Origin of the sequence: Stutzerimonas nosocomialis (assembly GCF_005876855.1) — a bacterium.
Taxonomy (GTDB): Bacteria; Pseudomonadota; Gammaproteobacteria; order Pseudomonadales; family Pseudomonadaceae; genus Stutzerimonas; species Stutzerimonas nosocomialis.
This window is the reverse complement of record NZ_QLAE01000007.1, coordinates 56725-112985: the sequence shown is the minus strand read 5'-3', so window position 1 is coordinate 112985 and position 56261 is coordinate 56725. Positions and strand designations below refer to the sequence as shown.

The following is a 56261-nucleotide window of genomic DNA, read 5'->3' as shown; positions in this document are numbered from 1 at the left end:
TCCTGTTCGCCCTGCAACCCGAGCTTGCCGGCGAGCGTGAGCAGGGCGGCTTCGGTGGGATCGCCGGTGATGCACCACTGGCCGTCGCTCTGCCGCAGGCTCGCGCTGTTGCACAGCAGGCCGGCGCGCGCCAGGGCGAGCAGGTCGCTCGGCTCGTCGGAGGTTGTCGACGGCACTTGCGGCTCGATGCTGCCCTGGGGCGCGTAGCCGACGCCTTCGACCCGGTAGCGTTGCGCGGCGGTGAACACCTGCTGGACGGTCATTTCGTTGCGCGTCAGCGTGCCGGTCTTGTCCGAGCAGATGACCGTGACCGCGCCGAGGCTTTCGACCGCCGGCAGCCGCCGCACGATGGCCCTCCGCCGGGCCATGCGCCTGACGCCCAGGGCCAGGGTGATGGTCAGCACGGCCGGCAGGCCTTCCGGTATCGCCGCCACCGCAAGGCCGACCGCGGCGAGCAGCATGTCGTCGACGGCATAGCCGCGCAGCATCACTCCGAAGGTGAAGGTGATCACGGCCAGGCCCAGGACGATCAGCGTCAGCTGCCGGGCGAAGCGGGCCATGTCGGCGAGCAGGGGCGTCTGCAGGCTGACCACCTCGCCGAGCATGTGGCTGATGCGCCCCAGTTCGGTGTCCGCGCCGGTGGCGACCACCACGCCGCAGCCGCTGCCGGCGCTGACCAGGGTGCCGGAGAAGGCCATGCTGCTGCGGTCTCCGAGGCTGGCCTCGGGGTGCACCGCCTCGGTCTGCTTGTCGACCGGGAGGGATTCGCCGGTCAGCGCCGCCTCTTCGATGCGCAGGTCCCGGGTCTCCAGCAGGCGCAGGTCGGCCGGTACCCGGTCGCCGGCTTCGAGCAGCACCACGTCGCCCGGCACCAGGCGCTCGGCCGGCAGGCTGGTGACCTGGCCGGCGCGCCGCACCCGGCTGTCCAGGGTGAGCATCTTCTGGATCGCGCGCATCGCCTCTTCAGCCTTGCCTTCCTGGACGAAGCCGACCACGGCGTTGATCAGCACCACGCCGAAAATCACCGCGCTGTCGAGCCAGTGGCCCAGGGCCAGGGTCACCAGCGTGGCGAGCAGCAGGACGTAGATCAGCAGGTTGTGGAACTGCAGCAGGAAGCGCTTGACCGGACCGCTGCCGCGACGCTCCGGCAAGCGGTTGGGGCCGTAGGTCTCCAGGCGACGTTCGGCCTCTTCGGGGCTGAGCCCCTGCCGGTCGATGCCATGGTGCTGCAGCGCCTCGTCCGCCGGACGCCCGTGCCAGTCTCTGGGGGATGGGCTCATGAGTCCTCCTGATTGCGATGAATGCCTTGCAGACAGCCTAGAGGGTGACGGACGAGCCGGTACCGGCCTGGATCAAGGTTCGGGTCACAACTCTGGTTACCAAAGGTTGCTGGCGCTTTGCCTGGCAACCGGCGGTCTATAGCATCGCGGGTTCAACAGAGGAGAGCGGTATGCGCGGTCAACTGGATGCCTGTCTGCACGCGATCAATGCGGTATTGCTGGGCAAGGATGCACAGGTGCGGCTGGCGTTGGCCTGCCTGCTGGCGCGGGGGCATCTGCTGCTCGAAGACCTGCCCGGCATGGGCAAGACCACCCTCAGCCATGCGCTGGCACGGGTGATGGGGCTGAGCTTCCAGCGCATCCAGTTCACCTCCGATCTGCTGCCCGGCGACATCCTCGGTACCTCGGTGTTCGACAAGGAAACCAGCCGCTTCGTGTTCCACCCCGGGCCGATCTTCGCCGAGCTGGTGCTGGCCGACGAAATCAACCGGGCCACGCCCAAAAGCCAGAGTGCACTGCTCGAGGCGATGGAGGAGGGGCAGGTGACCATCGAGGGCGCGACCCGGCCGTTGCCCGAACCGTTCTTCGTCATCGCCACGCAGAACCCGGTCAGCTCGGGCGGCACCTTCACCTTGCCCGAGTCGCAGCTCGACCGCTTCCTCATGCGCCTGTCGCTGGGCTATCCGGCCAAGGCCGCGGAAAAGGCGCTGCTGCTGGGCGAGGCCCGTCGCGACCTGCTGCCGCGCCTGGAGTCCATTTTCGATCACGCGGGCCTCGCGGCCGTGCAGCAGACGGTGGCGACGGTGCGGGTCAGCGATGCGCTGGCCGATTACGTGCTGCGTATCGCCGAAGCCACGCGCACCCAGCCGCAGTTCGCCTGGGGCCTGTCGCCCCGTGGCAGCCTGGCATTGCTCGCGGCGGCCCGGGCCTGGGCCTATCTCGACGAACGCGATTATGTGATTCCCGAAGACGTGCAGGCAGTGCTGCCGGCCGTGGTGGGTCATCGCCTGCGCGAACGCGCCGACCCGACCGGGCATGGCGGCGGTGCGCTGGTGCAGTGGCTGCTGCGCGAGGTGCCAGCGCTGTGAGCGCGGCTGTCGGTTGCGTGGCATGAATCGACTGCGCGGATTGGCCGCCCGCTGGCAGGACAAGCGCATCCCTCCGGCGGCCAGCGTACGTCTGGACCAGCGCCGCATCTTCATCCTGCCCACTGCCGTGGGCATCGCCTTTGGCGTGGCGCTGCTGCTGATGCTGCTGGCCGCGATCAATTACCAGAACAGCCTGGCCTATGGGGCGACCTTCCTGCTCGGATCGGTTTTCCTCGTGACCATCCTGCATACCTGGCGCAACCTCGCCGGGCTGGTGCTGCAGGCCGGCGGCGCGGCGCCGGTGTTCGTCGGCGAGCAGGCGCGTCTGAAGGTGCGCCTGGAGAGCCGCGGCCCGGCCTACCAGGCCGTGGCGCTGGGCTGGAAGGAAAGCGGCCTGCAGCTGCTCGACGTGCCCGCCAAGGGCATCAGCGAGGTGGAACTGGCCGTGCCGGCGCAGCGCCGGGGCTGGCTCAGGCCGGGCCGGCTGCGGGTGGAGAGTCGCTTTCCGCTGGGCATCCTGGTGGCCTGGAGCTGGGTCGACCTGGAACTCGCCGCGCTGGTCTACCCGCGTCCGCTCGAAGGGGAGCTGCCCTGGGGCGTGGGGAGCGACGACAGCGAGGACGAGGGCGTCCGCGCGCAGGGCGCCGGTGCGGACGATTACCAGGGGCTCAAGCCCTGGCAGCCGGGTGAGTCGCGCCGCCGCCTGCACTGGAAGGCTTATTCGCGGGGGCAGGGCATGCTGGTCAAGGATTTCGCGGCGCTGGTCGGGCGCGACCTGCTGCTCGATCTCGACGCGCTGGATGCCGATATGGAAACGCGCCTGTCGCTGCTCTGCCATGCCGTGCTGGAGCTGACCGATCGCCACCAGCCCTTCCTGCTCAAGCTCGGGGCGCAGGTGATCGGCCCGGGCGATGACCAGGCGCATCGCGATCAGTGCCTGCGGGCGCTGGCGCTGTTCGGCGACTCCGCCACCCCGCAGGCCTCGCCATGAGCGGCGTCACCGCAGCCCGGAGCATCCCGCGCAACAGCCTGATCTGGCTGCTGGTCGCCCAGGTCCTGGTGATCCTTCCGCACCTGTCGCACCTGCCGCTGTGGGTGGTGGGCCTGTGGCTGGGCTGCGGCCTGTGGCGCATCCAGATCTTCCGCATGCGGGCGCCTTATCCGAGCGCCGTGACCAAGCTAGCGCTGATGGTCGGTGCCGGGGCGGGCGTCTATGCCTCGCGGGGCAGCCTGGTCGGGCTGGACGCGGGGGTGGTGCTGCTGATCGCCGCCTTCGTGCTCAAGCTGGTGGAGATGCGCACCCGTCGCGATGCGCTGGTGCTGATCCTGCTCGGGTTCTTCGCGGTGGTGACCAGCTACCTGTTCGAGGAAAGCATCGTCGCCGCACTGTTCAGCCTGCTGCCGATCGTCGCCTTGCTGGCGGCGATGATCGGGCTGCAACAGAACCGCCTGCATACCGCGCCCTGGCCGACCGTACGCCTGGCCGGAGGCCTGTTGCTGCAGGCGCTGCCCCTGATGCTGGTGCTGTTCGTCTTCTTCCCGCGCTTCGGCCCGCTGTGGTCGATGCCCAATCCGTCAGACAAGGGCGTGACCGGGCTGTCCGAAAGCATGGCGCCCGGCGATATCGCCGAGTTGAGCCGCTCCGGTGCGCTGGCGTTCAGGGCCAGCTTCGAGGGGCCGTTGCCGCCGCGCGAGCAGCTCTACTGGCGGGCGGTCACCTTCGAACGTTTCGATGGCCGGCGCTGGTCCCAGGCGTTTTCCTCCTACCTTCCGCAGGCGCCACAGTGGCAGCCCCGGGGAGAGGCGCTGGGCTACAGCGTGGTGATGCAGCCCAGCGGCCGTCCCTGGCTGTTCGCCCTGGACGTTCCCCAGCTCGAGGCGGGGGACGCGCGCATGATGGGGGACTTCCATCTGCAGCGCGCGATGCCTGTCGACAAGCCCCTGCTCTACGAGGTGCGTTCCTGGCCACAGGCGCTGCGCGAGCCGCAGGCCCTGCCAGACAATCTGCTCGCCCAGGCGCTGCAGCTGCCCGAATCGGGCAACCCGCGCAGCCGCGCCTGGGGCGAGGCGTTGCGGCGCAGCGCGCAGAACCCCGAGCAGGTGGTCGCGACGTTGCTGAGCCATTTCAATCGCGAACCGTTCGGCTATACCCTGCAGCCGCCTCCGGTCGGCACCGATATCGTCGATGACTTCCTGTTCCAGACCCGCCAGGGCTTCTGCATCCATTACGCGGGCTCGATGGTGTTCCTCCTGCGCGCGGCGGGCATTCCCTCGCGCATCGTGGCCGGCTATCAGGGCGGCGAATACAACCCCGCCGGCAATTACCTCGCGGTACGCCAGTACGATGCCCACGCATGGGTCGAATACTGGGTGCAGGGCCGCGGCTGGATCACCGTCGACCCGACCTTCCAGGTCGCGCCCGAGCGCATCGAGTTCGGTCTCGAGCAGGCGCTGGGCGAGGAGCACGTGCTCGACGAGTCGCCGATGTCGCTGATGCGGTTTCGCGACATCGGCTGGCTCAACGAGCTGCGCCTGGGCTGGGACAACCTCAATTACGGATGGCAGCGCTGGGTCCTCGGCTATCAGGGCGAGCAGCAGATGGACGTGCTGCGCCGCTGGTTCGGCAGCTTCGACCTGCAGACGCTGGGCCTCGGCCTGGTGGGCGCCTGCACGGCGCTGGTCGGCCTGCTGGCGGTGTTCCTGCTCAAGCCCTGGCGTCGCGAACGCGATCCGCTGCGCCGGCAGTTCCTGCGTTTCGAGCGGATGCTGGCCGGGCAGGGGCTGGTCCGCCAGCCCGGCGAAGGGCCGAGGGCGTTCGCCGAGCGAGCCGCACGGGCGCTGCCCGGGCAGGCCGGCCAGATTCGCAGCATCGGCACGCTGTACGAGGCCTGTCGTTACGCCGGTGACGAGCAGGCCGCGCAGCAGCTTCCCGGGGCGTTGGGAAACCTGCGCCGCGCGCTGCCCTGGCGGCGGGCTCGCTGAGCCTGCCGATCATCCGGCGCGATGCCGGGGCATTCATTGGCGCGCCTCGCTCGCCGCCCCGCCGGGCAGCCGCTAAGATCGCCTCGAAATAACCCGTATCCGAGGCTGCAATGACGCTTTCCCAACTTCTCGACGCCGTGCGCCAGGACCCGCTCTCGGTTCGCATCCCCGCGACCTGGGGCCAGGGGCGGGCAGGCTTTGGCGGCCTGGCCGCCGCGCTGGTGTACGAGGCCATGCGGGCCCAGGTGCCTGCCGACCGGCCGGTGCGTTCGCTGGCCATCACCTTCGTCGGACCGATGGCGGTGGAGACGCCCACGCGTTTCGAGGCCGAAGTGCTGCGTGAAGGCAGGGCCGTCAGCCAGGTGCTCGGCCGCGCGACCCAGGATGGTCAGGTGGTGACGCTGGTGCAGGGCAGCTTCGGCGCCTCGCGTGCCTCCGCGGTATCGGTCGAGGCGCTGGAGGCGCCCGATCTGCTGCCGGTCGACCAGTGCCAGGAACTGCCCTACGTGCCGGGCGGGCCGGAATTCACCCGTCACCTGGCGATGCGCTGGGCGCTCGGCGGGCTGCCGTTCAGCGGTAACCGTTCGCGGGAAATGGGGGGCTGGGTGCGCCTGCGCGGCGAGATCGAGCGCGAGCCGCTCGACGAGGCGCATCTGCTGGCGCTGGTCGATGCCTGGCCTCCAGCGGTGCTGCCGCACTTGACGAGCTTCGCGCCGGGAAGCTCGCTGACCTGGACCATCGAGTTCGTGCAGCCGGTACCGGCGCTCGACACCCATGACTGGTGTCGCTACCGCGCCATCATCGAACACGCCCGCGATGGCTACGGGCACTGCGCCGCGGCCCTGTGGACACCGGCCGGCGAGCTGGTCGCGCTCAGCCGGCAGACCGTGACCGTGTTCGGCTGACTTAGAGCTTGAGCTGGCCGATGGCGCGTGTCAGCTCGGCCGAAAGCTGGGCCAGCTCGGCGCTGGTGGCCGCGGAATCGACGGTCTGTTGAACGGTGCGTTCGGTGACGTCGCGAATGCCGGTCACCGAGCGGTTCATTTCTTCGGCGACCTGGCTCTGCTGCTCCGCAGCGACCGCGATCTGGGTGTTGCTTTCGCGCATCTGTGCCACCGCGCCGGTGATCGCCTCCAGGGCGACGCCGGCCTCGCGGGCCTCGCGCACGCAGTCGTCGGCCTTGAGCGAGCTTTCCTGCATGAACTCCACGGCGTCGCGTGTCATGGCCTGCAAGGCGGTGATCATGCGGGTGATTTCGTCGGTGGATTCCTGGACGCGCTTGGCCAGGTTGCGTACTTCGTCGGCGACCACGGCGAAGCCGCGGCCCATCTCGCCAGCTCGGGCCGCTTCGATGGCGGCGTTGAGCGCCAGCAGGTTGGTCTGTTCGGCGATGCTGTGGATCTCGGTGACCACGCCGTTGATCTTCTGGCTGTCGGTGGCCAGTTGCTGGATCGTTTCGGCGGTCTGCTGGATGCCCTGGGAAAGGCTGGAGATCGACCGTTCGACCTGGCCGACCACACGGTGACCGTCGCCCGCCAGGCGGTCGGCGTTCTGCGACTGGTCGCGGGTGTCGCCGGCGTGCTGGGCAATGTGATGAACCGTGGCGGTCATCTCGTTGATCGCCGTGGCCGCCTGGTCGGTCTCGCTCTGCTGGCCGAGCATGCCCTGGCGTACGTCCTTCATGCTCTCGGCCAGGCGACCCGCGCCTTCGTCGAGCCGCGCGGCGGCTTGCGCCACCGTGTTCACCACACGCTGGTAGCCGTTCTGCATGGCATTGAACGCGGTCGCCATCTGGCCGACTTCGTCGCGGCTGTCCAGCGGTACCCGGGCGGAAAGGTCGCCGCTGCGCTCGACGTGCAGCATGACGTCCTTGAGCGTGTTGAGGTGGCTGAGCAGAAAGCGGATCAGGAGCTGCGAGGCGGCCAGCAGGGCGAGCATCAGCACGGCGACGGCCAGGGCATAGCTGACGAAATGCTCGGTGAAGATTTCCAGCAGGCTCGGCGCGCGGGCGATCACGGCGACGTCCTGGCCGTTGGCATCCTGGATCACCTGTACGCCGATGATTTCGTTGCGGCCGAACAGGTCATCGTGGGGGACGTCGGTCCAGCCGGAGAGGGCGGGAACCTGGGCGCCGCCGATGGTCAGCGGCTGCCCCGGGCGGAACGGCCGCACGTCCGGATTGACCGGCAGGGCGGCGCCGGTCGGCCAGGCCTCGATGAGGGCCGCGTGGCTCTGCGCGCTGAGCCTGGCGCTGTCCTCGCGGGCATTCTGCTCCAGATGCATGGCGAAGAGCACCAGCAGCAAGGTGGTGACGAAGGCCACCATGTTGACTGCCCAAAACTTGTACTTGAGTGACAGATCGCGAATCCAGGCGCCCATGCTTTGCCTTCTTCCAGGGAAAATCCAAACGTGATCACATCGTGCCCATTTACTGGCCGGCAGACGTGACGCGCATCAACCATAGGTGGGTTAGCGGCGCCGGTGGCTCAAGCTTGAGCGCAGGCGTGGATTTTTCTCATTCGAGGGGCGGCAGACCGAAAAAGGCGCGGGCGCAGGCAGTGGTGTGCTCGGCCAGATCGGCTTCCGATTCGTCCCGGTGAAGGGCCACCTCCTTGAGTACCAGCGGCAGATAGGCCGGTTCGTTCTGGCCGCTCTTGGGGCGTGGGCGCAGCGTTCGCGGCAATAGGTACGGCGCATCGGTCTCGAGCATCAGCCTTCCGCGCGGGATGTCGCGCACCAGCGGGTGGAGGTGGGTGCCGCGTCGCTCGTCGCAGATCCAGCCGGTGATACCGATGTGCAGGTCCATGTCGAGGTAGGCGTAGAGCGCGCGCTTCTCTCCGGTGAAGCAGTGGACGACCGCGGCGCGGAGATGGTCGCGGTAGGGGCGTAGAATCTGAACCATGCGCTGGTCGGCGTCGCGCTCATGAAGGAACACCGGCAGCCCCAGTTGCACCGCGAGCTCCAGCTGTTCTTCCAGAGCGCGCTCCTGCTGGGGACGCGGCGAGAAGTCCCGGTTGAAATCCAGCCCGCATTCGCCGACCGCGCGCACCGGCTCCTGGCGCAGCAGGTCGGCCAGCTGCCGCCCGCTGTCGGCGGTCCACTCGCTGGCCTGGTGCGGATGAACCCCGGCAGTGGAGAACAGGCGCAGGCGGCTGTCGTCCAGCTCGCCGCACAGGGCCAGGGCCTGCTCACTCTCTGGGAGACTGGTACCGGTCAGTACCAGCTGCGTTACCCGGGCCTCGTAGGCCCGCTGGAGTAACGCCGGCGCATCCTTTGCCAATGCCGGGTGGGTGAGGTTGACCCCGATATCGACGAGCTGCATCTTGGTAATTTCCTTTTTAATCAATTGGATACGAGTTGAACATGAAGCGTGACTTAAGATGGGGCTAGCCCGTGCTCTCGCCCTGTGAGACCCTTTCCGACCCTTCATCATCGCGCTGGTGCGTCGACGACCTCCTCGGAAGGCCCATGCTGAGACTGTTGCCGCTGCTGCTTTGCCTGCTGGTGCTTGCGCCACAGACGGCGCTCGCGCGGCTGGCGGGCCCGCAGGAGGCCTGGCAGCAGGGCGCTACGGTACGCGATCTTGCCGAGATACGCCGCAGCGGGGTGCTGCGGGTGCTGGTCAACCAGAGCCGCAACAGCTCCGGTGAGGTGAAGGGAGAGGCGATAGGCGTCGAATACTCGCGCCTGCGGGCCTTCGAGCAGTATCTCAATCGGGACGTGGCGAAGGGCAGGTCGCCCATCGAACTGAAGATCATTCCCAGGGCCAAGGATCAGCTGCTCGCCGCGTTGCAGCGCGGGGAGGGCGATCTGGTCGCGCCGGGTGAGCTGATGGACCGCAAGAGCGCCCCCGGGATCGGTCGCAGCGGGGCCGTGGTGCGCGACGTGGCGCTGGTGCTGGTGACGCGCCAGGGCCAGCGCACCTATCGCAGCGCCGAAGCGTTGTCCGGACATACCCTGGCACTGCCGGCCGGCAGTGCCGCGGGCCCGGTGATCGAACGCCTGAACCGGCAGCTGGAAGAGCACAAGCGCGCGCCCATCCAGCTGGAGTGGGTGGACCCGACGCTGGCGGTCGAGGATGTGCTGGAAATGGTCCAGGCCGGCATCTTTCCGGCGACGGTGGTGGAACAGACGATCGCCGAACGGTGGGCCAAGGTCATGCCCAAATTGCGCGTCGAGAAGCGTTTCGTCATGGGCGAGCGGGACGATATGCACTGGTTCGTGCGCAAGGAGGCGGGGATGCTGCGTGCCAGCGCCGACCGCTTCCTCGCGCAGTACCGGGCCCCGGCCAATCAGGACGCCGCCTTCGTACGGGTCTACCGGCCGCTGTACAAGGTGCACCACCCACTCGATGCGGTGGGGCGCCAGCGCCTGGAAAAGGTCCGCCCGACACTGCAGCGCTATGCCGAGGAGATGTCCCTCGACTGGCTGGGGCTGGCGGCGCTGGCGTTCAAGGAGTCGACGCTCAACCCGGCGGCGCGGGGCGCTTCCGGGGCCACCGGGCTCATGCAGATCACGCCGGCGACGGCGCGCAGCATGGGTGTGCGGGACATCGGCAACCTCGACAACAACGTCCAGGCCAGCGCTCGTTACCTGGCCAGCATCCGGCGCGAGTTCTTTTCCAGCCCGCGGTTGAACGAGCGCGAACGGCTGGCCTTCATCCTCGCGGCCTACAACATGGGGCCGCAACGCGTGCAGAGCCTGCGCGCCGAAGCCCGTCGGCGAGGGCTCAACCCGAACCAGTGGTTCTTCCAGGTCGAGCGCATCGCCATGGAAACGGTCGGGATGGGCGTGGTCAGCTACGTCAACAGCGTCAACAAGTACTACCTCGCCTACGAGCGGCAGCGCGCGCTGATCGAAGGCGGCCGCCGCACCCTCACACTCAATTGACCGCTTCGGCGCTTTCGGCGATCGCCAGTTGCTGCGCGCCCTGCAGGCGCAAGCGCTCCCGCTCGTCGAAGTGGCGCTCGGCCAGGCGCTCGAGGGCCGTTCGCTTGTCGAGGGCGTCGAGCCCGCGGTTGCGTTCGATGGCCTCCCGTTCTGCCTGGTAGGCGGCCAGCCTGAGCTGCCAGGCCTGCCGCCTGGCGTCGAGCGATTCGAGCCGCTGGGTGGCTTCGGCGCCGACCAGTTGCTGGCGCAGTTGTCGCACCGCCTCGGGCGTGGCGCCCCGACTCATCAGCTCGCGGGTCTGCAGCGCGAGTTCGTGCTGCAGCTCCGGTACCACCGAATCCTGCACCTCGGGTGGCAACGACTGGCGCAGCCGATCGAGCGCCTGGCCCTTGGCCTGCGCATCGAGGCTGTCGTCATGGCGCAGTGCGAGGCGCTCCAGGGTGAAGCGCTGATGCGCCTCCTCGAAGCCGAAAAAGGCCTGGTGCGCTTCGCGGCCGAAGAGACTCGCCCGCAAAGCCTGGACCGCGGCGAGGCGCCTCTGCATGCCGGCAAGATCGCCGATCTGCGGATGCTGGCGTTCCAGCTCGATCAGCTGGCGCTTGTAGTCCAGGTACTGGGCGAGCAGGCGCATCGCCTGCCCGCGCGCCGGCTGCGCCAGATTCTGGCCGATGTACTGGCGCAAACGCTCGACGCTGCTGTGCAGGGGCTCCTCGCCGATCGAACTGAGGAAGTAATCGAACAGGCGGCGGATGTCTTCGCGGATCACCAGGTTGCCGGAGGCATCGACTTCGAAGCCGCCGTCGATGCGGGTGCCCCTGAGCGAAGGCGGCAACGGCGCCGGGGGCGTGGCAACCCGCGGGCTGGCCGCTGCGGGGGCCGGGCCAACGTCCTGGGCGGCGGCCGAACGTCGCGATTCGGACGTTTCCGGTGCCGGACTGGCTACCCGTCCGGACGGGGTGGAGATCACAACGACCGCCAGCAGGCCGAGCGCGGCGCCGGCGCCGAACAGCAACGGCAGTTTCTTCATGGCATCACCTCTGGACCAGGGAGCCGGGACCGGAGTCCCGGCGGGGTTCAGAGCCCTGCGTTCTTCAGGCGGTTGGCGTGCTGGCGGTAGACGGTGATCGGATCGGTCTCGAACAGGCTGGTCAGGCCAAGGGTCTGGTTCACCTCGTCGAGGTGGTTCATCCGATAGTTGTCGCGGATGACCTGGCCCAGGCGCGAACTGCAACGTCCGACCAGGCCGTCGTTGGCGTCGCCGAAGGCCAGCGATCCTGCGCCGGTCAGGGCGTCACTGATATCCAGCGCGTTGGTCAGCGGGCTGGTGCCACTCCAGGAGTAGTAGCGCACGCCGTTGACCTGATAATCGCCCTCGCCGCAGGCCGAGCGGGGCACGCCCTGGGGGAACCTGGCGTTGAAACGGGCGGCGCCTTCGCTGTTCAGCGACTCCAGGCTTCCGAGCGAATCCTGCGGGTTGCTGCTCGGGCTGCCGCTGAGGAAATGAATCAGGTCACCCATCGCATTGACGATGCCCGAGACGATGGCTTCGCTGGCCGATCCTTCGGGAATGCGCCGCAGCAGATCGGCGACGTCCGAACCTTTGTGGGGCGCGCCGACGCTGGTGACCGAGGCGACGAGGTTGGGGCGGACCGCGGCGACGTAGCGGACCGTCGGGCCGCCATGGCTGTGGCCAATCAGGTTGACCTTCGGCTTGCCGCTGATGGCGATGATCTCCTCGACCTGGGCGAGCAGCTCTTCGCCGCGTACTTCCGAGGTGTTGAGCTGGCTGACCTGCGTGACGTAGACCTGGGCGCCGCCGCTGCGCAGTGCCCGGGGGATGCCATACCAGTAGTCGACGCCGAGCAGGTTGTCGAAACCGAGCATTCCGTGGCCCAGCACGATGGGGTACTGGGTGGCGGTGTAACCGGTCGCTGCATGCGCAGGTGCGCTCAGAATTGCCGCGGCGGCTATGCAGGCGGCAAGCGCGTTCTTCTTGTTGTCCATGTTCGCTCTCTGGGTGCGTGGATCGGAAAGGAGGGGCAGTCCCTTGCCAATCACCGCGCCGGCGGCGCGTACAGCATTCACCCTGGCGCAGCAATCATGCCAGTCACGCAGTGCCGAGGCCTGTGCCGCTCTAGCTGGCAGGACCCGGTAGTTTCGATGTCCCTCGCAGGATCGCGCGCGCGCCCTCCGGTGTTACGGAGCGGAACGGTCAGTGGGCAGGAAGGTAATGTTTCGGATCATGGGCGGCTTTTCGCCGATGATCGTGACTGTTTGGTGCTGGTTTTGACTGTTCGGTCACGGGTATTCGATGGCGGTCACATACCAGGTCTGCTCGCCGGTGGGCGTCTGCACGCGGACCTCGGCGTCCAGCGCCTTGCCGACCAGCGCGCGGGCGAGGGGGGAGTCGATGCTGATCCAGCCCTGCTTGAGGTCCAGCTCGTCGGGGCCGACGATCCGGTAGCGGGCTTCGTCGCCGTTTTCGTCTTCCAGCGTGACCCAGGCACCGAAGTACACCTTGCCGGGGTCGGAGGGCCGTTCGCTGATGACCTTGAGCTTCTCCAGGCGCTTGGTCAGGAAGCGCACGCGGCTGTCGATTTCGCGCAGCATCTTCTTGCCGTAGGTGTATTCGGCATTTTCCGAGCGATCGCCCTGGGCCGCCGCTTCGCTGACCGCCTGGGTCACTTGCGGGCGACGCACGTGCCATAGCTCGTGCAGTTCGGCCCGCAGGCGCGCCTCGCCTTCGGGCGTGATCAGCGGAGTACCGGCGGCGCGGGGCGGACGATAGCGACTCATGAGGCTCTCGGCAGGGAAAAGGGAGCGGATTCTAGCAAGCTCAGGCCTCCCGCAGCACGGTCAGCGGGCTGACCTGCAGTGCCCGGCGGGTTCCGAGCGTGCCGGCGGCTCCGACCAGCACGGCGCCGATCAGCGGCAGCAGCAACAGCCAGGGGTGCGGCTGCCAGCGCAGGTCGAAGGCGAAGTGGTACAGCAACGCCGCCACCAGCTCGCAGCCGACAGCCGCCAGCAGGCCGCTGGCCGCCCCGAGCAGCCCGAACTCCGCACGACGCGCCTTGAGCAGCAGCGCGCGCTCGGCACCCAGGGCACGAAGCAGGGCGCCCTGGCGGATGCGCTCGTCGAGCGTCGCCTGCAGACCGGCGAACAGCACGGCCAGTCCGGCGGCCAGCACGAACAGCAGCACGAACTCCACGGCCAGCGAGACCTGGGCGAGGATGCTGCGGATCTGTGCCAGCAAGGCTTCGACCTGCAGCAGGGTGACCGACGGGAAGTCGCGCGCCAGTTCGACCAGCTGGCGCTCCTGGCCCGGCGGCAGGTGGAAGCTGGTCATGTAGGTGGCGGGCATGCCCTGCAGCGTGCCGGGTTCGAAGATCATGTAGAAGTTGGGCTGGAAGCTGTCCCAGTCGACTTCGCGCAGGCTGCTGACCACGGCGTCCCGGTTCAACCCGCCGATGGTGAAGCTCAGCCGGTCGCCGAGGGCGAGCTGCAGGCTTTCGGCCAGCTCGCTTTCCACCGAGACGCCGGGCAGTTCGCCACGGGTGGCCTCGCTCCACCAGGTGCCCGCGCTCAGATGGTTGTCCGGCGGCAGGTCGGCGGCCCAGGTCAGGCTGAGGTCGCGGTTGATCGCCCGCTCGCCGCGCGACTCCTTGCTCACCAGCTGGCGTACCGGTTCGCCATTGATCGCCACCAGGCGGCCGGGCACGACCGGGTAGAGCGGTGCGGCATGGTCGGAGAGTTGCGCGATACGGGCGGCGAAGGCGTCGCGATCGGCTTCGAGCACATTGAGCACGAAGTGGTTCGGTGCGTTCTCCGGCAGCTGATCCTGCCAGGTGTCGAGCAGTTCGCCGCGCAGCAGTGCGATCAGGGCCATCGCCAGCAGGATCAGGCCGAAGGCCAGCGATTGTCCGGCGGCCGCCAGCGGGTGGCGCAGCAGCTGTCCGAGTCCCAGGCGCCAGGGCAGCGACGAGCGGGCCAGCAGCGTACGCATCGAACGCAGCCCCAACAGCAGCAGGCCGCCGAGCAGAAGGGTCGCGACCAGGCCGCCGCCGATCAGGGCCAGCGTCAGTTTCAGGTCCAGGCTCAGGCGCCACATGATCAGGCCGAGCGCCAGGATCGCCGCGCCATACACGGCCCAGGTGCTGGGCGGCACCGGCAGCATGTCGCGACGCAGGACCCGCAGCGGCGGTACGCGGCCGAGGGAGGCCAGCGGCGGCAGGGCGAAGCCGGCGAGCGCGACCAGGCCTGTGGCGATGCCGGCCAGCGCCGGCCATGGCGTGGCCGGCGGAATCTCGGTAGCGAGCAGGTCGCGCAGCAGATGGAACAGGCCCTGCTGGGCGAGCCAGCCGAGCAGCGCGCCGCAGAGGCTTGCGAGTGCGCCAAGCAGCGCCAGCTGGATGCCGAACAGCAGCAGCGCCTCTCGGCGAGACAGCCCCATGCAGCGCAGCAGGGCGCTGGCATCGAAGCGGCGCGCCGCGAAACGCGCCGCGGACAGCGCCACGGCGACGCCCGACAACAGTACGGCGGCGAGGCTGGCGAGGTTCAGGTAACGCTCGGCGCGGCCCAGCGCGCCGCCGATCTGGCGGTTGCCGTCACGGGCCGTCTCGATGCGCTGATGGGGCTGCAGCGTCGGTTCGATCTGGCGGCGGTAGTCGGCCAGGGCCTCGGCCGAACCGCGCCACAGATCACGGTAGCGCACCCGGCTGCCCGGCTGGACCACGCCGGTCGCGGCGAGGTCGTCCAGGTGCATCAGTACCCGTGGCGTCAGGCTGTAGAAGTCGCCGACCCGGTCCGGTTCGTAGGTCAGCACCCGGGTCAGGCGCAAGGGCTGGTTGCCCACCTCGATGCTGTCGCCGATGGACAGGTCAAGCGCGGCGAACAGTCGCGCTTCGGCCCAGGCTTCGCCAGGTCCGGGTCCGTCGCCGGGTTGCTCCGCCTCATAGGGCGTGGCGGCGCTGCGCAGTTGCCCGCGCAGGGGATAGGGGCTGTCCGCGGCCTTGACGCTGGCCATCTGCAGCTCGTCTTCGGTGGCGACCATGCTGGAGAATTCGACGACCTGCGCGTGGTCCAGCCCCCGCTGCAGGCCGGCCTGGATCTGCTCGTCCTCGGCCGGCGCGCTGCCCTGCAGGACCAGGTCGGCGCCCAGGAACTCGGTGGCGCGCAGCAGCATGGCGTCGTTGAGGCGCGCGCCGAAATAGCCGATGGCGGTGCTGGTGGCGACCGCGATCAGCAGTGCGAAGAAGAGGATCCTCAGCTCGCCGGCGCGCGCATCGCGCACCAGCTGGCGAAAGGCGAGGGCGAGCAGGCGGGTGCTGGGCATGTGGGTCATGCGCTCAGCCCGTCCGCGACCTGGCGACCGGCTTCCAGTCGCAATACACGCTGGCAGCGCCGCGCCAGGCGCTCGTCGTGGGTCACCAGCACCAGGGTGGTGCCGCGCTCGCGGTTCAGTTCGAACAGCAGGTCGGTGATGTGCTCGCCGGTGTGGGTATCCAGGTTGCCGGTCGGCTCGTCGGCGAACAGCACCGCCGGCTCGGCGGCGAAGGCCCGGGCCAGCGCCACGCGCTGTTGCTCACCGCCGGACAGCTGGCGTGGGTAATGGGTCAGCCGCGGACCGAGCCCGACCCGCTCGAGCAGTGCCTGAGCCACGGCCCTGGCGTCGCGCCGGCCGTCGAGCTCCAGCGGCAGCATGACGTTCTCCAGGGCGTTGAGGCTGTCGAGCAGCTGGAAGGACTGGAACACGAAGCCGACATGCTCGGCGCGCACGCGTGCGCGCTGGTCCTCGTCGAGGCTGCCGAGCACCTGGCCGGCCAGCTCCACCTCGCCGCCGCTGGGCAGATCCAGCCCGGCGAGCAGGCCCAGCAGGGTGGATTTGCCCGATCCCGAGGTGCCGACGATGGCCAGACTGTCGCCCTTGGCGAGCTCCAGCGAGAGGTCTTCGAGGATGACCAGCTCGCCTTCCGCGCTGGGGACCACTTTGTTAAGGTGCCGTGCAGTAAGAATGCTGACGCTCATGGAGTATCCGATGCGAATGAGTCTGCTGAGGGGCGGCGTGCTGGCGTTGTTGCTCTGGGCCCAGGGGGCTCTGGCCGGCACTGTGCTGGTGGTCGGGGATAGTATCAGCGCCGCTTTCGGGCTGGATACCACGCAGGGCTGGGTGCATTTGCTGCAGCAGCGGCTGGACGAAGAAGGGCGCGAACACCGCGTGGTGAACGCCTCGGTGAGCGGAGACACCAGTGCTGGCGGGCTGTCGAGGCTACCGGCGCTGCTCGCCGAGCACGAGCCGACCGTCGTCGTCATCGAGCTGGGCGGCAACGATGGGCTGCGTGGTCAGCCGACCGCGCAATTGAAACAGAATCTTGCGCAGATGATCGAACGCTCGGAAGACGCGGGCGCCAAGGTGCTGTTGCTGGGGATGCGTCTGCCACCGAATCTGGGCCCCCGTTACACCGAGGCGTTCGCCGCGGCGTTCGATTCCGTGGCCGAAGAAAAATCGATCGCCTACGTACCCTTCATGCTCGAAGGCGTGGGCGGTGTCTCCGGGATGATGCAGCAGGACGGCATACACCCGACCGCTTCGGCGCAGCAGCGGCTGCTGGATAACGTCTGGCCGGCGCTCGAGCCCTTGCTTTGAGGCCGGAGCGCGGCTACTGTCGCGCCCGATCGAAGGAGCACCCGGATGCCGCGCCCAAGCTGGACCCCCTACGCCTATCGGCTGATCGAGCCGGATGAGCAGTTCGACCTGTTCGCCTGCCGTGAAAACCGGTTGCATCTGGCTGCCCGGCAACTGGAGCTGAACGGCACGGCGGACCGCACGCTCTGTGGCGGGCTGCTCCCGGCCCAGCCGCGCTGGCTCGAGCTGCAACTGCCGATGCTCAAGGATCGGCGCCTGTGCAGCGCCTGTCACGAGCTGTTGAAGGCCCAGCGCAAAGGCCGTTCGGCGTCGACGCTCGCCTGGTAGCTCTCGCCGGCGGCAGCGGTCAATGTACAATCGCAACCCTGTCATTCTCGTATTCCAAGGACTTCTGCCGATGCTGTCGCGTGCGCCTGCGCTGGTTCTCTGTCTGTCTCTCGCCGCCCTGTGCTCGACGTTACCGGCTGCCGCGCTGGAGTTGCCCCTGCCACCGGACGGCAGCGACATCGTCGGTCAGGTCCAGGTCATCAAGGCCCGATACGAGGACACCTTTTCCGACATCGGCGATGCCAACGACCTGGGCTACCTGGAAATGGTCGCCGCCAACCCCGGCGTCGACCCCTGGCTCCCGGGCGAGGGCACCGACATCATCCTGCCGACGCGCTTCATCCTGCCGCCCGGGCCGCGCGAAGGCATCGTGATCAATCTGGCCGAGTACCGGATGTATTACTTCCCCGAGGGCGAGCCGGTGGTGCACACCTACCCGCTGGGCATCGGTCGGGAAGGCTGGGACTCGCCGATCACCAGCACCAGGATCACCGTCAAGACGCCCAATCCGGCCTGGTATCCGCCGCAGTCGATCCGCGACGAACACGCCGCCGAGGGCGACCCGTTGCCGCGCGTTGTGCCGCCGGGGCCGGACAACCCGCTGGGGCCCTACAAGATGACCCTGGCGCTGCCGGGCTACCTGATCCACGGGTCGAACAAGAAGTTCGGCATCGGCACGCGGGTCAGCCATGGGTGTTTCCGCATGCTCAATCACAACCTGCTCGAACTGGCCGCGATGGTGCCGGTCGGGACCAAGGTGCGCATCATCAACGAGCCCTACAAGTTCGGTGTCAGCGAAGGCCGGGTCTATCTGGAGGCGCATACGCCGCTGGAGGCCGAGGAGAAGGGCCTGTCGCTGATGGACAAGCATGCGGCGGTGATCAACGGGCTGCTCAGCCGTGGAGAAGGCTTGGCCAACGTCCGGCTGGATTGGGAAATGATCCGCGACATCATTGCCGCCGAAGATGGCCTGCCGGTTCAGATCGCCGAGCCCGATACCGCCGTCGCCAGTCAGATGGAGTCGATCTTCTGAGGAAGAACTGCGGGCATAAAAAAGCCGACCTCGAGGTCGGCTTTTTCGTATCCGTGTCGCTTACTTGCGGCTGGCACGTTCCAGCATGCGCAGAGCGCGCTCGTTGGCTTCGTCAGCGGTCTGCTGGGCCTTCTGAGCGGCGGCCATGGCTTCGTCAGCCTTGCGGTAGGCTTCGTCGGCACGGGCTTGGGCGCGGGCAGCGGCGTCTTCGGTAGCGGTCAGACGGGCTTCGCTTTCTTGGGTCATGTTATTGCTGCAACCGGTAGCCAGAACAGCGGCCAGAGCCAGAGCAGAGAATTTCAGAACGTTGTTCATCGTGTTCCCCTTAAAGTGGAATTCCATAAAGCAACTTCCCAGTCATGAAAAGTTGGCGCGCACATACTACCTATAACTTCCGGTAAGTAAACTGAGCCAGCGCAACGGCAGCGCTTTTTTCGACCCAGACGTGAGTGCAACTTTCCAGGGCGTTACGGATAACCGTATCAATTATAAGTGCTTTATGAGGTCGTACGGTTTGGTTAGCAAGCGCATCTACGATACGCCTGCTGGTAAGTCAGTTTGAGACCGGAAAAATTCCGCGAACCTGAGGTTGAACCCGCAATCAAATGGATATACGCAGCGCCGCCGCCATTGCCGCGTTTGCTCTTCGGCGATTGTGGCCAAGTCTTGCGAAGCGTTAGCATGACCGAACAATGAGTGGGGTCCTAAGCCCCCTTGAATCGCTGCGGGTCGTTCCGCAGTCCGACCCTGCCGAGGAACGAAGATGAGCGATGCGCTGACCATTCACCATGACCAGGTCGGTCATCAGTTCGAGGTTACGGTCGACGGCCATCGCGCCTATCTGGCCTATATGGACCTGGGCAAGCAGACCCTCGATATCTACCGCACCTTTGTCCCGAACGCTTTGCGCGGTCGCGGAATCGCTGCGCTGCTGGCGCAGGAAGCACTCGATTACGCTGCTCGCGAGGGTTATACGGTGATTCCGTCGTGTTCCTATGTGGAGCGCTACATGGAGCGACAGCAGCAGAAGGGTGTTGCCGCTTCGGAATGAAAAACGCCGGCGATCGCCGGCGTGTTTCATGGATGCACGATTAACCGCGGGGACGCTTGGGCAGCACGTCCTTGAGCTTGGCGTGCATGCCCAGCAGAGCCTTCTCCGTGGTTTCCCAGTCGATGCAGGCGTCGGTGATCGAAACGCCGTACTTGAGATCGGCGAGGTCTTTCGGTATCGACTGATTGCCCCAGCCCAGGTGGCTTTCCACCATCAGGCCGACGATCGACTGGTTGCCTTCGAGAATCTGATTGGCCACGTTCTCCATCACCAGCGGCTGCAAGGCCGGGTCCTTGTTGGAGTTGGCGTGGCTGCAGTCGACCATGATGTTCGCCGGGATGCCGGCCTTGGCCAGTTCCTGCTCGCAGATCGCCACGCTGACCGAGTCATAGTTGGGCTTGCCATTGCCGCCGCGAAGCACGACGTGGCCGTAGCGGTTGCCCTTGGTGGTGACGATCGATACGCCGCCTTCCTGGTTGATGCCCAGGAAACGGTGGGGGCTGGAGACGGATTGCAGTGCGTTGATCGCGACGGTCAGGCTGCCGTCGGTGCCGTTCTTGAAGCCGACCGCCGAGGAAAGGCCCGAGGCCATTTCGCGATGGGTCTGGGATTCGGTGGTGCGAGCGCCGATGGCCGACCAGCTGATCAGGTCCTGCAGGTACTGCGGGGAGATCGGGTCCAGTGCCTCGGTGGCGGTGGGCAGCCCCATTTCGGCGAGATCACGCAGCAGCTGGCGGCCGATGTGCAGGCCGTCCTGGATCTTGAACGAGTCGTCCATGTAGGGATCGTTGATCAGGCCTTTCCAGCCGACCGTGGTGCGCGGCTTCTCGAAGTAGACGCGCATCACCAGGAACAGCGTGTCCGACACCTTCGCCGCCAGCTCCCTGAGCCGCCCGGCGTACTCGTGCGCGGCCTTGAGGTCGTGGATGGAGCAGGGGCCGACGACGATGAACAGGCGGTGGTCCTTGCCGTCGAGAATGTCCCGCACGACCTGGCGGCCGTGGGCGACGGTCTTCAACGCCGCGTCGGTCAGGGGGATCTCGCGTTTGAGCTGGTCGGGAGTGATCAGCGTCTCGTTGGAGGCAACGTTAAGGTCATCGATCGGTAAATCAGCCATCGTGTCACTCGTCTATTCACTGGTGCGCTCCGTCTGCGGCCCGGTGCGGCGGAGCGAGGCGTGGCGCAGCGGGGAAGGAACCTTAGCGTTTATGGGGCGCGCCGACAATGGCAAGCCCTGCGCCCGTGCCGCCTGGCCGGTACCCGTCGGGGAAATCCTCGGGTATTCCGCTGGCCGATCCACTGCCTGGCGTCGCGCAGAGGCTGATATCGTCTGTGGCGTCTACCGGTGCGCCTTGCGGGGCACCCGTCATCTACAGCCATGGAGCGTATTCACATGTCCGAATCCCGACCGCGTATCGGCATCATTGGTACTGGTGCCATCGGTGGCTTTTACGGTCTGATGCTGGCCCGTGCCGGCTACGACGTGCATTTTCTTCTGCGTAGCGAATATTTGGCCGTGGTGGAGAACGGGCTGGTGGTCAACAGTGCCCAGCATGGCTCGCTCAAGCTCCAGCCGGTGCAGGCCTATCGCGATGCCGAGCAGATGCCGCCGTGCGACTGGCTGCTGGTCGGTGCCAAGAGCACCAACAACGCGGCGCTGGTGCCAGCGATACGTGCTGCGGCGGCGCCGGATGCCAAGGTCGTGCTGCTGCAGAACGGTCTGGGTATCGAGGACGGGCTGCGGCCGTTGCTGCCGTCGAACCTGCACCTGCTCGGCGGCCTCTGCTTCATCTGCGCGCACCGCTCGGCGATGGGGGTGATCGAGCACGAAGCGCTCGGCGGCATCAACATCGCCTACCACTCCGGCCCGGCAGACGGGCAGGAGGCGCAGATGTCGCTGGTCCAGGAAGGGGTTTCAATGTTCAAGGCGGCGGGTATCGATTCCACCGCGATGGCCGACCTCGCTCAGGCACGCTGGCAGAAGCTGGTCTGGAACGCGCCGTACAACGGTCTCTCGGTGTTGCTTGGCGCCGGCACCAAGCCGCTGATGGAGAACCCCGACAGCCTGGCGCTGGTCAGGGCGATCATGGAAGAAACCTTCTCGGCCGCGACTGCCTGCGGGTGCCAGCTTCCCGAGGTGCTGGTGGACAGGATGCTGGTCGCGACCAGCCGGATGCCGGACTATCTGCCGAGCATGTATCACGACTTCGCCCATCGCCGGCCCATGGAACTCGAAGCGATCTATGCGGCGCCACTGGCCGCGGCGGCCCAGGCCGGCTGTGCGATGCCGAAGACCGAGGCGTTGCTGCAGGCGCTGCGCTTTCTCGAGGCGCGCAACCTCGATCGATGACCTGTCGTCGCGTCAGGCGCCGATAGTGTGACGGCGGTTATATAAGCGGCACACGAAATCTGGCGAGTGGCCATCCTCGACCGCCGGGGCGTCGGCCGGCTGCTAAGCTCTGATCGGGTCTGACTGCAGTCGAGGAGGCCACGTGATCCGATCAATTCTCTATGCCACGGACCTGAGTCTGTATGCCGCCTATGTGTTGCAGCACGCGCTCTCGCTCGCAAGGGCGTACCGGGCGGACCTCTATGTCGTGCATGCGGTCGAGCCCTTGGGGTTGTTCGCCGAGTCGGTGCTGCAGACCTATCTTGAGCCGGACGCCATCGATTCGCTCCATGATGGCGGGCTGTCGGCCGTCATGGCCAATCTCGAGGCCCGGGTGCACGAAGGCTTCATGGACGACGTGGGCGACGGTATCGACGATCGTGAGCTGATCCGCGCCGTGCGCGTGCTGCAGGGTGACCCGCCGCAGGTCATCCTGGCCGAGGCCGAGCGCCTCGGCGTCGATCTGCTGGTGATCGGCAGCCATAGCCATGGCATGGGGCTGGACACGCCCCTGGGCCGGACCGCGGCGCGGCTGGTCCAGCTGGCAGAGGTGCCGGTCTACCTGGTACCGATGCTGCCGAACCGCACATGAAGATGTGCGCTCGCGCTATGAGCAAAGTGTCGAAAAAGATCTAGAATCTCAGCTAAGCCAGCCATATGGTTATAAAACCCAAGCCGGCTCCGACCTGACCTTTGAGGATCGTTTATGAAGCTGCAGCAACTGCGCTACATCTGGGAAGTGGCGCACCATGACCTCAATGTCTCGGCCACGGCGCAAAGCCTGTTCACCTCGCAGCCTGGCATCAGCAAACAGATACGCCTGCTCGAAGACGAACTCGGTGTGGAGGTCTTCGCCCGCAGCGGCAAGCACCTCACGCGGATCACCCCGGCCGGCGAGCGGATCATCTTCACCGCCGGCGAGATCCTGCGCAAATGCGAAAGCATCAAGCAGATCGCCCAGGAGTTCTCCAACGAGAAGAAGGGCACGCTGACCATCGCGACCACCCACACCCAGGCGCGTTACGCCTTGCCCGCGATCATCGGCGACTTCATCAAGCAGTATCCCGACGTCTCCCTGCACATGCATCAGGGCACCCCGATGCAGATCGCCGAGATGGCCGCCGACGGGACCGTGGATTTCGCCATCGCCACCGAAGCGCTGGAGCATTTCGGCGATCTGGTGATGATGCCGTGCTACCGCTGGAACCGGTGCGTGATCGTGCCCCAGGGCCACCCGCTGGCCAAGCTCGACAAGCTGACCCTCGAAGCGTTGGCCGAGCACCCGATCGTGACCTACGTATTCGGCTTCACCGGGCGCTCGAAACTCGACGAGGCCTTCAGCCATCGCGGACTGTCACCCAAGGTGGTGTTCACCGCGGCCGATGCCGATGTGATCAAGACCTACGTGCGCCTGGGGCTGGGCGTCGGCATCGTGGCCCGCATGGCGGTCGATGCCAAGCTCGACCAGGACCTGGTGATGCTCGATGCCAGCGAGCTGTTCGAGGCCAGCGTGACCAAGATCGGCTTTCGTCGCGGGACCTTCCTGCGTGGGTTCATGTGCGACTTCATCCAGAAGTTCGCGCCCCATCTGGACCGTGGCGTGCTGGAAAAAGCCATCCAGTGCCACAACAAGGCCGAACTGGACGAGCTGTTCGCCGACGTCGAGCTGCCCACGCACTAGCAAAAGGCCCGCAAGCAAAAATGCCATTCGGTATACCGAATGGCTTTTTTTTGGGGGGCGGGGTGCCGTCAGGCCTTGGCGATCAGGTTGCCGGCGTGCAGGCCGCATTCCTTGTGGGTGGCTTCTTCCCACCACCAGCGGCCCTCGCGCTCGTGCTGGTTGGGCAGCACCGGGCGGGTGCAGGGCTCGCAGCCGATGCTGACGAAGCCGCGCTCGTGCAGGCTGTTGTAGGGTACTTCGAGCATGCGGATGTAGCCCCAGACCTCTTCGCTGGTCATCTGCGCCAGCGGGTTGAACTTGATCAGGGTGTTTTCCGGCGTGGAGAAGGTCGTGTCGAGCTCCATCACCGAGACCTGACTGCGGGTGCCGGGGCTCTGGTCGCGGCGCTGGCCGGTGGCCCAGGCGCGCACGCTGGCGAGCTTGCGGCGCAGCGGTTCGATCTTGCGGATACCGCAGCATTCACCGTGGCCGTCGCGGTAGAAGCTGAACAGCCCTTTCTCCTTGACCAGCGGTTCGAGCAGGGCGGGGTCGGGGGTCTGGATGTCGATGGCGATGTTGTAGTGTTCGCGAACCTGCTCGATGAAACGATAGGTCTCGCCGTGAAGACGCCCGGTGTCGAGGGTGAACACCTTGACGTTCTTGTTCAGCTTCCACGCCATGTCCACCAGCACCACATCCTCGGCGCCGCTGAAGGAAATCCACAGGTCATCGCCGAACAGGTCGAAGGCGAGGGTGAGAATTTCCTGCGGCGACTTGCCGGCATAGGTCGCGGCGAGTTCGGCGATATCGAAGGTTTGGCTCATCAGGCGGTTCCTTTGTATGGCGCTTGGCGGCGCTCTCAGGGCCGGGGATGGTAGCAAACCCGTGTTATGCCTCTAAATAATCTTTAAGGCATAAAACCCCGTCGGTATGGAATAAGCGCTGCGTTGCTTCGCCTCTGCCTTGTCGCTAGAGTGCCGCTTCTTTTATTCGCATTAGGAGTGGCCCTGTGGAAATAGCCTGCCTCGACCTTGAAGGCGTACTGGTCCCGGAGATCTGGATCGCGTTCGCCGAAAAGACCGGCATCGAGTCGCTGCGGGCGACCACGCGGGACATTCCCGACTACGACGTGCTGATGAAGCAGCGCCTGCGCATCCTCGACGAGCATGGTCTCAAGCTGGGCGATATCCAGTCGGTGATCGCCACGCTCGAACCCCTGGAAGGCGCCGTGGAATTCGTCGACTGGCTGCGCGAGCGCTTCCAGGTGGTGATCCTGTCCGACACCTTCTACGAGTTCTCCCAGCCCCTGATGCGCCAGCTCGGTTTCCCGACCTTGCTGTGCCACCGGCTGATCACCGACGAGACCGACCGTGTGGTGGATTACCAGCTGCGCCAGAAGGACCCGAAGCGCCAGTCGGTCATCGCGCTCAAGAGCCTGTACTACCGCGTCATCGCTGCCGGCGATTCCTACAACGACACCACCATGCTGTCCGAAGCGCACGCAGGCATTCTGTTCCATGCGCCGGACAACGTGATTCGGGAGTTCCCGCAGTTCCCGGCGGTGCACACCTACGATGACCTCAAGCGCGAGTTCATCAAGGCGTCCAACCGCAAGCTGGCGCTTTAAGAACGGCGAAGCTGGAAGCCTGTGGCGGAAACCCCTGACCGGGGCGTTGCCGTCCTGGCGCTTCCAGCTTCTGGCTAAAGCCGCTCCAGCGTCTGCAGCAGGACCTTCACCTTGTCGATCGATTCCTGGTATTCGGCCTGCCAGTCCGAGTCCGCGACGATCCCGCCACCACCCCAGCAGCTGATTCGCCCTTCGCTGGCCAGCAGGGTGCGGATGGTGATCGAACTGTCCATCTCCCCTCGAACGTCGATATAGAGCAGCGAGCCGCAATAGATGCTGCGGTCGGTGGGCTCCAGCTCGTCGATGATCTGCATCGCCCGTATCTTCGGCGCGCCAGTGATCGATCCGCCAGGAAAGCTGCCGGCCAGCAGGTCGAAGGCATCCTTTCCGGCGGCGAGCGTACCGGTGACGCTGCTCACCAGATGGTGCACGTTCGGGTAGCTTTCCAGGGCGAACAGCTCCGGCACCCGGATGCTGCCCACGTCGCAGGTGCGGCCCAGATCGTTGCGCAGCAGGTCGACGATCATCAGGTTTTCCGCGCGATCCTTGATGCTGGCAAGCAGGGCGCTGGCCTGCTCGGCGTCGACCCTGGCGTCGGCTGAGCGGGGCCGCGTGCCCTTGATCGGCCGGGTCTCGACCTGGCGGGCGTGACTGCGCAGGAAGCGCTCCGGCGACAGGCTGAGCACGGCGCCTTCGGGCAACGCCACGAAGCCGGCGAAGGGCGTGGGGCAGGCGTCGCGCAGCGCGCTGTAGGCTTGCCAGGGGTCGCCGGCATAGGCGGCCGAGAAGCGCTGCGCGTAGTTGACCTGATAGCAGTCTCCAGCGCCGATGTAGTGCTGGATGCGTTCGATCGCCTCGCGATACCGCGCCAATGGCTGGTCGGCGGAGAAGGGGCGCTGCAGACGAAACGGCGTGGAGGCTGGCACGGAGGGTTCGCTGAACAGCGCCACCAGACGCTGCCGCTCGGCGTCGGGAAGCGTCGGATGGAACACCAGCTGGCTGCTGCCCTGGTCATGGTCGGTGACCAGCGCCCAGGCGTAGAGCCCCAGCTGGGCGGGCGGCAGTGTCAGGTCGGCGAGCGTGGAGTGGGGCAGGCGCTCGAGCTGGCGTCCGAAATCGTAGGCCAGCAGGCCGATCAGCCCGCCGGCGAATGGCAGCTCGCAGCCCTCGGGCAGTTCGGCGTGGCCCAGCCCGGCCAGGGCCTCGCGCAGCCGCTGGAAATACGCCGCGCCGCTTTCTTCCGGCTGCGCCTGCAGGAGCCGTTCGGGCCAGGCGCTGATCAGGTCGAAGCGGCCCCGCCTGGCGGTGGGGCGGCCGGAGTCGAGCAGCACCGCGCCGGGCGCCTGGCGGACAGGTTCGAAATAGCCGCGCGGGTCGGCCTGGTAGGGCAGTGGGTGTAGCGTGCAGAGCGCCATGGTAGCTGTATGCGGAGCGTGCTCCCGCGTCGGGCGGGAGCGGGCTCAGTCGTGGGTGGGGACGTGGCCGAACAGTTCCTGAGCGAACCGCACGCGCTCGTCGGCGGTTTCCTGGATGCCCTTGGCCTTGAGTTCGGCCAGGCGCGCCTCGACGGCATGGGCCCGGTGCGTCAGCCCGCAATCGTTGGCGATCTGGATGTTGAGGCCGGGACGTGCGTTCAGCTCGAGGATCAGCGGGCCCTTCTCCTGGTCCAGCACCATGTCGACGCCGATGTAGCCCAGGCCGCACAGCTCGTAGCAACCGGCCGCCAGGCTCATGAAGCCATTCCAGTTGGGCAGCTGCACGCCGTCCACCGCATTGGTGGTGTCGGGGTGCTTGGTGATTTTGTTGTTCAGCCAGGTGCCGCGCAGGGTGACGCCGCTGGCCAGGTCCACGCCGACGCCGATGGCGCCCTGGTGCAGGTTCGCCTTGCCACCGGACTGGCGGGTCGGCAGGCGCAGCATGGCCATGATCGGGTAGCCCATCAGCACGATGATGCGGATGTCCGGTACGCCCTCGTAGCTGATGCTCTTGAAGATCTGGTCCGGGGTGACGCGGTATTCGATCAGCGCGCGGTCGCGATGTCCGCCCAGCGAGTACAGCCCGGTGAGGATGTTGGAGATCTGGTGCTCGATCTCCTCGTGGCTGATGATTTTGCCTGAGACGGTGCGGTAGCGGCCTTCGAAACGGTCGGCGATGACCATGATGCCGTCGCCGCCGGCGCCCTGCGCGGGCTTCACCACGAAATCGGGGCGATCCTTGACGATCTCGGCCAGCTTGGAAATGTCCTTTTCGGTCTCGATGATGCCGTACATCTCCGGCACGTTGATCCCGGCTTCGATCGCGCGCAGCTTGGTGATGATCTTGTCATCGACGATCGGGTACAGGCTGCGCTTGTTGTACTTGAGCACGTAGTCGGCGTTTCGCCGGTTGATGCCCATGATCCCCTTGGCTTCGAGGGCTTTCCACGTCTTGAACAGGCCGAACATGGATCAATCCTTCAGAAAGGCTTTGAAGCGGATCAGCTCCGACAGCCGATATCCGCGGTAGCGACCCATCGCCAGCATGAAGCCCACCAGGATCAGCAAGACGGCCGGGAAGGTGAAGACGAAGTAGACCACTTCCGGAATGCTCATCAGCACGTGCGCCAGGGACGCCGCGATGATGGTGCCGACGCCGACCTTGAAGGCGTGGCCGCCGCCGCGCTCTTCCCAGCTGATCGACAGGCGTTCGATGGTCATGGTCAGGATCACCATCGGGAACAGTGCGACCGAGAGGCCGCGTTCCAGGCCCAGCTTGTGGCTGAGCAGGCTGATCACCGCGATCAGCACCACGACGAAGGTCAGTACCACCGACAATCGGGGCAGCATCTGCAGCTTCAGGTGTTCGAGGTAGGAGCGCAGCGAGAGTCCGAGCGCCGTGATCAGGGTGAACAGCAGGATGCCGAAGCCCAGCTGCGTCTCGCGGAAGGCCAGGGCGATCAGGACCGGGGTGAACGTCCCCAGGGTCTGGATGCCGATCAGGTTGCGCAGGATCAGGATCACCAGGACGCCGATCGGGATGACGATCATGATCTGGTAGGTCTGCTGGGTGGAGAGCGGCAGGCCGTACAGCGAATAGTCGAGGAAGGCGCCGTCGGTGTTCTCGTCGGTCAGCTTGGCGAGGCGAATGGCGTTCATCTCGCTGTTGTTCAGAGTGAAGCTGATGCGCGGATTGCGACCGCCCTCAACGGTGATGAGCGGCTCGTCACCGGTCCACCAGACCAGGCGGTCGGCCGGCAGGCCCTGGTCGCCGTTCTCCGGGTTGAAGTAGAGCCAGCGGTTGCCGTTGAAGCTGCGCAGCCAGAGTTCCGGCGCCTGCTGTTGTTCGGCGATCAGGCGCACGGTGTGCACGCGCTCCATCGGCACGTGGGCAATGGACAGCAGCAGTTCGATCACGCGGGCCTTGTTCGGCGTCGAGGCGTCGCCGCCGAGCAGCAGCTTGACGTTGTCGTCGTTGGCGTTGTTGACGCGCTTGATGGCTTCGCTGATGAAGGTCTCGACATCCGCCGAGTGCTGGCGGATTGGGGAAAGCAGGGCTTCGGCGGCGATCTTTTCCGGCCCTTCGACCGGGATGCTGTCGCGGAAGATCGGGCCGCTGGGCTTGGTCTGCTCGCCGCTGTAGCGCTTGGTCAGCACCAGGCGGTAGTACAGGGTCTGGTTGCCGCTGGCGCGACGTGCCGACCAGGTCACCCGGCGGTTGTTTTCGCTGCGGTTGACGCTCACGCCGTAGTTGTTGGAGATGAAGCTCTCGTTGAGGCTGACGAATTCCTGGTTCAGCGGCGGCACGAACATCTGCACCTTCACCGGTTCGCGCGGATTGGCCTGGAATTCGACCTTGGCGTCGATGTTCCACAGGTCATCGGTTTCATCCTCGGTCACCGGAATGCCGAGGACGAAGATCTGGTAGCCCGTTACTGCCACGCCGATGGCGACGAGCAGAAAAATCAGGACCTTCAGATGCAGGGTAAGAGCGCGCATGTGTATTACTCGTCAGCGGAATCTTTGAGGCAGCCGGGCTTACCGGCGGCATAGGAGAGACTGGGGTCGATCAATGCGCCGAAGCGGGTGAGCGCATCGGAGCCGATCAGTAACGGGTATTGGAAAGCGGTACGGTCGGTGAGGTTCACTTCGACGTTTCGCTTGACCTTGCCCATGCACAGTTCGAGTTCGATCACCGGGCGGGCGGTGTAGGTCTTGTCTTCCTCGGGATCGAAGTCGCCGGCGCGCCGCTTGATCTTGCTCACCCGCATCAGGGGACGCTCGATGGGGTGCTCGTGGGCGTCGTCGATCGCCAGGTAGAAGCGCACCCAGGACTCGCCCTTGCGCTTGAAACGCTCGATGTCGCGAGCGCTCAGCGACGCGGTCTGCGCGCCGGTGTCGAGCTTGGCCTGGACCTCGAGCCCGAATTCGGGCAGCGCCACGTTTTCGTTCAGACCATAGATGTTTTTCTCGGCGCCGACTGCACTGGCGCAGCCGATCAGGCCGAATAACAGAAGGTAGGGTTTGAGGCTCATAGATCCTGTGGAATCGGTTCAGGCCTGGATAGGCAAGAGTGCTGGCGGAACGGAGTCGGCCGAGTAGACCCAGGCGCAACAAGGCGCGGATTCTAGCATGGGGGGTTGGCGGTCGCGACAGGCGGTTCATGTGGGCTCGGCAATGCGCTGACAGGTCTATTGTCGACAATCGCTCGCCTGTTGTTGACCAATCTGGGCTCAAGGCGTAGGTTTCGCCTCTGAAAGCGGTGTCGGTGTAGACAATATGCTCGAATCCCTTGAGTTTCCCCCCGCAGCGGCACTGGACAGCGAAACCCTGTCGGAGCACGTGTTCCGCCGCATCCAGTCGGCCATCGTGCAGGGGCACATCGCGCCGGGCAGCAAAATCTCCGAGCCGGAGCTGGCGCGCACCTACGGCATCAGCCGCGGGCCGCTGCGCGAGGCCATCCATCGCCTTGAGGGCCAGAAGCTGCTGGTGCGCGTGCCGCATGTGGGCGCGCGGGTGGTATCCCTGGACCATCGCGAGCTGGTCGAGCTTTACGAGATTCGCGAGTCGCTCGAAGGCATGGCCTGCCGGCTCGCGGCCGAGCACATGAGCCAGGCCGAGATCGACGAGCTGCGCCGGGTGCTGGAGACCCACGAACGCGACGAGGCCTTCCAGGCCGGCGTCGGCTACTACCAGCAGGAAGGGGATTTCGATTTCCACTACCGGATCATCCAGGGCAGCGGCAACCGAACCCTGGCCAAGCTGCTGTGCGACGAGCTCTACCAGCTGGTGCGCATGTACCGCATCCAGTTTTCCGCGACGCCGAACCGCCCGCACCAGGCGTTCGCCGAGCACCACCGCATTCTCGACGCCATCGCCGACCGTGACGGCGAGCTGGCCGAGCTGCTGATGCGCCGCCACATCGGTGCGTCCAAGCGCAACATCGAGCGTCACTTCAGGGACGCAACGGACAAGACAGCCAACCAACGAGGTGAGTCATGACTCAAGCATCTGCCGGGCAGCGCTTTCGCGATGCGGTCGCCAGCGAACATCCGCTGCAGGTGGTCGGCGCGATCAACGCCAACCACGCCCTGCTGGCCAAGCGCGCCGGCTTCAAGGCGATCTACCTGTCCGGCGGCGGGGTGGCGGCCGGCTCGCTGGGCCTGCCGGACCTCGGTATCTCGGGCCTGGACGACGTGCTCACCGACGTGCGCCGGATCACCGATGTCTGCGACCTGCCGCTGCTGGTCGATGTCGACACCGGGTTCGGCTCCTCGGCCTTCAACGTGGCGCGCACCGTGCGTTCGATGATCAAGTTCGGCGCCGCGGCCATCCATATCGAGGACCAGGTCGGCGCCAAGCGCTGCGGCCATCGGCCCAACAAGGAGATCGTCTCGCTGCAGGAAATGGTCGACCGGATCAAGGCGGCGGTCGACGCGCGCACCGACGACAGCTTCGTGATCATGGCGCGTACCGACGCGCTGGCGGTGGAGGGGCTGGAGGCCGCCCTGGAGCGCGCCGAAGCCTGTGTCGAGGCGGGCGCGGACATGGTCTTTCCCGAGGCAATCACCGAACTGGAAATGTACCGGCAGTTCGCGGCGCGGGTGAGGGCACCGATCCTGGCCAACATCACCGAGTTCGGCTCGACGCCTCTTTATACGACCGAAGAGCTGGCGAGCGCGGACGTCTCGCTGGTGCTCTATCCGCTGTCGGCGTTCCGCGCGATGAACAAGGCCGCCGAGAACGTCTACACCGCGATCCGCCGCGACGGCACCCAGAAGAACGTGGTGGACACCATGCAGACGCGCATGGAGCTGTACGAGCGCATCGGCTATCACGCCTATGAGCAGCATCTGGATCAGCTCTTCGCGCAGAAGAAGGGCTGATCGACCGGGCGGGGGCATCGGCCGCCCGCCTGACGCCAGTGGGCAGCAATCGAAGAATAAATCCAATAAAGGAGAGTGCGATGGCTGAAGCAAAGGTATTGAGCGGCGCGGGCCTCAGGGGTCAGGTCGCGGGACAGACGGCGCTGTGCACCGTGGGCAAGACCGGTGCGGGGCTGACCTACCGGGGCTACGACGTACGGGAACTGGCCGCCGGGGCCGATTTCGAGGAAGTCGCCTATCTGCTGCTGTACGGCGAGCTGCCCGATCGGACCCAGCTCGCCGATTACCGCGCGAGGCTCAAGGGCTTTCGCGAGTTGCCGCAGGCGCTCAAGGAAGTGCTCGAACGGATTCCCGCCTCGGCGCACCCGATGGACGTGATGCGCACCGGTGCCTCGATGCTGGGTAACCTGGAGCCGGAAACCGGCTTCGAGCAGCAGCAGGACAAGGCCGATCGCCTGCTGGGCGCGCTGCCGGGGATCATGACCTACTGGTATCGCTTCTCCCATCAGGGCGTGCGAATCGAATGCGACAGCGACGAGGCGAGCATCGGCGGGCATTTTCTCGCGCTGCTGCACGGCAAGGCGCCCAGCGAACTGCATGTCCGGGTGATGAACGTTTCGCTGATCCTCTACGCCGAACATGAATTCAACGCCTCGACCTTCACCGCGCGGGTCTGCGCCTCGACCCTGTCGGACCTGTATTCCTGCGTGACCGCGGCGATCGGTTCGCTGCGCGGCCCGCTGCATGGCGGGGCCAACGAGGCGGCCATGGCGCTGATCGAGCGTTTCGACTCGCCCGAGCAGGCGCGCGCCGAGTTGCTGAAGATGCTCGAGCGCAAGGACAAGATCATGGGTTTCGGCCATGCCATCTACAAGGACTCGGACCCGCGCAACGAAGTGATCAAGGCCTGGGCGAAGAAGCTCGCCGACGAGGTGGGCGATACGCGGCTGTATGCCGTATCCGAGGCCATCGACAAGACCATGTGGGAGGAGAAGAAGCTGTTCCCCAACGCCGATTTCTACCATGCCTCGGCGTACCACTTCATGGGCATCCCGACCGAGCTGTTCACCCCGATCTTCGTCTGCTCGCGGGTGTCCGGCTGGTGCGCGCACGTCTTCGAGCAGCGCGCCAACAACCGCATCATCCGTCCGAGCGCGGAATACACCGGAGTCGAGCAGCGTCCCTTCGTCGCCATCGACCAGCGCTGAACGCCCGGGGCGCCGCGCAGACGGCGCCCGTCATTTCATAGGCCATCTTGTGATCGAGTCCTGAGCATGAACACTGCACACCGCAAGCCGCTGCCGGGCAGCCGGCTGGATTATTTCGATGCCCGCGAAGCGGTCGAGGCCATCGCGCCAGGCGCCTACGCGAAACTGCCCTATACCTCCCGCGTGCTGGCCGAGAATCTGGTCCGCCGCTGCGATCCCGAGACCCTCGACGCCTCGCTCGGACAGCTGATCGAGCGCCGGCGGGACCTGGACTTCCCCTGGTTCCCTGCGCGGGTGGTCTGCCACGACATTCTCGGCCAGACCGCGCTGGTGGATCTGGCCGGCCTGCGCGACGCGATCGCCGAGCAGGGCGGGGACCCGGCGATGGTCAACCCAGTGGTGCCGACGCAACTGATCGTCGACCACTCGCTGGCGGTGGAGTGCGGCGGTTTCGATCCGGACGCCTTCGCCAAGAACCGCGCCATCGAAGACCGTCGCAACGAGGACCGCTTCCACTTCATCAACTGGACCAAGAAGGCCTTCAAGAACATCGACGTGATTCCGCCGGGCAACGGCATCCTGCACCAGATCAACCTGGAGCGGATGAGTCCGGTGATCCAGGCGCGCGACGGCGTGGCCTTCCCCGACACCCTGGTGGGCACCGACTCGCACACGCCGATGGTCGATGCGCTGGGGGTGATCGCCGTCGGCGTCGGTGGCCTGGAGGCCGAGAGCGTGATGCTGGGCCGGGCCTCCTGGATGCGCCTGCCGGACATCGTCGGGGTCGAGCTCACCGGCAAGCCGGGGCCCGGCATCACCGCCACCGACATCGTGCTTTCGCTGACCGAATTCCTTCGCCAGTCTAGGGTGGTGGGCGCCTACCTGGAATTCTTCGGCGAGGGCACCGCCAACCTGACCCTGGGTGACCGCGCCACCATCGCCAACATGGCGCCCGAATTCGGCGCGACGGCGGCGATGTTCTACATCGACCAGCAGACCATCGATTACCTTCGCCTGACCGGACGCGAGGACGAGCAGGTGCGGCTGGTCGAAACCTATGCGCGCGAAACCGGGCTGTGGGGCGACAGCCTCGCCAGCGCCGAATACGAGCGCGTGCTGCACTTCGACCTTTCCAGCGTCGTGCGTACCCTGGCCGGCCCCTCGAACCCGCACCGACGCCTGCCGGTTTCCGAACTCGCCGCGCGGGGCATCGCCGGGCCGGTCGAGCAGCAGCCGGGGCTGATGCCCGATGGCGCGGTGATCATCGCCGCCATCACCAGCTGCACCAACACCAACAACCCGCGCAACATGATCGCCGCCGGCCTGCTGGCGCGTAACGCCAACCGCCTGGGCCTCCAGCGCAAACCCTGGGTGAAGTCCTCGCTGGCGCCGGGCTCCAAGACCGTCGCGCTCTACCTGCAGGAGGGCGGCCTGCTGCCGGAACTCGAACGCCTCGGTTTCGGCGTGGTGGCCTTCGCCTGCACCACCTGCAACGGCATGTCCGGTGCGCTGGACCCGGCGATCCAGCAGGAAATCATCGAGCGCGATCTCTATGCCACCGCCGTGCTGTCGGGCAACCGCAACTTCGACGGGCGCATCCATCCCTACGCCAAGCAGGCCTTCCTGGCATCGCCGCCGCTGGTGGTGGCCTATGCGATCGCCGGCACCATCCGCTTCGACATCGAAAAGGACGTGCTGGGGCTGGACGCCGAAGGTCGTGAGATCCGCCTGAAGGATATCTGGCCGAGCGACGAGGAGATCGATGCCGTGGTCCGCGCGTCGGTCAAGCCCGAGCAGTACCGCAGCGTCTACATCCCGATGTTCGCCATTCAGGAAGACACCGGGCCCGCGGTCAGCCCGCTCTACGAATGGCGCCCGATGAGCACCTACATCCGCCGTCCGCCCTATTGGGAAGGCGCGCTGGCCGGGGCGCGCAGCCTCACCGGCATGCGTCCGCTGGCGGTGCTGCCGGACAACATCACCACCGACCACCTGTCGCCGTCCAATGCCATCCTCGCCAACAGCGCGGCGGGCGAATACCTGGCGAAGATGGGCCTGCCCGAAGAGGACTTCAATTCCTACGCGACCCATCGCGGCGATCACCTGACCGCCCAGCGCGCGACCTTCGCCAACCCCCAGTTGATCAACGAGATGGCGGTGGTGGACGGCCAGGTGAAGCAGGGTTCGCTGACCCGCGTCGAGCCCGACGGAACCGTCATGCGCATGTGGGAGGCCATCGAGCTGTACATGCAGCGCAAGCAGCCGCTGATCATCATCGCCGGCGCCGACTACGGGCAGGGCTCGTCCCGCGACTGGGCGGCCAAGGGCGTGCGGCTGGCCGGCGTCGAAGCCATCGTGGCCGAGGGGTTCGAGCGCATTCACCGCACCAACCTGATCGGCATGGGCGTTCTTCCGCTGGAGTTCGAGCCGGGAATGACGCGCCTGACCCTCGGCATCGACGGCAGCGAGACCTACGACGTGCTGGGCGAGCGCACCCCGCGCGCGACGCTGACGCTGGTCATCACCCGGCGCAGCGGCGAGCGCGTCGAGGTACCGGTGATCTGCCGCCTCGATACCGCCGAAGAGGTTTCCATCTATGAGGCCGGTGGGGTGCTGCAGCGCTTTGCCCAGGACTTCCTGGAATCCTCCGTAGAGGCCACCGCCGCCGCGCGCTCGGCCGCTGTATAGGCAGACCCTTCAAGGAGACCGAGATGGCCGCCGTACCGCAGATTCGAATCCCCGCCACCTACATGCGTGGCGGTACCAGCAAGGGCGTGTTCTTCCGCCTCGAAGACCTGCCCGAGCGCGCGCGCGCGCCGGGCCTGGCCCGCGACGCACTGTTGCTGAGGGTGATCGGCAGCCCCGATCCCTATGGCAAGCAGATCGATGGCATGGGCGGGGCGACGTCCAGCACCAGCAAGACGGTGATCGTTTCACGCAGCAGCCGGCCAGGCCACGACGTCGATTACCTCTTCGGCCAGGTCTCGATCGACGCGGCCTTCGTCGACTGGAGCGGCAACTGCGGCAACCTGTCGTCGGCCGTCGGGCCGTTCGCCATCGCCGCCGGGCTGGTCGACGCCGAGCGGGTTCCGCGCAACGGTGTGTGCACGGTGCGCATCTGGCAGGCCAATATCGGCAAGACCATCGTCGCGCAGGTGCCGATCGTCGAAGGGCAGGTGCAGGAGACCGGCGACTTCGAGCTGGACGGGGTGACCTTTCCCGCGGCGGAGGTCCAACTGGAGTTCCTCGATCCCGCCGACGAGGGAGACGGCGAGGGCGGCGGTGCCATGTTCCCGACCGGCAACCTGGTCGATGAACTCGACGTGCCCGGCATCGGCACGCTTCGCGCGACGCTGATCAATGCGGGTATCCCGACCATCTTCCTCGAAGCCGAGGCCCTCGGTTACACCGGCACCGAGCTGCAGGAGGCCATCAATGGCGACCCGGCGGCCCTGCTCAGGTTCGAGACCATCCGTGCCCACGGGGCGCTGCGCATGGGCCTCATCGCGTCGCTGGACGAGGCCGCCAGACGCCAGCACACACCCAAGGTCGCCTTCGTTGCGCCGCCGGTCGGCTACCTGTCGTCCAGCGGCCGAAACGTCGCCGTCGAGGATGTCGATCTACTGGTGCGCGCGCTGTCGATGGGCAAGCTGCACCACGCCATGATGGGCACCGCCGCCGTGGCCATCGGCACGGCGGCCGCGATTCCCGGCACCCTGGTCAACCTCGCCGCCGGTGGCGGCGAACGCAGCGCGGTGCGTTTCGGTCACCCCTCGGGCGTACTGCGCGTCGGCGCCGAAGCGCGCCAGGTGGACGGCCAGTGGCAGGTGACCAAGGCGCTCATGAGCCGCAGCGCGCGGGTGCTGATGGAGGGCTGGGTACGCGTCCCGGGCGACGCGTTCTGACCGGAGCCAGCGGCCGCGCCATCATTTTTGCCATCAGCCGATGAGGTGAGAAGCATGAGCGCCAATGTCGATCTCAACGAGCGTCCCGATTACGACCCGGTGATCCAGGACATCGCCGATTACGTACTGAGCTACCGCGTCGAATCGCCCGAGGCCTTGGATACCGCCCGCAACTGCCTGATGGACACCCTGGGTTGCGGCCTGCTGGCGCTGCGTTTTCCCGAATGCACCAAGCACCTCGGGCCGCTGGTGGAGGGCACTCTGGTGCCCCACGGCGCGCGGGTGCCAGGCACCAGCTTCCGGCTCGATCCGGTCAAGGCGGCATGGGACATCGGCTGCATCGTCCGCTGGCTGGACTACAACGACACCTGGCTGGCCGCCGAATGGGGGCATCCGTCGGACAACCTCGGCGGCATCCTGGCGGTGGCCGATCACCTGTCGCAAAGGCGTGTGGCCAATGGCGAGGCGCCATTGACCATGCGTACCGTGCTCGACGCGATGGTCATGGCGCACGAGATCCAGGGCGTGCTGGCGCTCGAGAACGCTTTCAACCGCGTCGGGCTCGACCACGTCTTCCTGGTCAAGCTGGCGTCCACCGCCGTTACCGCGAAGCTGATGGGGGCGAGCCGCGAGCAGCTCCTGTCGGCGCTCTCCCACGCCATCGTCGATGGCCAGGCGCTGCGCACCTACCGCCATGCGCCCAATGCGGGGTCACGCAAATCCTGGGCGGCGGGTGATGCGACCAGCCGAGCGGTGCGCCTGGCCGATATCGCCCTGCGGGGCGAAATGGGCATTCCCGGCGCGCTCAGCGCACCGCAATGGGGCTTCTACGACGTGCTGTTCAGCCACACCAACAAGGATCTGGCCACCAAGCCAGCGGCGCTGCGGCAGTTCCGTCTGCCCCAGCCGTACGGCTCGTACGTCATGGAGCACGTGCTGTTCAAGATCAGCTTTCCCGCCGAGTTCCACGCCCAGACCGCCGCCGAGGCCGCCGTCATCCTGCACCCGCAGGTGCGTGAGCGGTTCGATCGCATCGAGCGGATCGTCATAACCACCCACGAGTCGGCGATCCGCATCATTTCGAAGGTCGGCCCGCTGGCCAACGCGGCCGACCGCGATCACTGCCTGCAGTACATGGTGGCGGTGCCCTTGCTCTATGGCGATCTGACGGCCGAGCATTACGAGGATGCCTTCCATGCCGAGCACCCACTGATCGACCAGCTGCGCAACAAGATGGAGGTGGTAGAAGACGAGCGCTACAGCCGCGAATACCTGGAGCCCGACAAACGCTCCATTGCCAACGCGATCCAGGTGTTCTTCGACGACGGGACCTGTACCGGGCAGGTGGCGGTGGAGTATCCGATCGGCCATCGCCGCCGCCGTGCGGAGGGTATCCCGCTGCTGGAGCGCAAGTTCGCCAGCAACCTGGCGACGCGTTTCCCCGCTCAGCGGTGCGAGCGGATCATCTCGCTATGCCACGATCAGGCCACGCTGGAGGCGACGCCGGTGCATCGTTTCGTCGATCTGTTCGTGATCTGAGGGCCGCCTGCGGCAATTGGTCCCGGCTTTTGTAACAAAGTGTCGGCACCAAGCCGCATTTGTGCGGTCTACGAAGGCGGTGGTTATTTGAGACGACGCTCGACGCCTTTTTCCACGAGGATTTTCGCGGAGATTTCCTCCACCGAGAAATGCGTCGAATTGATGAAGGCGATGTTCTCGCGACGGAACAGCGCCTCGACCTCGCGGACCTCGAATTCGCACTGGGCGAAGCTGGCGTAGCGGCTGTTGGGCTTGCGCTCGTTGCGGATCGCGGTGAGCCGGTCGGGGTCGATGGTCAAGCCGAACAGCTTGTCCTGGTGCTTTTTCAGCGCCGCCGGCAGTTGCAAGCGCTCCATGTCGTCTTCGGTGAGCGGGTAGTTGGCGGCACGAATGCCGAACTGCATGGCCATGTACAGACAGGTCGGTGTCTTGCCGCAGCGGGACACGCCCACCAGGATCAGGTCGGCCTTGTCGTAATAGTGGGTGCGCGCGCCGTCGTCGTTATCGAGGGCGAAGTTGACCGCCTCGATGCGCTCCATGTAGTTGGCGTTGTGGCTGATGGAATGGGATTTGCCTACGGAGTAGGAGGAATGTGACATCAGTTCATGTTCCAGGGGAGCAAGGAATGAAGAAAAGATGTCGATCATGAAGCCATTGGATTCGGCCAGAATGTCCCGGATTTCCTGGTTCACCAGCGTATCGAAAATGATTGGGCGGGCGCCGTCCCTGTCGGCCGCCGTATTGATCTGCTGCACCATCGCCCGCGCTTTGTCCGCCGTATCGATGTACGGACGCGTCAGTTTGGTGAAGGTGATGTTCTCGAATTGGGCGAGCAGGCTCTGGCCCAGCGTTTCCGCGGTAATGCCAGTGCCGTCGGAGATGAAGAAAGCTGTTCGTTTCATTGCACCTTGGGCCTTAAGTCGAGAACCGTTCTTGGCTATAGTAAGGCCCGTTTCGCCGAGCGCAGACTGGCGGGCATTGTTACTTATTTCACACAGCCAGGCCACACTAACGCGGCGCAGGTGCGCCCGAGTCTTCCAACAAACAGTGGAGAGATCACCTTGGTAGAGTACGTAGTTTCCCTCGATAAGCTCGGCAATCACGATGTTGAGCGAGTGGGGGGCAAGAACGCATCCCTCGGCGAGATGATCAGCAATCTGGCAGGAGCCGGCGTTTCGGTGCCAGGTGGTTTCGCGACCACTGCCCAGGCCTATCGCGACTTTCTCGAACAGAGCGGTCTGAACGATCGCATCCATGCCACCCTCGATGCCCTGGACGTCGACGACGTCAACGCCCTGGCCAAGGCCGGCGCGCAGATCCGGCAGTGGGTGATGGAGGCCCAATTCCCGGCGCAACTGGACGCCGATATCCGTACCGCCTTCGCCGAGATGGCCGGCGGCAACGACAACATGGCCGTCGCCGTGCGCTCCTCGGCGACCGCCGAAGACCTGCCCGATGCGTCCTTCGCCGGTCAGCAGGAAACCTTCCTCAACATCCGTGGCGTCGATAACGTCATCCGCGCGGCCAAGGAGGTTTTCGCCTCGCTGTTCAACGACCGCGCCATCGCCTACCGCGTACACCAGGGCTTCGACCACAAGCTGGTCGCCCTGTCCGCCGGCGTGCAGCGCATGGTGCGTTCGGAAACCGGTACCGCCGGCGTGATGTTCACCCTCGACACCGAATCGGGCTTCCGCGACGTGGTGTTCATCACCGGCGCCTACGGCCTGGGTGAAACCGTGGTGCAGGGTGCGGTCAACCCCGACGAATTCTATGTCCACAAGCCGACGCTCGAAGCCGGTCGCCCGGCCATCCTGCGCCGCAACCTGGGCAGCAAGGCGATCAAGATGATCTACGGCGACGAGGCCAAGGCCGGCAAGTCGGTCAAGACTGTCGACGTGGACAAGGCCGATCGCGCGCGCTTCGCGCTCTCCGACGAGGAAGTCACCAACCTGGCCAGGCAGGCGCTGATCATCGAGAAGCACTACGGCCGCCCGATGGACATCGAGTGGGCGAAGGATGGCGACGACGGCAAGCTCTACATCGTCCAGGCGCGTCCCGAGACCGTGAAGAGCCGCAGCAGCGCGAACGTCATGGAGCGCTACCTGCTCAAGGAAAAGGGCAAGGTTCTGGTCGAAGGCCGCGCCATCGGCCAGCGCATCGGCGCAGGCCCGGTCAAGATCATTCGTGACGTCTCCGAGATGGACAAGGTCCAGCCGGGCGACGTGCTGGTATCGGACATGACCGACCCTGACTGGGAGCCGGTGATGAAACGCGCCAGCGCCATCGTCACCAACCGCGGTGGGCGTACCTGCCATGCGGCGATCATCGCGCGTGAGCTGGGCATTCCGGCGGTGGTGGGCTGCGGCAACGCCACCGAGCTGCTGAAGGATGGCCAGACCGTGACGGTATCCTGCGCCGAGGGCGACACCGGCCTGATCTTCGAGGGCGAGCTTGGCTTCGACATTCGCAAGAACTCGATCGATGCGATGCCCGAGCTGCCGTTCAAGATCATGATGAACGTCGGCAACCCCGACCGTGCGTTCGACTTCGCCCAGTTGCCCAACGAGGGCGTTGGCCTGGCGCGTCTGGAATTCATCATCAACCGCATGATCGGCGTGCATCCCAAGGCGCTGCTCAACTACGAAGGCCTGCCGACCGACGTCAAGAGCAGCGTGGACAAGCGCATCGCCGGCTACGCCGACCCGGTCAGCTTCTATGTCGACAAGCTGGTCGAGGGCGTCAGCACCCTGGCCGCCGCGTTCTGGCCGAAGAAGGTCATCGTTCGCCTGTCGGACTTCAAGTCCAACGAATACGCCAACCTCATCGGCGGCAAGCTGTACGAGCCCGAGGAAGAGAACCCGATGCTCGGCTTCCGCGGCGCGTCTCGCTACATCAGCGACTCCTTCCGCGACTGCTTCGAACTCGAGTGCCGCGCGATGAAAAAGGTCCGCGACGAGATGGGGCTGACCAACGTCGAGCTGATGGTGCCCTTCGTGCGCACCCTGGGCGAGGCCTCTCAGGTCGTCGACCTGCTCGGCCACTACGGGCTCAAGCGCGGCGAGAACGGGCTGAAGGTCATCATGATGTGCGAGCTGCCGTCCAACGCCTTGCTGGCTGACGAGTTCCTCGAGTACTTCGATGGTTTCTCCATCGGCTCCAACGACATGACCCAGCTGACCCTGGGCCTGGACCGGGACTCTGGCATCATCGCGCACCTGTTCGACGAGCGTAACCCGGCGGTCAAGAAGCTGTTGTCCAACGCCATCCAGGCCTGCAACAAGGCCGGCAAGTACATCGGCATCTGCGGACAGGGCCCTTCCGATCACCCGGACCTGGCCAAATGGCTGATGGAGCAGGGCATCGAAAGCGTGTCGCTGAACCCGGACTCGGTACTCGATACCTGGTTCTTCCTGGCGGACGCCGAGATCTGACCAGGCGACGACGATGAAAAAGGGCGGGCAACCGCCCTTTTTCATGCCTGGCGCCTGGAGCCGGACAGCGTCGCGTTCCATCGGGAGCGATAGGTCGTTAAGATGTGACGAACTCGTCGCATCTGGTCATGGTTCGTCTGGCGGAGGTCCGCATGTTCGTGACGCTCGAGCGGTTACTCAACCTGGATGACGATTACCGACGGGTGTTCGATGTCGCGGGGCATCAGTTGCTGCTGATCGTGGTCGAAGGTCAGCCGCGGCTGATCGAAAACCGCTGTCCGCACCAGGGCGCGCCGTTGGCGCGCGCCACCCTGAGTGGCACGGTATTGCGCTGTCCTCGCCATGGTGCGAGGTTCGATGTCACCACTGGCCGGGCGCTTGATGCGACCTGCCACGCGTTGGCGGTCTATCCGCTGGCCTACGACGGCGACCGAATCGGCGTCGAAGTCTGAGCTTTCAACCACAGGAGCTTCCCATGCAATACGTCACCCCCGATCTGTGCGATGCCTATCCCGATCTGGTGCAAGTGGTAGAGCCGATGTTCAGCAATTTCGGCGGCCGCGATTCGTTCGGCGGCGAGATCGTCACGGTGAAATGCTTCGAGGACAATTCCAGGGTCAAGGAGCAGGTCGAGCTCGACGGCACCGGCAAGGTGATGGTCGTCGACGGTGGCGGTTCGCTGCGCCACGCGCTGCTCGGTGACATGCTTGCCGAGAAGGCGGCGCGCAACGGCTGGGAAGGCATCATCATCTACGGTTGCATTCGCGACGTGGACGTCATTGCCCAGACCGAACTCGGTGTCCAGGCGCTGGCGACCCATCCGCGCAAGTCCGAAAAGCGCGGTCTGGGCGATCTGAACGTGCCCGTCACCTTTTGCGGCGTCACCTTCCGCCAAGGCGAATACGTCTATGCCGACAACAACGGCATCCTGGTGTCGCCCGAGCCGCTGAAGATGCCCGATTGACCTGCGGCCATTGCCGCCCGTTTTTCCTGCCCGGCTAAGCCGGGCTTTTTATGAGCAGGACCGCCATACCGATGCAACAGAACGACAACGATCGCTGGGGGCTCATTCACGCACTGGTGCTCGACGGGCGAGGGGGCGCGCGCAGCCTGGCGTATGCCTCGCTCGAGTCGCTGCGGCTCGAGGACGGCGAGACGCTGTGGGTGCACCTGGATCGCAGCCACCCGGAGGCCGTCGCCTGGCTGCGCAGTCGAGACGAGATCGGCACTTTTGCCTGCGATGTGTTGCTCGAGGAAAACACCCGGCCGCGCATGCTCGCGCTGCCTGGCGAGGCGCTCGCCCTGTTCCTGCGTGGAGTCAATCTCAACCCCGGCGCCGAGCCCGAGGACATGGTATCGCTGCGCGTGTTCGCCAATGCCAGGATGGTGGTTTCCCTGCGGCTGAGGCCTTTGCGCGCCACCGAGCTGGTCATCGAGCAACTGGCCGGCGGGCAGGGGCCGAACAGCGCATCCCGGTTGCTGCTGGCGCTGGCCGACTCGCTGACCGATCGGGTCGACGACCTGGTGGCCGAGCTCGGCGAAACGACCGACAGCGAGGAGGAGCGCCTGGAGCAGGATTCGCGTTACACGCCCGAGCACGAGCGCGTGTTGTCGCTGCGCCGGCGTGCCGCCAGCCTCCGGCGCTTCCTGCTGCCTCAGCGCGACCTTTATGCGCAGCTGACCCGCACACCGCTGTCCTGGCGCGACGCCGACGACAGTGCCGACTGGAACGAGCTCAGCAACCGGCTGATTCGTTTCGTCGAGGAGCTGGAGCTGATCCGCGAACGGGCGAGCCTGGTGCTGGAGTCCGAACAAAGGCGGCTTAACGAGCGGATGAACCGGACCATGTACCTGATCGGCATCATCACCGCCTTCTTCCTGCCCCTGAGTTTTTTCACCGGGCTGCTGGGAATCAACGTCGGCGGCATTCCCGGCGCCGAGTTTCCCTACGGTTTTGCCGTGGCCTGCGGCCTGATCGGCGCCGTTGCGCTGTTTCAATGGTGGATCCTGCGCCGTTTGCGCTGGGTTTGAATGTGACTCGGTCGGCGGTTTGCAGCGTCTAGCCGACACATATCCCGAGGTGCGCATGCACGATCCGTTTGAAAAATCCTTGCGCGACATGCTCAACACGCCATCGAGCCACGATGACGATGCGTGTCTCGATCGCGTACTGAAAACCGCTAACCGTCAGGTCGGAGCAGGGGATCTGTTCGGCCTGATGGGCCATTGGCTGCAGGTCCTGCTGATCGCGTTCAACAGCGGATCGCCGCATATCGCGCCTGTCTCGCGCCGCCACTCGCCAACCCGTTCGACTGATAAGGCTGATTGATCATGGAATTCGATCCCTGGACCCAGAATCTGTTGTCTGCGATGAGCTCCCTGTGGGCGTCGGTTGCGGCGTTCCTTCCGCGCCTGTTCGGTGCTCTGATCGTGGTGGTGCTGGGCTTTGTCATCGCCAAGCTGCTCGACACGCTGTTGTCCAAGGTGCTGGCGCGCCTCGGGCTCGATCGGCTGATGGCCGGCACCGGCCTGACCAAGCTGCTGGCGCGGGTGGGAATCCGGGCGCCGGTCTCGACGCTGATCGGCAAGATCGTCTACTGGTTCGTGCTGCTCATCTTCCTGGTCTCGGCGGCCGAATCGCTGGGTCTGGAGCGTGTTTCGTCGACCCTCGACGTGCTCGCCCTGTACATCCCGAAAGTGTTCGGCGCCGCGCTGATCCTGCTCGCCGGCGTGCTGCTGGCCCAGCTGGTCAGCGGGCTCGTGCGTGGCGCTGCCGAAGGCGTCGGGCTGGACTATGCGGGCGGGCTGGCCCGTCTGGCGCAGGGGCTGGTCATCATCATCAGCATTTCGGTGGCCATCGGTCAGCTCGAGGTGAAGACCGAGCTGCTCAACTACGTCATCGCCATCGTGCTGATTTCGGTGGGCCTGGCGGTCGCCCTGGCCTTTGGCCTGGGGAGCCGCGAGCTGGTCGCGCAGATCCTGGCCGGCATCTACATTCGCGAGCTGTACGAGGTGGGGCAGCGCATCGGTCTCGCCGATGTGGAAGGACAGATCGAGGAGATCGGTACGGTCAAGACGCTATTGCTGACCGATAACGGCGAACTCGTTTCGGTCGCTAACAGAACGCTGCTGGAGCAAAGAGTCAGAAGCCACTGATAGTCCGATATCTGCTAAAGTGTGCCGCCTTTTTTCTGGTCCCAGAGTAGCGGCCATGATACTGACTGCCGGCTCCAAGCGTCTTGACTAAAACCCATTCTCCATCGTTGCGCTATGACCCCCGCGAGCTTTCCGATGAAGAGCTGGTGGAGCGCGCGCACGTCGAGCTTTTTCATATTACGCGAGCTTATGAAGAGCTCATGCGGCGATATCAACGCACGCTATTCAATGTATGTGCGCGCTATCTGGGTAACGATCGAGACGCTGATGATGTCTGTCAGGAGGTAATGCTTAAAGTCTTGTACGGTCTGAAGAATTTCGAAGGCAAGTCGAAGTTCAAAACGTGGCTTTATAGCATCACCTATAACGAGTGCATCACCCAGTATCGGAAAGAGCGTCGAAAGCGGCGCTTACTTGACGCGCTGAGTCTCGACCCGCTCGAAGAAGCCTCGGAAGAGAAAGCGCCGAAAGTCGACGAGAAGGGCGGTCTTGACCGCTGGCTGGTGCATGTGAATCCCATCGACAGGGAAATTCTGGTACTTCGCTTCGTTGCCGAACTGGAGTTCCAGGAGATTGCCGATATCATGCACATGGGTCTTAGTGCAACGAAGATGCGTTACAAGCGTGCGCTGGATAAACTCCGGGAAAAATTTTCGGGCTTTGCCGAAACTTAGAGACGGAAAGTTGTCTGATACTCAGCGAACAGGCTTTGGTACACCCGGTTTCCTTAGATTGTTCTGATACCAACCACAGATGGGGATTTACGGATGAAACTGAAAAACACCTTAGGCGTTGTCATTGGCTCCCTGGTTGCCGCCACCTCCCTCAGCGCGCTGGCTCAGGGCCAGGGCGCTGTCGAGGTGGAAGCTTTCGGCAAGCACTACTTCACTGACAGCTCGCGTGATATCGAGAACGGCGAACTGTACGGTGCGAGCGTCGGCTACTTCCTGACCGACGATGTCGAACTGGCGTTGTCTTATGGCGAATACGGTGACATCAACTCCAACGACCGTATGGCGGACGGCCATCGCAAGGACATCAAGGGCAGCCTGACCTCCCTCGACGCTCTGTACCACTTCGGTCAGCCGGGTGTTGGTCTGCGTCCCTACGTCTCCGCTGGTGTGGCTCATCAGACCATTGGCCAGGCAACTCGCAGCGGCCGTGACCGCAGCACCTTCGCCAACATCGGTACCGGCGTGAAGTACTACTTCACCGAGAACGTCTATGCGCGTGCCGGCGTTGACGGCATGTACAACATCGACGCCGACGAAGGCGAGTGGATGGCTGGCGTGGGCGTTGGTCTGAACTTCGGTGGTGGTGCCCGTCAGGTCGCAGCCGCCGAGCCGACTCCCGAACCGGCTCCGATGCCTGTCGCCGCGCCTGCTCCCGAGCCGGAGCCGGCTCCGGAAGTGGTCCGCGTCGAGCTGGACGTGAAGTTCGACTTCGACCGCGCTCAAGTGCGTCCGGAAAGCTACAGCGACATCCAGAACCTGGCTGACTTCATGCAGCAGTACCCGCAGACCTCTACCACCGTGGAAGGTCACACGGACTCGGTCGGTACCGATCAGTACAACCAGCGTCTGTCCGAGCGCCGCGCCAATGCCGTTCGTGATGTGCTGGTCAACCAGTACGGTGTGGAAGGCAGCCGCGTGAACTCGGTTGGCTACGGCGAATCCCGTCCGGTTGCTGACAACAGCACCGAGGAAGGCCGCGCCATCAACCGTCGCGTTGAAGCGGAAGTGGAAGCGCAAGTGCGTTAATAGCGCCTCGCAAAAGAAAAGCCCGGCTCATGCCGGGCTTTTCTTTGTCTGCGATCTGGCGATCTGGCGGCAGTGTCCGGCGTTTCGGCTGCAGGCGCGCCATAGGGTCAGGCAGCGGGCGAAAAAAAGCCCCGCACGAGGCGGGGCTTCTTCTTGTTGCCGACCCTTAGGCCTGGATCACCGGGATCTTCGCGTTGGCCGCCGCTTCGCGGAACTCTGCGATCTGGTCGAAGGACAGGTAGCGGTAGACGTCGGCAGCCATGCTGTCGATGTCCGCTGCGTACTGCATGTATTCCTCGACCGTTGGCAGGCGACCCAGGATTGAGGCGACCGAGGCCAGTTCGGCGGATGCCAGGTAGACGTTGGCGCCGTCTCCCAGGCGGTTCGGGAAGTTGCGGGTGGAGGTGGAGACCACTGTCGAGTTCGAGGCGACGCGCGCCTGGTTACCCATGCACAGCGAGCAGCCCGGCATTTCCATCCGCGCACCGGCCTTGCCGTAGATGCCGTAGTAGCCTTCTTCGGTCAGCTGGTGGGCGTCCATCTTGGTCGGCGGAGCCAGCCACAGACGGGTCGGGATGCCGCCCTTGACCTTGTCGAGCAGCTTGCCGGCAGCGCGGAAGTGGCCGATGTTGGTCATGCACGAACCGATGAACACTTCGTCGATCTTGTCGCCGGCCACCTGAGAGAGCAGGCGGGCATCGTCCGGATCGTTCGGTGCGCAGAGCACGGGCTCGGTCACTTCGGCCAGATCGATCTCGATGACTTCGGTGTATTCGGCGTCGGCGTCGGCGGTCATCAGTTCCGGATTGGCCAGCCAGGCTTCCATCGCCTGTGCACGGCGCTCCAGGGTGCGCGCATCGCCGTAACCTTCACCGATCATCCAGCGCAGCAGGGTGATGTTGGATTTCAGGTACTCGGCGATCGACTCCTTCGACAGCTTGATGGTGCAACCGGCAGCGGAGCGCTCGGCGGAAGCGTCGGACAGTTCGAACGCCTGCTCGACGGTCAGCGACTCGAGGCCTTCGATCTCCAGGATGCGGCCGGAGAAGATGTTCTTCTTGCCCTTCTTCTCGACGGTCAGAAGTCCCTTCTGGATCGCGTAGTAGGGAATTGCGTGAACCAGGTCGCGCAGGGTGATGCCAGGCTGCATCTTGCCCTTGAAGCGCACCAGTACCGACTCGGGCATGTCCAGCGGCATCACGCCGGTGGCGGCGGCGAAGGCCACCAGGCCGGAACCGGCCGGGAAGGAAATGCCGATCGGGAAGCGGGTGTGCGAATCGCCGCCGGTGCCGACGGTGTCGGGCAGCAGCATGCGGTTCAGCCAGCTGTGGATGATGCCATCGCCCGGGCGCAGGGAAACGCCACCGCGGGTCATGATGAAATCAGGCAGCGTGTGGTGGGTCTTGACGTCGATCGGCTTCGGATAGGCCGCGGTGTGGCAGAAGGACTGCATCACCAGGTCGGTCGAGAAGCCCAGGCACGCCAGGTCCTTGAGTTCGTCGCGGGTCATCGGGCCCGTGGTGTCCTGGGAGCCGACAGTCGTCATCTTCGGTTCGCAATAGGTGCCCGGACGGACGCCTTTGCCTTCCGGCAGACCGCAGGCCTTGCCGACCATCTTCTGCGCCAGGGTGTAACCCTTGCCGGTGTCGACGGGGGCTTCAGGCAGCTTGAATAGGTCGGTCGGGCCCATGCCCAGCTCGGCACGCGCCTTGTCGGTCAGGCCGCGACCCACGATCAGCGGAATACGGCCGCCGGCGCGGACTTCGTCCAGCAGTACGGGCGTCTTCATCTCGAAGGTGGCCAGCACCTCTTCGGTGCCGTGCTTGCAGACCTTGCCTGCGTACGGATAGACGTCGATGACGTCGCCCATGTTCAGGCCGGAGACGTCGAACTCGATCGGCAGGGCGCCGGCGTCTTCCATGGTGTTGTAGAAGATCGGGGCGATCTTGGAGCCGAAGCAGAAGCCACCGGCGCGCTTGTTCGGCACGTACGGGATGTCATCGCCGAAGAACCACAGCACCGAGTTGGTGGCGGACTTGCGCGAGGAGCCGGTACCGACCACGTCGCCGACGTAGGCGATCGGGAAGCCCTTGGCGCGCAGGCCTTCGATCTGCTTCAGCGGGCCGATGGAGCCCGGCTGGTCGGGTTCGATGCCTTCGCGAGCCATCTTCAGCATGGCCAGGGCATGCAGCGGGATGTCGGGGCGCGACCAGGCGTCGGGCGCCGGGGAGAGGTCGTCGGTGTTGGTTTCGCCGGTGACCTTGAACACGGTCAGGCTGATCTTCTCGGCCAGCATCGGGCGCTTCTTGAACCACTCGCCATCGGCCCAGGACTGCAGGACGGCTTTGGCGTTGGCATTGCCGGCCTTGGCCTTTTCGGCGACGTCATGGAAGGCGTCGAACATCAGCAGGGTGTGCTTGAGCTGTTCGGCGGCGGTGGCGCCGAGGTCGGCATCGTCCAGCAGCTCGACCAGGGTGGCGATGTTGTAGCCGCCCTGCATGGTGCCGAGGAGTTCGACGGCGCGCTGCTTGCTGATCAGCGGGGAGGTCGCTTCGCCCTTGGCCAGGGCGGACAGGAACGCGGCCTTGACGTAGGCGGCTTCGTCCACGCCCGGCGGCACGCGGTTGGTGATCAGATCGAGGAGAAATTCTTCTTCGCCGGCGGGCGGGTTCTTCAGGAGGTCGACCAGGCCTGCGGTCTGCTCAGCGTTCAGCGGCTGGGGCACGATGCCCTGGTCGGCACGCTCTTGTACGTGTTTGCGGTAGGCTTCAAGCACAGTTATACCCTCATCATTGGTTCCAATGGGTTTCATCGGAACGCACATCCGGAAGCTGTTTTCAAAGTTTTACGGCGGATGATGAGGCCGGGAGGGCAAAAACTTGATTCTGCGCGCCCGGCTTGCAGCCGGTTCAACTGTGCTCGTGACGCTTTGAAAACAGCTTCTTGTGGACAGTGGCGCCTAAAACGGCGGGCTGATTCTACTGGAAAGAGCCGCTGAAGTTAAGCGGCGACGGCCTCGCGCTGCGTCCATGTGCCGCAGCGGCGCGGTTGCCGCGCAGCGCCCGCCACGCGGCATGGGCGTGAGCGCGGCGACGGCGGCGGTGACCGGGCTTGGACAAAAGTCTAAGATGCGCGCCTGTTCAGATCATTCACGTCCCATGTCCAACCATCGCATCAAAACGCCCTGTGTCGGCCTCTGTTCGACCGTCTATGGCGATCTCGTCTGCCGCGGCTGCAAGCGCTTCCATCACGAAGTGGTGAACTGGAATGCCTATAGCGACGAGGAGAAGCGTGCCGTGTGGCGGCGCCTGGAGATCCTTCTGGTGCAGGTGATGACCGCCAAGCTGGAGGTGTTCGATGCGCCGCTGCTGCGCAGCCAGCTGGAAACGCGGCAGGTGCGTTTCGTCCCGGAGCAGTCGCCTTATTGCTGGGCGTACCAGCTGATCGCGCGCGGCTCGCGGGTGATCCAGCAGGTGGAGGCCTACGGTATCGCGCTGCTGCCCGAGTTTCGCGACTGGCCCCTGCCGCAGCTGCGCGAGGCCATCGATCGCGAATTCTTCCTGCTCTCGGAAGCGCACTACGATCGCTACATCGCACCGCGCTTCCTGGTCGAGGGCATGGAGGTGCGCGTCTAGTCGCGCGCTCAGCGACGGGCGACCAGCTCCTCGAGGTGATCGATGATCTCGTCGGGCTTGAGCACCAGCACATCGCTCTCCAGGGCGTCGAGCACGACTTCTGCGGTATTGCCCATCAGCGCTCCGGAGAACCCGGTGCGGGCAACGGTGCCGATCACCGTCACCACGGCGCCCAGCTCGTGCGACACCTTCGGAATCAGCGCGTCGGCCGGGCCTTCCTCGATGTGCAGCTGTGCGTCCGCGATCCCGTACTCGGCCTGGAAGGCCTTGCAGGCCTCGCGGTAACGTTCTTCGATGGTTTCGCGCAGCTGAAAGGCCGGATCGGCGGCCGAGAGCATGGCCGAAGGGTGCGCGCTGATCACGTGCAGCTCGCCTGAGGCCAGGCGCGCGATCTCGTACCCGTGGCTGACGATGCCCGCATGCAGGGTGCGGTGCTCCAGATCGGCGTTGCCGACATCCACCGCGGCGAGAATCTTGCCGCCGGTCCAGGGCTTGTCGGTCTTGACCATCAGCACCGGGCAGGGGCAGTAGCGCAGCAGTTTCCAGTCGTCCGGCGTGAGCAGGGCGCGCTTGAGCGGGTTGTCGGGCAGGTGCTGTTTGATCACCAGCCCGCAGCCCTGGGCCTGCTGCACGACGACCGCGGTTTGCCAGGGGTTGTCGTGCCAGGCCTGTTCGCCGCTGACGCTGAAGCCTTCTTCTCGCAGCGAGGCCTGCAGCCGCTGCAGAAGCTCGCCGTGGTCGTGCTTGCGTTCGCAGACCAGCAGATGCAGGTGCGACTGGGCGACACCGGCGATGAGTTTGGCGCGCTTGAGCACGAAGCCCTGATCCTCGTGCGCATCGATGATGACCAGAATACGGCGGATGGCTTGCATGATCGTTCTCCTGCGCGTGGATTGGGCTGACTTTCACTATAGAGGGTCGTTTCGCCCGTTGGTTTTGACCTGAGTCAGACTGGCGGGCTGGCCGCCATGCGCGCCATTCGTATAATGGCGCGCCTTTTCACAGGACCCGTCCAGGACGCCCATGTTGCTGCCCGAAATCGAAACCTTCCTGTTGTGCCCAACGCCCGCCGGCTGGATCGAGCAGGCCCTGGCTCATCAGGACGTGCTGCTGATCGACCACGCCAACTGCGAGAAGAAGGCGGCCTCCACGGCGCTGACGCTGCTGTTTCGCTATGTTGAGAAAGCCGACCTGCAATACAAGCTCTCCCGGCTGGCCCGTGAGGAGTTGCGGCATTTCGAGCAGGTGGCGGCCCTGATGAAAAAGCGCGGGGTGGCGTACCGACCGGTGAGCGCGTCGCTCTACGCCCAGCGTCTGCACAAGCACATCCGCACCAGCGAGCCGCACAAGCTGGTCGATACCCTGATTGTCGGAGCCTTCATCGAGGCGCGTTCGTGCGAGCGGTTCTACCGGCTGGCTCCGCACCTGGACGAGGAGCTGGGCACCTTCTACCGCTCGCTGCTCAAGTCCGAAGCGCGCCACTATCAGGACTACCTGAAGATGGCCGCCCAATACGCTGGCGAGCCGATCGACGATCGGGTCGCGTTCTTCGCCGAGGTCGAACGCGACGCGATCCTGACGCCGGACGAGGAGCTGCGTTTCCACAGCGGCGCGGCGGCCTAGCGATAGCGGATTCCGGGCGCAGCCGTTGCGTCGCTAGGAGAGGGGGAAGGGGTCGAGCCGATAGCCGTGCTCGTCCACCTGGAGCGCCCAGCCTTGGCGATCCCAGTCGCCGAGCACGATGCGCTGGGCCGGATGGCCGTCTATTTCCAGCTCGTGAATCGCCGGTCGGTGGGTGTGGCCATGGATCAGGCGTGTGACGCCATGCCGGCGCAGCAAGGGCGGTACTTCCTCGGGCGTGACGTCGACGATGTCGCTGGCCTTCATGCGGGTCTGTTCGCGGCTCTGCCGGCGCAGATTGCTCGCCAGTTTCTGCCGTGTGGAGAGCGGCAGGTTGCGCAGGACGAACAGGCTCAACGGGTTGCGTAGCCAGCGGCGCAGACGCATGTAGGCCTCGTCGCGGGTGCAGAGGCTGTCGCCGTGCATCAGCAGCACCGGTTCGCCGTTGAAACGTTGCACGCAGGGGTCGGCCAGCAGGGTGCAGCCGGCTTCGCGGCAGAAGTCCCGGCCAAGCAGAAAGTCGCGGTTGCCATGCATGAGATAGACCGCGACGCCGCCATCGCTGAGCCTGCGCAGGGCCTTGGCGATCGAGTGCTGAAAGGGCGACATGGCGTCGTCACCGATCCAGGCTTCGAAGAAGTCGCCCAGGATGTAGAGCGCCTTGGCCTGTGGCGCGCGGGTCTCGAGAAAATGCAGAAACGCCCGGGTGATGTCCGGGCGTTGTTCTTCGAGGTGCAGATCCGAGATCAGCAGGATCACATCATCACTCGACAATTTCGGCCTTTTCGATGATGACGTCATCGACCGGCACGTCCTGGTGACCCGACTTCATGGTCGTGGCCACGCCCTTGATCTTGTTCACCACGTCCATGCCGTCGGTCACTTCACCGAAGACCGCATAGCCCCAGCCCTGCACGGTGGGCGCGGTGTGGTCGAGGAAGGTGTTGTCGGCGACGTTGATGAAGAACTGCGCGGAGGCCGAGTGCGGTTCCATGGTGCGGGCCATGGCGACGGTGCCGACCTTGTTCGACAGGCCGTTGTTGGCCTCGTTCTTGATCGGGGTGCGGGTTGGCTTCTGCTTCATGCCCGGCTCGAAGCCGCCGCCCTGGATCATGAAGTTGCCGATCACCCGGTGGAACACCGTGTTGTCGTAATGGCCGGCACTCACGTACTCCTTGAAGTTGGCCACCGTTGCCGGGGCCTTGTCTTCGAACAGCTTGAGGGTGATGACGCCGTGGTTGGTGTGGAGTTTGATCATCTGAACTATTCCGTTTCGGTGGGCAGATAGCGTTGCGACAGTGACGCTGGAGCAAATGCTGCAGGTTCAGCACGGATCGCTGCCTCGTGCCGCCACCTCTGAACCAGGCATGGCGTAGGCGCTTTGCTCTGTCAGGGGGTTGACGGGTCCGCTATCATAAGCCCTTTGATCTGACCGGCCTACCCTGAGCCGCGCACCGCATAACGTTAAGGACGCCATGAGCAAGCCCGAGACTGTCGCCGCTTCGAACTTTCTTCGCCCCATCGTCCAGGCCGACCTGGACACGGGTAAACATGCGAAGGTCATCACCCGTTTTCCGCCGGAGCCCAACGGCTACCTGCACATCGGCCACGCCAAGTCGATCTGCCTGAACTTCGGCCTGGCCGAGGAGTTCGGCGGCGAGTGCAACCTGCGTTTCGACGACACCAACCCGGCCAAGGAAGACCAGGAATACATCGACGCGATCAAGAGCGACGTGCAGTGGCTGGGCTTCCAGTGGGCGGGAGAAGAGCGCTACGCCTCCAATTACTTCGATCAGCTGCACGACTGGGCGATCCACCTGATCAAGGCCGGCAAGGCCTATGTCGATGATCTTTCTCCTGAGCAGGCGCGCGAGTACCGCGGCACGCTCACCGAGCCGGGCAGGAACAGCCCGTTCCGCGACCGCAGCGTGGAGGAGAACCTGGACCTCTTCGCACGGATGAAGGCCGGCGAGTTCCCCGATGGCGCGCGGGCGCTGCGGGCGAAGATCGACATGGCCGCGCCGAACATGAACCTGCGCGACCCGATTCTCTACCGCATCCGCCATGCCCATCACCACCAGACCGGCGACAAGTGGTGCATCTACCCGAGCTACGACTTCACCCACGGTCAGTCCGACGCCCTCGAAGGCATCACCCACTCGATCTGCACCCTGGAGTTCGAAGATCACCGCCCGCTGTACGAGTGGTTCCTGGATAACCTCCCGGTCCCGGCCAAGCCGCGCCAGTACGAATTCGCCCGGCTCAACCTGAACTACACCATCACCAGCAAGCGCAAGCTCAAGCAGCTGGTCGACGAGAAGCACGTCAACGGCTGGGACGATCCGCGCATGTCGACGCTGTCCGGCTATCGCCGCCGTGGCTACACGCCGGCTTCGATCCGGACCTTCTGCGACATGATCGGCGTCAACCGCGCCGGCGGCGTGGTGGACATCGGCATGCTGGAGTTCGCCATCCGCGAGGACCTGGACGCCAATGCCGCCCGTGCCATGTGCGTGCTCAAGCCGCTGAAGGTGGTGATCACCAACTACCCCGAAGGCAAGGTCGAGAACCTCGAGCTGCCGCGCCATCCGAAGCAGGATATGGGCGTGCGCGTGCTGCCGTTCTCCCGCGAGCTGTACATCGATGCCAGCGACTTCGAGGAAGTCCCGCCCGCCGGCTACAAGCGGCTGATTCCCGGCGGGGAAGTGCGCCTGCGCGGCAGCTACGTGATCCGCGCCGACGAAGCGATCAAGGACGCCGCCGGTAACGTCGTCGAACTGCGTTGCTCCTATGACGAGAACACCCTCGGCAAGAACCCGGAAGGGCGCAAGGTCAAGGGCGTGATCCACTGGGTGCCGGCCGCCGAGAGCGTCGAATGCGAGGTGCGCCTGTACGATCGCCTGTTCCGTTCGGCCAATCCGGAAAAGAGCGAGGAGGGCGGCAGCTTCCTCGACAACATCAACCCGGAGTCGCTGGTCGTGCTGACCGGCTGCCGCGCCGAGCCGTCGCTGGCCCAGGCGCAGCCCGAGGAGCGTTTCCAGTTCGAGCGCGAAGGCTATTTCTGCGCCGACCTGAAGGACTCCAGGCCCGGCGCGCCGGTGTTCAACCGCACCGTCACCCTGCGTGATTCCTGGGGACAGTGATGGCGCTCTCGATCTACAACACGCTCAGCAAGACCAAGGAAGTCTTCCAGCCGCTGGAAGGCAACAGCGTGCGCATGTACGTCTGCGGCATGACCGTCTACGACTACTGCCACCTGGGTCATGGGCGCAGCATGGTCGCCTTCGACGTGATCACCCGCTGGTTGCGCCACAGCGGTTATGACCTGACCTACGTGCGCAACATCACCGACATCGACGACAAGATCATCAACCGTGCCCGCGAGAACGGCGAAGCCTTCGACGTGCTCACCGAGCGCATGATCGCCGCGATGCACGAGGACGAAGCGCGCCTCAACATCCTCAAGCCGGACCAGGAGCCGCGTGCGACCGATCACATCGCCGGCATGCACGCGATGATCCAGACGCTGATCGACAAGGGCTTCGCCTACGCGCCGGGCAATGGCGACGTCTACTACCGCGTCGGGCGCTTCGCCGGCTACGGCAAGCTGTCGCGCCGGCGCATCGAGGACCTGCGCATCGGTGCCCGCATCGAGCCGGGCGAGGCGAAGGAAGACCCGCTGGACTTCGTGCTCTGGAAGGGCGCCAAGCCCGGCGAGCCGAGCTGGGATTCGCCGTGGGGCAAGGGCCGTCCTGGCTGGCACATCGAATGCTCGGTGATGTCCACCTGCTGCCTGGGCGAGTCGTTCGACATCCATGGCGGCGGCAACGACCTGGAATTCCCGCACCACGAGAACGAGATCGCCCAGAGCGAGGCGGCCACCGGCAAGCCCTACGCCAAATCCTGGCTGCACTGCGGGATGATCACCATCAACGGCGAGAAGATGTCCAAGTCGCTGGGCAACTTCTTCACCATCCGCGAGGTGCTGGAGAAGTATCACCCCGAGGTGGTGCGCTACCTGTTGATCGCCAGCCACTATCGCAGCCCGATCAACTATTCCGAAGACAACCTGCGCGAAGCCAAGGCCGCGCTGGAGCGCTTCTACAACGCGCTCAAGGGATTGCCGGCGGCCGAGCCCGCCGGGGGCGAGGCCTTCGTGGAGCGCTTTGGCGCGGCGATGGACGATGACTTCAATACGGCCGGCGCCTGCTCCGTGCTGTTCGAGCTTGCCCGGGAAGTCAACCGCCTGCGCGACAGCGAGCCGGAAACGGCGGCCGCGCTCGCGGCGCGGCTCAAGCAGCTGGGCGGACTGCTCGGCGTGCTGCAGCTGGACCCGGACGCCTTCCTCCAGGCGGGCGCCGAAGGCAAGGTCGATGCCGCCGAGGTCGAGGCGCTGATCGCCGCGCGCCTGCAGGCGCGTGCCGAAAAGAACTGGGCCGAGTCCGACCGTATCCGCGACCAGCTGAGCGCCATGGGCGTGGTCCTGGAAGACGGCAAGGGCGGTACCACCTGGCGTCTGGCCGATTAGCCCGGCTGGATGACCGAGCGCCGCCTGCGGGCGGCGTTTTTCATGGCGAAACGAGGAACGGCGATGAGCACGCAGTTACAGGTTGAAGATCTGGTGATGGGCGACGGCAAGGAAGTGGTCAAGGGCGCCCTGATCACCACGCACTACG

At 65.4% G+C, this 56261-nt stretch carries 52 protein-coding genes (2 of these 52 only partly in view); 32 read left to right on the top strand and 20 right to left on the bottom strand.

Annotated elements, in window-relative coordinates:
• On the bottom strand, positions 1-1280 hold the beginning of the coding sequence (locus tag DN824_RS06405) for an HAD-IC family P-type ATPase (protein WP_138407514.1). Its footprint begins 1405 nt before the window's first position; 1280 of the gene's 2685 nt are visible here — the first part of the coding sequence; its start codon is at positions 1278-1280; its stop codon lies beyond the left edge, outside the window.
• A gap of 170 nt (positions 1281-1450) precedes the next feature.
• Here DN824_RS06405 and DN824_RS06400 point away from each other — a divergent pair, with 170 nt between their 5' ends.
• The 4 genes from DN824_RS06400 to DN824_RS06385 all read left to right on the top strand — a co-directional run bounded on the left by DN824_RS06400 (position 1451) and on the right by DN824_RS06385 (position 6255).
• Positions 1451-2368: an AAA family ATPase gene (locus DN824_RS06400; protein ID WP_138407513.1), complete on the top strand. Its 918-nt coding sequence runs from the start codon at positions 1451-1453 to the stop codon at positions 2366-2368.
• Between the two features lie 22 nt (positions 2369-2390).
• The gene (locus DN824_RS06395) at positions 2391-3359 is read left to right on the top strand and encodes a DUF58 domain-containing protein (RefSeq protein WP_138407512.1); all 969 of its coding nucleotides are present in this window, start codon (positions 2391-2393) and stop codon (positions 3357-3359) included.
• Positions 3356-5350: a transglutaminase TgpA family protein gene (locus DN824_RS06390; protein WP_138407511.1), complete on the top strand. Its 1995-nt coding sequence runs from the start codon at positions 3356-3358 to the stop codon at positions 5348-5350. Before DN824_RS06395 ends, DN824_RS06390 begins: the two co-directional genes overlap by 4 nt.
• A 110-nt stretch (positions 5351-5460) precedes the next feature.
• Positions 5461-6255 carry an acyl-CoA thioesterase gene (locus DN824_RS06385; RefSeq protein WP_138407510.1) on the top strand — a complete coding sequence of 265 codons (795 nt, stop codon included), beginning with the start codon at positions 5461-5463 and terminating at the stop codon, positions 6253-6255.
• A 1-nt stretch (position 6256) separates the two neighbouring features.
• On the opposite strand, the gene DN824_RS06380 is transcribed toward DN824_RS06385, so the two are convergent.
• Together DN824_RS06380 and DN824_RS06375 are read right to left on the bottom strand one after the other, a co-directional pair.
• Positions 6257-7729 carry a methyl-accepting chemotaxis protein gene (locus tag DN824_RS06380; RefSeq protein ID WP_138407509.1) on the bottom strand — a complete coding sequence of 491 codons (1473 nt, stop codon included), beginning with the start codon at positions 7727-7729 and terminating at the stop codon, positions 6257-6259.
• A gap of 136 nt (positions 7730-7865) precedes the next feature.
• Entirely contained in the window at positions 7866-8672 is an 807-nt protein-coding gene (locus DN824_RS06375; RefSeq protein ID WP_138407508.1) for a TatD family hydrolase, read from the bottom strand.
• A gap of 146 nt (positions 8673-8818) precedes the next feature.
• On the opposite strand from DN824_RS06375, the gene DN824_RS06370 reads away from it, so the two are divergent.
• Positions 8819-10240, top strand: coding sequence for an MltF family protein (locus tag DN824_RS06370; RefSeq protein ID WP_138407507.1), 1422 nt, complete (start codon positions 8819-8821; stop codon positions 10238-10240).
• Here the strand turns inward: DN824_RS06370 and DN824_RS06365 are convergent.
• The 5 genes from DN824_RS06365 to DN824_RS06345 all read right to left on the bottom strand — a co-directional run bounded on the left by DN824_RS06365 (position 10233) and on the right by DN824_RS06345 (position 16264).
• Positions 10233-11267: a lipase secretion chaperone gene (locus tag DN824_RS06365; protein WP_138407506.1), complete on the bottom strand. Its 1035-nt coding sequence runs from the start codon at positions 11265-11267 to the stop codon at positions 10233-10235. The genes DN824_RS06370 and DN824_RS06365 overlap by 8 nt on opposite strands.
• A gap of 47 nt (positions 11268-11314) precedes the next feature.
• Positions 11315-12244, bottom strand: coding sequence for a triacylglycerol lipase (locus DN824_RS06360; RefSeq protein ID WP_138407505.1), 930 nt, complete (start codon positions 12242-12244; stop codon positions 11315-11317).
• Positions 12245-12538: 294 nt separating this feature from the next.
• Positions 12539-13036, bottom strand: a complete 498-nt coding sequence (greB, locus tag DN824_RS06355; RefSeq protein WP_138407504.1) for a transcription elongation factor GreB — start codon at positions 13034-13036, stop codon at positions 12539-12541.
• Between the two features lie 40 nt (positions 13037-13076).
• Complete coding sequence (locus tag DN824_RS06350) at positions 13077-15581, bottom strand: ABC transporter permease (RefSeq protein ID WP_241666597.1); 2505 nt, start codon at positions 15579-15581, stop codon at positions 13077-13079.
• Positions 15578-16264: an ABC transporter ATP-binding protein gene (locus tag DN824_RS06345; RefSeq protein ID WP_138407503.1), complete on the bottom strand. Its 687-nt coding sequence runs from the start codon at positions 16262-16264 to the stop codon at positions 15578-15580. Before DN824_RS06345 ends, DN824_RS06350 begins: the two co-directional genes overlap by 4 nt.
• Here DN824_RS06345 and DN824_RS06340 point away from each other — a divergent pair.
• The 3 genes from DN824_RS06340 to DN824_RS06330 all read left to right on the top strand — a co-directional run bounded on the left by DN824_RS06340 (position 16251) and on the right by DN824_RS06330 (position 18243).
• The gene (locus DN824_RS06340; protein ID WP_414718396.1) at positions 16251-16883 is read left to right on the top strand and encodes an arylesterase; all 633 of its coding nucleotides are present in this window, start codon (positions 16251-16253) and stop codon (positions 16881-16883) included. The two genes, DN824_RS06345 and DN824_RS06340, sit on opposite strands and share 14 nt — an antisense overlap.
• Before the next feature lie 45 nt (positions 16884-16928).
• Complete coding sequence (locus DN824_RS06335; RefSeq protein ID WP_138407502.1) at positions 16929-17210, top strand: hypothetical protein; 282 nt, start codon at positions 16929-16931, stop codon at positions 17208-17210.
• Positions 17211-17280: 70 nt separating this feature from the next.
• Entirely contained in the window at positions 17281-18243 is a 963-nt protein-coding gene (locus DN824_RS06330; protein WP_138407501.1) for a L,D-transpeptidase family protein, read from the top strand.
• A gap of 60 nt (positions 18244-18303) precedes the next feature.
• Here DN824_RS06330 and DN824_RS06325 read toward each other — a convergent pair whose 3' ends face one another.
• Entirely contained in the window at positions 18304-18558 is a 255-nt protein-coding gene (locus DN824_RS06325) for an Lpp/OprI family alanine-zipper lipoprotein (protein ID WP_138407500.1), read from the bottom strand.
• Positions 18559-19006: 448 nt separating this feature from the next.
• Between DN824_RS06325 and DN824_RS06320 the strand changes: the two genes are divergently transcribed.
• The gene (locus DN824_RS06320; RefSeq protein WP_138407499.1) at positions 19007-19294 is read left to right on the top strand and encodes a GNAT family N-acetyltransferase; all 288 of its coding nucleotides are present in this window, start codon (positions 19007-19009) and stop codon (positions 19292-19294) included.
• Positions 19295-19334: 40 nt separating this feature from the next.
• Here the strand turns inward: DN824_RS06320 and DN824_RS06315 are convergent, their stop codons facing one another.
• Complete coding sequence (locus DN824_RS06315; RefSeq protein ID WP_138407498.1) at positions 19335-20411, bottom strand: 3-deoxy-7-phosphoheptulonate synthase; 1077 nt, start codon at positions 20409-20411, stop codon at positions 19335-19337.
• Positions 20412-20687: 276 nt separating this feature from the next.
• Between DN824_RS06315 and DN824_RS06310 the strand changes: the two genes are divergently transcribed.
• From DN824_RS06310 to cysB, 3 genes are all read left to right on the top strand, one after another.
• The gene (locus DN824_RS06310; protein WP_138407497.1) at positions 20688-21644 is read left to right on the top strand and encodes a putative 2-dehydropantoate 2-reductase; all 957 of its coding nucleotides are present in this window, start codon (positions 20688-20690) and stop codon (positions 21642-21644) included.
• Positions 21645-21786: 142 nt separating this feature from the next.
• Positions 21787-22275: a universal stress protein gene (locus tag DN824_RS06305; protein ID WP_138407496.1), complete on the top strand. Its 489-nt coding sequence runs from the start codon at positions 21787-21789 to the stop codon at positions 22273-22275.
• A gap of 114 nt (positions 22276-22389) precedes the next feature.
• On the top strand, positions 22390-23364 hold the full coding sequence (cysB, locus tag DN824_RS06300) for an HTH-type transcriptional regulator CysB (protein ID WP_138407495.1): 975 nt from the start codon (positions 22390-22392) through the stop codon (positions 23362-23364).
• Between the two features lie 68 nt (positions 23365-23432).
• Here the strand turns inward: cysB and DN824_RS06295 are convergent, their stop codons facing one another.
• Positions 23433-24167, bottom strand: coding sequence for a phosphoadenylyl-sulfate reductase (locus DN824_RS06295; RefSeq protein WP_138407494.1), 735 nt, complete (start codon positions 24165-24167; stop codon positions 23433-23435).
• A gap of 185 nt (positions 24168-24352) precedes the next feature.
• On the opposite strand from DN824_RS06295, the gene thrH reads away from it, so the two are divergent.
• Positions 24353-24970 carry a bifunctional phosphoserine phosphatase/homoserine phosphotransferase ThrH gene (gene thrH / locus DN824_RS06290; RefSeq protein WP_138407493.1) on the top strand — a complete coding sequence of 206 codons (618 nt, stop codon included), beginning with the start codon at positions 24353-24355 and terminating at the stop codon, positions 24968-24970.
• Positions 24971-25044: 74 nt separating this feature from the next.
• On the opposite strand, the gene pabB is transcribed toward thrH, so the two are convergent.
• From pabB to rloA, 4 genes are read right to left on the bottom strand one after another with little or no spacing between them, the layout of a single operon-like run.
• On the bottom strand, positions 25045-26385 hold the full coding sequence (gene pabB, locus DN824_RS06285; protein WP_138407492.1) for an aminodeoxychorismate synthase component I: 1341 nt from the start codon (positions 26383-26385) through the stop codon (positions 25045-25047).
• 45 nt (positions 26386-26430) lie between these two features.
• On the bottom strand, positions 26431-27414 hold the full coding sequence (locus DN824_RS06280; protein WP_138407491.1) for an alpha-L-glutamate ligase-like protein: 984 nt from the start codon (positions 27412-27414) through the stop codon (positions 26431-26433).
• A gap of 3 nt (positions 27415-27417) precedes the next feature.
• On the bottom strand, positions 27418-28944 hold the full coding sequence (rloB, locus tag DN824_RS06275; RefSeq protein WP_138407490.1) for an osmotic stress tolerance membrane protein RloB: 1527 nt from the start codon (positions 28942-28944) through the stop codon (positions 27418-27420).
• Between the two features lie 5 nt (positions 28945-28949).
• On the bottom strand, positions 28950-29480 hold the full coding sequence (gene rloA / locus DN824_RS06270) for a retropepsin-like aspartic peptidase RloA (protein ID WP_138407489.1): 531 nt from the start codon (positions 29478-29480) through the stop codon (positions 28950-28952).
• Between the two features lie 244 nt (positions 29481-29724).
• Between rloA and DN824_RS06265 the strand changes: the two genes are divergently transcribed.
• The 6 genes from DN824_RS06265 (at position 29725) to prpD (ending at position 37983) form a co-directional block, all read left to right on the top strand.
• The gene (locus tag DN824_RS06265) at positions 29725-30447 is read left to right on the top strand and encodes a GntR family transcriptional regulator (protein ID WP_138407488.1); all 723 of its coding nucleotides are present in this window, start codon (positions 29725-29727) and stop codon (positions 30445-30447) included.
• Positions 30444-31331, top strand: a complete 888-nt coding sequence (gene prpB, locus DN824_RS06260) for a methylisocitrate lyase (RefSeq protein WP_138407487.1) — start codon at positions 30444-30446, stop codon at positions 31329-31331. Before DN824_RS06265 ends, prpB begins: the two co-directional genes overlap by 4 nt.
• An 80-nt stretch (positions 31332-31411) precedes the next feature.
• On the top strand, positions 31412-32539 hold the full coding sequence (gene prpC, locus DN824_RS06255; protein ID WP_138407486.1) for a bifunctional 2-methylcitrate synthase/citrate synthase: 1128 nt from the start codon (positions 31412-31414) through the stop codon (positions 32537-32539).
• Between the two features lie 66 nt (positions 32540-32605).
• Positions 32606-35227 carry a Fe/S-dependent 2-methylisocitrate dehydratase AcnD gene (gene acnD, locus DN824_RS06250; RefSeq protein ID WP_138407485.1) on the top strand — a complete coding sequence of 874 codons (2622 nt, stop codon included), beginning with the start codon at positions 32606-32608 and terminating at the stop codon, positions 35225-35227.
• 23 nt (positions 35228-35250) lie between these two features.
• Positions 35251-36444 carry a 2-methylaconitate cis-trans isomerase PrpF gene (gene prpF / locus DN824_RS06245; protein ID WP_138407484.1) on the top strand — a complete coding sequence of 398 codons (1194 nt, stop codon included), beginning with the start codon at positions 35251-35253 and terminating at the stop codon, positions 36442-36444.
• 54 nt (positions 36445-36498) lie between these two features.
• The gene (gene prpD, locus DN824_RS06240) at positions 36499-37983 is read left to right on the top strand and encodes a 2-methylcitrate dehydratase (protein WP_138407483.1); all 1485 of its coding nucleotides are present in this window, start codon (positions 36499-36501) and stop codon (positions 37981-37983) included.
• Between the two features lie 83 nt (positions 37984-38066).
• On the opposite strand, the gene ppsR is transcribed toward prpD, so the two are convergent.
• Positions 38067-38885 carry a posphoenolpyruvate synthetase regulatory kinase/phosphorylase PpsR gene (ppsR, locus tag DN824_RS06235; RefSeq protein ID WP_138407571.1) on the bottom strand — a complete coding sequence of 273 codons (819 nt, stop codon included), beginning with the start codon at positions 38883-38885 and terminating at the stop codon, positions 38067-38069.
• 213 nt (positions 38886-39098) lie between these two features.
• On the opposite strand from ppsR, the gene ppsA reads away from it, so the two are divergent.
• The 8 genes from ppsA (at position 39099) to DN824_RS06195 (ending at position 46330) form a co-directional block, all read left to right on the top strand.
• Positions 39099-41414 carry a phosphoenolpyruvate synthase gene (ppsA, locus tag DN824_RS06230; protein ID WP_349749568.1) on the top strand — a complete coding sequence of 772 codons (2316 nt, stop codon included), beginning with the start codon at positions 39099-39101 and terminating at the stop codon, positions 41412-41414.
• A gap of 152 nt (positions 41415-41566) precedes the next feature.
• Positions 41567-41866, top strand: a complete 300-nt coding sequence (locus tag DN824_RS06225) for a Rieske (2Fe-2S) protein (protein ID WP_138407481.1) — start codon at positions 41567-41569, stop codon at positions 41864-41866.
• Positions 41867-41889: 23 nt separating this feature from the next.
• Positions 41890-42378, top strand: coding sequence for a ribonuclease E activity regulator RraA (rraA, locus tag DN824_RS06220; RefSeq protein ID WP_138407480.1), 489 nt, complete (start codon positions 41890-41892; stop codon positions 42376-42378).
• 71 nt (positions 42379-42449) lie between these two features.
• Positions 42450-43445, top strand: coding sequence for a CorA family divalent cation transporter (locus tag DN824_RS06215; protein WP_138407479.1), 996 nt, complete (start codon positions 42450-42452; stop codon positions 43443-43445).
• A gap of 55 nt (positions 43446-43500) precedes the next feature.
• A complete protein-coding gene (locus DN824_RS06210) occupies positions 43501-43743 on the top strand; it encodes a CrfX protein (RefSeq protein WP_138407478.1) in 243 nt (80 codons plus the stop codon).
• A 2-nt stretch (positions 43744-43745) separates the two neighbouring features.
• A complete protein-coding gene (locus DN824_RS06205; RefSeq protein ID WP_138407477.1) occupies positions 43746-44570 on the top strand; it encodes a mechanosensitive ion channel family protein in 825 nt (274 codons plus the stop codon).
• Between the two features lie 83 nt (positions 44571-44653).
• Positions 44654-45244 (top strand): RNA polymerase sigma factor SigX, encoded by a 591-nt coding sequence (gene sigX, locus DN824_RS06200; protein WP_138407476.1) that lies wholly within the window; start codon positions 44654-44656, stop codon positions 45242-45244.
• Between the two features lie 93 nt (positions 45245-45337).
• Positions 45338-46330: an OmpA family protein gene (locus DN824_RS06195; protein ID WP_138407475.1), complete on the top strand. Its 993-nt coding sequence runs from the start codon at positions 45338-45340 to the stop codon at positions 46328-46330.
• Positions 46331-46496: 166 nt separating this feature from the next.
• Here the strand turns inward: DN824_RS06195 and acnB are convergent, their stop codons facing one another.
• A complete protein-coding gene (acnB, locus tag DN824_RS06190; RefSeq protein ID WP_138407474.1) occupies positions 46497-49106 on the bottom strand; it encodes a bifunctional aconitate hydratase 2/2-methylisocitrate dehydratase in 2610 nt (869 codons plus the stop codon).
• 382 nt (positions 49107-49488) lie between these two features.
• On the opposite strand from acnB, the gene DN824_RS06185 reads away from it, so the two are divergent.
• On the top strand, positions 49489-49965 hold the full coding sequence (locus DN824_RS06185; RefSeq protein WP_138407473.1) for a DUF1289 domain-containing protein: 477 nt from the start codon (positions 49489-49491) through the stop codon (positions 49963-49965).
• 8 nt (positions 49966-49973) lie between these two features.
• Here the strand turns inward: DN824_RS06185 and DN824_RS06180 are convergent, their stop codons facing one another.
• Entirely contained in the window at positions 49974-50837 is an 864-nt protein-coding gene (locus DN824_RS06180; protein WP_138407472.1) for a universal stress protein, read from the bottom strand.
• 151 nt (positions 50838-50988) lie between these two features.
• On the opposite strand from DN824_RS06180, the gene DN824_RS06175 reads away from it, so the two are divergent.
• Positions 50989-51588 carry a MiaE family protein gene (locus DN824_RS06175; protein ID WP_138407471.1) on the top strand — a complete coding sequence of 200 codons (600 nt, stop codon included), beginning with the start codon at positions 50989-50991 and terminating at the stop codon, positions 51586-51588.
• Between the two features lie 33 nt (positions 51589-51621).
• On the opposite strand, the gene lpxH is transcribed toward DN824_RS06175, so the two are convergent.
• Together lpxH and DN824_RS06165 are read right to left on the bottom strand one after the other, a co-directional pair.
• Entirely contained in the window at positions 51622-52344 is a 723-nt protein-coding gene (gene lpxH, locus DN824_RS06170) for a UDP-2,3-diacylglucosamine diphosphatase (RefSeq protein WP_138407470.1), read from the bottom strand.
• A 4-nt stretch (positions 52345-52348) separates the two neighbouring features.
• On the bottom strand, positions 52349-52843 hold the full coding sequence (locus DN824_RS06165) for a peptidylprolyl isomerase (protein ID WP_138407469.1): 495 nt from the start codon (positions 52841-52843) through the stop codon (positions 52349-52351).
• A gap of 217 nt (positions 52844-53060) precedes the next feature.
• Between DN824_RS06165 and DN824_RS06160 the strand changes: the two genes are divergently transcribed.
• The 3 genes from DN824_RS06160 to DN824_RS06150 all read left to right on the top strand — a co-directional run.
• The gene (locus DN824_RS06160) at positions 53061-54728 is read left to right on the top strand and encodes a glutamine--tRNA ligase/YqeY domain fusion protein (RefSeq protein ID WP_138407468.1); all 1668 of its coding nucleotides are present in this window, start codon (positions 53061-53063) and stop codon (positions 54726-54728) included.
• On the top strand, positions 54728-56113 hold the full coding sequence (cysS, locus tag DN824_RS06155; RefSeq protein ID WP_138407467.1) for a cysteine--tRNA ligase: 1386 nt from the start codon (positions 54728-54730) through the stop codon (positions 56111-56113). Before DN824_RS06160 ends, cysS begins: the two co-directional genes overlap by 1 nt.
• A gap of 63 nt (positions 56114-56176) precedes the next feature.
• Positions 56177-56261, top strand: the 5' portion of a protein-coding gene (locus DN824_RS06150; RefSeq protein WP_138407466.1) for an FKBP-type peptidyl-prolyl cis-trans isomerase. The gene runs 257 nt beyond the window's last position; 85 of the gene's 342 nt are visible here — the first part of the coding sequence; the start codon lies at positions 56177-56179; its stop codon lies off the right edge, out of view.

Bases quoted from the DNA above. Each gene is read 5' to 3' on its own strand.
- DN824_RS06400 (WP_138407513.1), top strand. From the start codon at position 1,451: ATGCGCGGTCAACTGGATGCCTGTCTGCACGCGATCAATGCGGTATTG.
- DN824_RS06395 (WP_138407512.1), top strand. From the start codon at position 2,391: ATGAATCGACTGCGCGGATTGGCCGCCCGCTGGCAGGACAAGCGCATC.
- DN824_RS06390 (WP_138407511.1), top strand. From the start codon at position 3,356: ATGAGCGGCGTCACCGCAGCCCGGAGCATCCCGCGCAACAGCCTGATC.
- DN824_RS06385 (WP_138407510.1), top strand. From the start codon at position 5,461: ATGACGCTTTCCCAACTTCTCGACGCCGTGCGCCAGGACCCGCTCTCG.
- DN824_RS06380 (WP_138407509.1), bottom strand. From the start codon at position 7,729: ATGGGCGCCTGGATTCGCGATCTGTCACTCAAGTACAAGTTTTGGGCA.
- DN824_RS06375 (WP_138407508.1), bottom strand. From the start codon at position 8,672: ATGCAGCTCGTCGATATCGGGGTCAACCTCACCCACCCGGCATTGGCA.
- DN824_RS06370 (WP_138407507.1), top strand. From the start codon at position 8,819: ATGCTGAGACTGTTGCCGCTGCTGCTTTGCCTGCTGGTGCTTGCGCCA.
- DN824_RS06365 (WP_138407506.1), bottom strand. From the start codon at position 11,267: ATGAAGAAACTGCCGTTGCTGTTCGGCGCCGGCGCCGCGCTCGGCCTG.
- DN824_RS06360 (WP_138407505.1), bottom strand. From the start codon at position 12,244: ATGGACAACAAGAAGAACGCGCTTGCCGCCTGCATAGCCGCCGCGGCA.
- greB (WP_138407504.1), bottom strand. From the start codon at position 13,036: ATGAGTCGCTATCGTCCGCCCCGCGCCGCCGGTACTCCGCTGATCACG.
- DN824_RS06350 (WP_241666597.1), bottom strand. From the start codon at position 15,581: ATGACCCACATGCCCAGCACCCGCCTGCTCGCCCTCGCCTTTCGCCAG.
- DN824_RS06340 (WP_414718396.1), top strand. From the start codon at position 16,251: ATGCTGACGCTCATGGAGTATCCGATGCGAATGAGTCTGCTGAGGGGC.
- DN824_RS06345 (WP_138407503.1), bottom strand. From the start codon at position 16,264: ATGAGCGTCAGCATTCTTACTGCACGGCACCTTAACAAAGTGGTCCCC.
- DN824_RS06335 (WP_138407502.1), top strand. From the start codon at position 16,929: ATGCCGCGCCCAAGCTGGACCCCCTACGCCTATCGGCTGATCGAGCCG.
- DN824_RS06330 (WP_138407501.1), top strand. From the start codon at position 17,281: ATGCTGTCGCGTGCGCCTGCGCTGGTTCTCTGTCTGTCTCTCGCCGCC.
- DN824_RS06325 (WP_138407500.1), bottom strand. From the start codon at position 18,558: ATGAACAACGTTCTGAAATTCTCTGCTCTGGCTCTGGCCGCTGTTCTG.
- DN824_RS06320 (WP_138407499.1), top strand. From the start codon at position 19,007: ATGAGCGATGCGCTGACCATTCACCATGACCAGGTCGGTCATCAGTTC.
- DN824_RS06315 (WP_138407498.1), bottom strand. From the start codon at position 20,411: ATGGCTGATTTACCGATCGATGACCTTAACGTTGCCTCCAACGAGACG.
- DN824_RS06310 (WP_138407497.1), top strand. From the start codon at position 20,688: ATGTCCGAATCCCGACCGCGTATCGGCATCATTGGTACTGGTGCCATC.
- cysB (WP_138407495.1), top strand. From the start codon at position 22,390: ATGAAGCTGCAGCAACTGCGCTACATCTGGGAAGTGGCGCACCATGAC.
- DN824_RS06295 (WP_138407494.1), bottom strand. From the start codon at position 24,167: ATGAGCCAAACCTTCGATATCGCCGAACTCGCCGCGACCTATGCCGGC.
- pabB (WP_138407492.1), bottom strand. From the start codon at position 26,385: ATGGCGCTCTGCACGCTACACCCACTGCCCTACCAGGCCGACCCGCGC.
- DN824_RS06280 (WP_138407491.1), bottom strand. From the start codon at position 27,414: ATGTTCGGCCTGTTCAAGACGTGGAAAGCCCTCGAAGCCAAGGGGATC.
- rloB (WP_138407490.1), bottom strand. From the start codon at position 28,944: ATGCGCGCTCTTACCCTGCATCTGAAGGTCCTGATTTTTCTGCTCGTC.
- rloA (WP_138407489.1), bottom strand. From the start codon at position 29,480: ATGAGCCTCAAACCCTACCTTCTGTTATTCGGCCTGATCGGCTGCGCC.
- DN824_RS06265 (WP_138407488.1), top strand. From the start codon at position 29,725: ATGCTCGAATCCCTTGAGTTTCCCCCCGCAGCGGCACTGGACAGCGAA.
- prpB (WP_138407487.1), top strand. From the start codon at position 30,444: ATGACTCAAGCATCTGCCGGGCAGCGCTTTCGCGATGCGGTCGCCAGC.
- prpC (WP_138407486.1), top strand. From the start codon at position 31,412: ATGGCTGAAGCAAAGGTATTGAGCGGCGCGGGCCTCAGGGGTCAGGTC.
- acnD (WP_138407485.1), top strand. From the start codon at position 32,606: ATGAACACTGCACACCGCAAGCCGCTGCCGGGCAGCCGGCTGGATTAT.
- prpF (WP_138407484.1), top strand. From the start codon at position 35,251: ATGGCCGCCGTACCGCAGATTCGAATCCCCGCCACCTACATGCGTGGC.
- prpD (WP_138407483.1), top strand. From the start codon at position 36,499: ATGAGCGCCAATGTCGATCTCAACGAGCGTCCCGATTACGACCCGGTG.
- ppsR (WP_138407571.1), bottom strand. From the start codon at position 38,885: ATGAAACGAACAGCTTTCTTCATCTCCGACGGCACTGGCATTACCGCG.
- DN824_RS06225 (WP_138407481.1), top strand. From the start codon at position 41,567: ATGTTCGTGACGCTCGAGCGGTTACTCAACCTGGATGACGATTACCGA.
- rraA (WP_138407480.1), top strand. From the start codon at position 41,890: ATGCAATACGTCACCCCCGATCTGTGCGATGCCTATCCCGATCTGGTG.
- DN824_RS06215 (WP_138407479.1), top strand. From the start codon at position 42,450: ATGCAACAGAACGACAACGATCGCTGGGGGCTCATTCACGCACTGGTG.
- DN824_RS06210 (WP_138407478.1), top strand. From the start codon at position 43,501: ATGCACGATCCGTTTGAAAAATCCTTGCGCGACATGCTCAACACGCCA.
- DN824_RS06205 (WP_138407477.1), top strand. From the start codon at position 43,746: ATGGAATTCGATCCCTGGACCCAGAATCTGTTGTCTGCGATGAGCTCC.
- DN824_RS06195 (WP_138407475.1), top strand. From the start codon at position 45,338: ATGAAACTGAAAAACACCTTAGGCGTTGTCATTGGCTCCCTGGTTGCC.
- DN824_RS06185 (WP_138407473.1), top strand. From the start codon at position 49,489: ATGTCCAACCATCGCATCAAAACGCCCTGTGTCGGCCTCTGTTCGACC.
- DN824_RS06180 (WP_138407472.1), bottom strand. From the start codon at position 50,837: ATGCAAGCCATCCGCCGTATTCTGGTCATCATCGATGCGCACGAGGAT.
- DN824_RS06175 (WP_138407471.1), top strand. From the start codon at position 50,989: ATGTTGCTGCCCGAAATCGAAACCTTCCTGTTGTGCCCAACGCCCGCC.
- DN824_RS06165 (WP_138407469.1), bottom strand. From the start codon at position 52,843: ATGATCAAACTCCACACCAACCACGGCGTCATCACCCTCAAGCTGTTC.
- DN824_RS06160 (WP_138407468.1), top strand. From the start codon at position 53,061: ATGAGCAAGCCCGAGACTGTCGCCGCTTCGAACTTTCTTCGCCCCATC.
- cysS (WP_138407467.1), top strand. From the start codon at position 54,728: ATGGCGCTCTCGATCTACAACACGCTCAGCAAGACCAAGGAAGTCTTC.